50 protein-coding genes, 1 tRNA gene and 1 pseudogene (2 of these 52 only partly in view) are annotated in these 57199 nt (G+C 64.5%); 34 read left to right on the top strand and 18 right to left on the bottom strand.

Going from position 1 to position 57199, the window contains the following annotated elements; all coding sequences use genetic code 11:
* From ACVWYP_RS36130 to ACVWYP_RS36090, 9 genes are all read left to right on the top strand, one after another.
* Positions 1-484: the end of an extracellular solute-binding protein gene (locus tag ACVWYP_RS36130; protein ID WP_016846935.1), read on the top strand. Its footprint begins 956 nt before the window's first position; 484 of the gene's 1440 nt are visible here — the last part of the coding sequence; its start codon lies off the left edge, out of view; it ends in the stop codon at positions 482-484.
* A 117-nt stretch (positions 485-601) separates the two neighbouring features.
* Positions 602-1531 (top strand): carbohydrate ABC transporter permease, encoded by a 930-nt coding sequence (locus ACVWYP_RS36125; RefSeq protein ID WP_304500361.1) that lies wholly within the window; start codon positions 602-604, stop codon positions 1529-1531.
* A 14-nt stretch (positions 1532-1545) separates the two neighbouring features.
* Complete coding sequence (locus ACVWYP_RS36120; RefSeq protein ID WP_304496658.1) at positions 1546-2403, top strand: carbohydrate ABC transporter permease; 858 nt, start codon at positions 1546-1548, stop codon at positions 2401-2403.
* 3 nt (positions 2404-2406) lie between these two features.
* Entirely contained in the window at positions 2407-3510 is a 1104-nt protein-coding gene (locus tag ACVWYP_RS36115) for an ABC transporter ATP-binding protein (RefSeq protein ID WP_304496657.1), read from the top strand.
* A gap of 12 nt (positions 3511-3522) precedes the next feature.
* On the top strand, positions 3523-4638 hold the full coding sequence (locus tag ACVWYP_RS36110; RefSeq protein WP_439711114.1) for an ATP-binding cassette domain-containing protein: 1116 nt from the start codon (positions 3523-3525) through the stop codon (positions 4636-4638).
* A 2-nt stretch (positions 4639-4640) separates the two neighbouring features.
* Positions 4641-6221 carry an FGGY-family carbohydrate kinase gene (locus ACVWYP_RS36105; protein WP_304496656.1) on the top strand — a complete coding sequence of 527 codons (1581 nt, stop codon included), beginning with the start codon at positions 4641-4643 and terminating at the stop codon, positions 6219-6221.
* Positions 6214-7254 (top strand): 2-hydroxyacid dehydrogenase, encoded by a 1041-nt coding sequence (locus ACVWYP_RS36100; RefSeq protein ID WP_304496655.1) that lies wholly within the window; start codon positions 6214-6216, stop codon positions 7252-7254. Before ACVWYP_RS36105 ends, ACVWYP_RS36100 begins: the two co-directional genes overlap by 8 nt.
* Before the next feature lie 17 nt (positions 7255-7271).
* Positions 7272-8000 (top strand): class II aldolase/adducin family protein, encoded by a 729-nt coding sequence (locus tag ACVWYP_RS36095; protein ID WP_304496654.1) that lies wholly within the window; start codon positions 7272-7274, stop codon positions 7998-8000.
* Positions 7997-9505 (top strand): glycerol-3-phosphate dehydrogenase, encoded by a 1509-nt coding sequence (locus ACVWYP_RS36090; protein WP_304496653.1) that lies wholly within the window; start codon positions 7997-7999, stop codon positions 9503-9505. Before ACVWYP_RS36095 ends, ACVWYP_RS36090 begins: the two co-directional genes overlap by 4 nt.
* A 23-nt stretch (positions 9506-9528) precedes the next feature.
* On the opposite strand, the gene ACVWYP_RS36085 is transcribed toward ACVWYP_RS36090, so the two are convergent.
* Genes ACVWYP_RS36085 through ACVWYP_RS36075 form a run of 3 tightly spaced genes read right to left on the bottom strand, consistent with a single transcriptional unit; the run spans position 9529 to position 12108 of the window.
* The gene (locus ACVWYP_RS36085; protein WP_304496652.1) at positions 9529-10524 is read right to left on the bottom strand and encodes an ABC transporter substrate-binding protein; all 996 of its coding nucleotides are present in this window, start codon (positions 10522-10524) and stop codon (positions 9529-9531) included.
* A gap of 22 nt (positions 10525-10546) precedes the next feature.
* Complete coding sequence (locus ACVWYP_RS36080; RefSeq protein WP_304496651.1) at positions 10547-11356, bottom strand: ABC transporter ATP-binding protein; 810 nt, start codon at positions 11354-11356, stop codon at positions 10547-10549.
* On the bottom strand, positions 11353-12108 hold the full coding sequence (locus tag ACVWYP_RS36075; protein ID WP_411782887.1) for an ABC transporter permease: 756 nt from the start codon (positions 12106-12108) through the stop codon (positions 11353-11355). Before ACVWYP_RS36075 ends, ACVWYP_RS36080 begins: the two co-directional genes overlap by 4 nt.
* Before the next feature lie 122 nt (positions 12109-12230).
* Here ACVWYP_RS36075 and ACVWYP_RS36070 point away from each other — a divergent pair, with 122 nt between their 5' ends.
* Genes ACVWYP_RS36070 through ACVWYP_RS36060 form a run of 3 tightly spaced genes read left to right on the top strand, consistent with a single transcriptional unit; the run spans position 12231 to position 15704 of the window.
* Positions 12231-13358, top strand: a complete 1128-nt coding sequence (locus ACVWYP_RS36070) for a mandelate racemase/muconate lactonizing enzyme family protein (RefSeq protein ID WP_304496650.1) — start codon at positions 12231-12233, stop codon at positions 13356-13358.
* Positions 13358-14953 carry a GMC family oxidoreductase gene (locus tag ACVWYP_RS36065; RefSeq protein ID WP_304496649.1) on the top strand — a complete coding sequence of 532 codons (1596 nt, stop codon included), beginning with the start codon at positions 13358-13360 and terminating at the stop codon, positions 14951-14953. Before ACVWYP_RS36070 ends, ACVWYP_RS36065 begins: the two co-directional genes overlap by 1 nt.
* A 28-nt stretch (positions 14954-14981) precedes the next feature.
* The gene (locus tag ACVWYP_RS36060) at positions 14982-15704 is read left to right on the top strand and encodes a GntR family transcriptional regulator (RefSeq protein ID WP_304496648.1); all 723 of its coding nucleotides are present in this window, start codon (positions 14982-14984) and stop codon (positions 15702-15704) included.
* 10 nt (positions 15705-15714) lie between these two features.
* On the opposite strand, the gene ACVWYP_RS36055 is transcribed toward ACVWYP_RS36060, so the two are convergent.
* From ACVWYP_RS36055 to ACVWYP_RS36040, 4 genes are read right to left on the bottom strand one after another with little or no spacing between them, the layout of a single operon-like run.
* Positions 15715-17505 carry a chloride channel protein gene (locus tag ACVWYP_RS36055; RefSeq protein ID WP_304496647.1) on the bottom strand — a complete coding sequence of 597 codons (1791 nt, stop codon included), beginning with the start codon at positions 17503-17505 and terminating at the stop codon, positions 15715-15717.
* 1 nt (position 17506) lies between these two features.
* Positions 17507-17773: an SUMF1/EgtB/PvdO family nonheme iron enzyme gene (locus ACVWYP_RS36050; protein ID WP_304496646.1), complete on the bottom strand. Its 267-nt coding sequence runs from the start codon at positions 17771-17773 to the stop codon at positions 17507-17509.
* The gene (locus ACVWYP_RS36045; protein ID WP_304496645.1) at positions 17770-18504 is read right to left on the bottom strand and encodes an SDR family NAD(P)-dependent oxidoreductase; all 735 of its coding nucleotides are present in this window, start codon (positions 18502-18504) and stop codon (positions 17770-17772) included. The genes ACVWYP_RS36050 and ACVWYP_RS36045 overlap by 4 nt, the downstream gene beginning before the upstream one ends.
* A gap of 15 nt (positions 18505-18519) precedes the next feature.
* Entirely contained in the window at positions 18520-19554 is a 1035-nt protein-coding gene (locus tag ACVWYP_RS36040) for a LacI family DNA-binding transcriptional regulator (protein ID WP_304496644.1), read from the bottom strand.
* Positions 19555-19735: 181 nt separating this feature from the next.
* On the opposite strand from ACVWYP_RS36040, the gene ACVWYP_RS36035 reads away from it, so the two are divergent.
* Genes ACVWYP_RS36035 through ACVWYP_RS36005 form a run of 7 tightly spaced genes read left to right on the top strand, consistent with a single transcriptional unit; the run spans position 19736 to position 26897 of the window.
* Entirely contained in the window at positions 19736-21037 is a 1302-nt protein-coding gene (locus ACVWYP_RS36035) for an ABC transporter substrate-binding protein (RefSeq protein ID WP_304496643.1), read from the top strand.
* Positions 21038-21095: 58 nt separating this feature from the next.
* Positions 21096-21983, top strand: a complete 888-nt coding sequence (locus ACVWYP_RS36030) for a carbohydrate ABC transporter permease (protein ID WP_304496642.1) — start codon at positions 21096-21098, stop codon at positions 21981-21983.
* A 4-nt stretch (positions 21984-21987) separates the two neighbouring features.
* On the top strand, positions 21988-22815 hold the full coding sequence (locus tag ACVWYP_RS36025) for a carbohydrate ABC transporter permease (protein ID WP_304496641.1): 828 nt from the start codon (positions 21988-21990) through the stop codon (positions 22813-22815).
* A gap of 7 nt (positions 22816-22822) precedes the next feature.
* Complete coding sequence (locus tag ACVWYP_RS36020; RefSeq protein WP_304496640.1) at positions 22823-23827, top strand: zinc-dependent alcohol dehydrogenase family protein; 1005 nt, start codon at positions 22823-22825, stop codon at positions 23825-23827.
* A gap of 6 nt (positions 23828-23833) precedes the next feature.
* Positions 23834-24907, top strand: a complete 1074-nt coding sequence (locus ACVWYP_RS36015; protein ID WP_304496639.1) for an ABC transporter ATP-binding protein — start codon at positions 23834-23836, stop codon at positions 24905-24907.
* The gene (locus tag ACVWYP_RS36010; RefSeq protein WP_304496638.1) at positions 24904-25863 is read left to right on the top strand and encodes a sugar kinase; all 960 of its coding nucleotides are present in this window, start codon (positions 24904-24906) and stop codon (positions 25861-25863) included. Before ACVWYP_RS36015 ends, ACVWYP_RS36010 begins: the two co-directional genes overlap by 4 nt.
* Positions 25860-26897 (top strand): tagatose 1,6-diphosphate aldolase, encoded by a 1038-nt coding sequence (locus ACVWYP_RS36005; protein ID WP_028341176.1) that lies wholly within the window; start codon positions 25860-25862, stop codon positions 26895-26897. Before ACVWYP_RS36010 ends, ACVWYP_RS36005 begins: the two co-directional genes overlap by 4 nt.
* 118 nt (positions 26898-27015) lie before the next feature.
* Here ACVWYP_RS36005 and ACVWYP_RS36000 read toward each other — a convergent pair whose 3' ends face one another.
* On the bottom strand, positions 27016-28779 hold the full coding sequence (locus ACVWYP_RS36000; RefSeq protein WP_453945901.1) for a N,N-dimethylformamidase beta subunit family domain-containing protein: 1764 nt from the start codon (positions 28777-28779) through the stop codon (positions 27016-27018).
* Positions 28780-28825: 46 nt separating this feature from the next.
* Here ACVWYP_RS36000 and ACVWYP_RS35995 point away from each other — a divergent pair, with 46 nt between their 5' ends.
* On the top strand, positions 28826-29161 hold the full coding sequence (locus tag ACVWYP_RS35995) for a hypothetical protein (protein WP_304496636.1): 336 nt from the start codon (positions 28826-28828) through the stop codon (positions 29159-29161).
* Positions 29162-29352: 191 nt separating this feature from the next.
* On the opposite strand, the gene ACVWYP_RS35990 is transcribed toward ACVWYP_RS35995, so the two are convergent.
* Positions 29353-30336 (bottom strand): phosphotransferase enzyme family protein, encoded by a 984-nt coding sequence (locus ACVWYP_RS35990; RefSeq protein WP_304496635.1) that lies wholly within the window; start codon positions 30334-30336, stop codon positions 29353-29355.
* Positions 30333-31142, bottom strand: a complete 810-nt coding sequence (locus ACVWYP_RS35985; RefSeq protein WP_304496634.1) for an HAD-IIA family hydrolase — start codon at positions 31140-31142, stop codon at positions 30333-30335. The genes ACVWYP_RS35990 and ACVWYP_RS35985 overlap by 4 nt, the downstream gene beginning before the upstream one ends.
* A gap of 340 nt (positions 31143-31482) precedes the next feature.
* On the opposite strand from ACVWYP_RS35985, the gene ACVWYP_RS35980 reads away from it, so the two are divergent.
* From ACVWYP_RS35980 to ACVWYP_RS35965, 4 genes and pseudogenes are all read left to right on the top strand, one after another.
* The gene (locus ACVWYP_RS35980; RefSeq protein ID WP_092083051.1) at positions 31483-33045 is read left to right on the top strand and encodes an ABC transporter substrate-binding protein; all 1563 of its coding nucleotides are present in this window, start codon (positions 31483-31485) and stop codon (positions 33043-33045) included.
* Positions 33046-33146: 101 nt separating this feature from the next.
* Positions 33147-34127, top strand: a complete 981-nt coding sequence (locus ACVWYP_RS35975; RefSeq protein WP_018272936.1) for an ABC transporter permease — start codon at positions 33147-33149, stop codon at positions 34125-34127.
* A gap of 2 nt (positions 34128-34129) precedes the next feature.
* Positions 34130-35047: an ABC transporter permease gene (locus ACVWYP_RS35970; RefSeq protein WP_304496633.1), complete on the top strand. Its 918-nt coding sequence runs from the start codon at positions 34130-34132 to the stop codon at positions 35045-35047.
* Positions 35034-36870, top strand: a pseudogene (locus ACVWYP_RS35965) (ABC transporter ATP-binding protein). Before ACVWYP_RS35970 ends, ACVWYP_RS35965 begins: the two are co-directional and overlap by 14 nt.
* A 4-nt stretch (positions 36871-36874) precedes the next feature.
* On the opposite strand, the gene ACVWYP_RS35960 reads toward ACVWYP_RS35965, so the two are convergent.
* Positions 36875-38281 (bottom strand): amidase, encoded by a 1407-nt coding sequence (locus ACVWYP_RS35960; protein WP_304496631.1) that lies wholly within the window; start codon positions 38279-38281, stop codon positions 36875-36877.
* Positions 38282-38497: 216 nt separating this feature from the next.
* On the opposite strand from ACVWYP_RS35960, the gene ACVWYP_RS35955 reads away from it, so the two are divergent.
* Both ACVWYP_RS35955 and ACVWYP_RS35950 read left to right on the top strand, forming a co-directional pair.
* Entirely contained in the window at positions 38498-39454 is a 957-nt protein-coding gene (locus tag ACVWYP_RS35955) for a phosphotransferase family protein (protein WP_304496630.1), read from the top strand.
* On the top strand, positions 39451-40407 hold the full coding sequence (locus ACVWYP_RS35950) for a choline/ethanolamine kinase family protein (protein WP_028341168.1): 957 nt from the start codon (positions 39451-39453) through the stop codon (positions 40405-40407). Before ACVWYP_RS35955 ends, ACVWYP_RS35950 begins: the two co-directional genes overlap by 4 nt.
* 27 nt (positions 40408-40434) lie before the next feature.
* Here ACVWYP_RS35950 and ACVWYP_RS35945 read toward each other — a convergent pair whose 3' ends face one another.
* From ACVWYP_RS35945 to ACVWYP_RS35935, 3 genes are all read right to left on the bottom strand, one after another.
* On the bottom strand, positions 40435-41226 hold the full coding sequence (locus ACVWYP_RS35945; RefSeq protein ID WP_304496629.1) for an inositol monophosphatase family protein: 792 nt from the start codon (positions 41224-41226) through the stop codon (positions 40435-40437).
* Between the two features lie 67 nt (positions 41227-41293).
* Entirely contained in the window at positions 41294-42325 is a 1032-nt protein-coding gene (locus ACVWYP_RS35940) for a helix-turn-helix domain-containing protein (RefSeq protein WP_028341166.1), read from the bottom strand.
* A gap of 13 nt (positions 42326-42338) precedes the next feature.
* The gene (locus tag ACVWYP_RS35935; RefSeq protein WP_304496628.1) at positions 42339-43160 is read right to left on the bottom strand and encodes a DeoR/GlpR family DNA-binding transcription regulator; all 822 of its coding nucleotides are present in this window, start codon (positions 43158-43160) and stop codon (positions 42339-42341) included.
* Positions 43161-43512: 352 nt separating this feature from the next.
* Here ACVWYP_RS35935 and ACVWYP_RS35930 point away from each other — a divergent pair, with 352 nt between their 5' ends.
* The 6 genes from ACVWYP_RS35930 to ACVWYP_RS35905 all read left to right on the top strand — a co-directional run bounded on the left by ACVWYP_RS35930 (position 43513) and on the right by ACVWYP_RS35905 (position 50932).
* Complete coding sequence (locus tag ACVWYP_RS35930) at positions 43513-44856, top strand: aspartate aminotransferase family protein (RefSeq protein WP_304496627.1); 1344 nt, start codon at positions 43513-43515, stop codon at positions 44854-44856.
* Between the two features lie 110 nt (positions 44857-44966).
* On the top strand, positions 44967-46274 hold the full coding sequence (locus ACVWYP_RS35925) for a glutamine synthetase family protein (protein ID WP_304496626.1): 1308 nt from the start codon (positions 44967-44969) through the stop codon (positions 46272-46274).
* Between the two features lie 33 nt (positions 46275-46307).
* Positions 46308-47693 (top strand): aldehyde dehydrogenase family protein, encoded by a 1386-nt coding sequence (locus tag ACVWYP_RS35920; protein WP_304496625.1) that lies wholly within the window; start codon positions 46308-46310, stop codon positions 47691-47693.
* 9 nt (positions 47694-47702) lie between these two features.
* Positions 47703-48875, top strand: a complete 1173-nt coding sequence (locus ACVWYP_RS35915; protein ID WP_304496624.1) for an iron-containing alcohol dehydrogenase — start codon at positions 47703-47705, stop codon at positions 48873-48875.
* A gap of 3 nt (positions 48876-48878) precedes the next feature.
* Positions 48879-49709, top strand: coding sequence for a type 1 glutamine amidotransferase (locus ACVWYP_RS35910; protein WP_304496623.1), 831 nt, complete (start codon positions 48879-48881; stop codon positions 49707-49709).
* Positions 49706-50932 carry a Zn-dependent hydrolase gene (locus ACVWYP_RS35905; RefSeq protein ID WP_304496622.1) on the top strand — a complete coding sequence of 409 codons (1227 nt, stop codon included), beginning with the start codon at positions 49706-49708 and terminating at the stop codon, positions 50930-50932. Before ACVWYP_RS35910 ends, ACVWYP_RS35905 begins: the two co-directional genes overlap by 4 nt.
* 593 nt (positions 50933-51525) lie before the next feature.
* Here the strand turns inward: ACVWYP_RS35905 and ACVWYP_RS35900 are convergent.
* From ACVWYP_RS35900 to ACVWYP_RS35890, 3 genes are all read right to left on the bottom strand, one after another.
* Positions 51526-52746: a hypothetical protein gene (locus ACVWYP_RS35900; RefSeq protein WP_304496621.1), complete on the bottom strand. Its 1221-nt coding sequence runs from the start codon at positions 52744-52746 to the stop codon at positions 51526-51528.
* A 302-nt stretch (positions 52747-53048) separates the two neighbouring features.
* Positions 53049-53124: transfer RNA gene (locus ACVWYP_RS35895), tRNA-Ile, on the bottom strand.
* A 194-nt stretch (positions 53125-53318) separates the two neighbouring features.
* Positions 53319-54287 (bottom strand): Bug family tripartite tricarboxylate transporter substrate binding protein, encoded by a 969-nt coding sequence (locus ACVWYP_RS35890; protein ID WP_304496571.1) that lies wholly within the window; start codon positions 54285-54287, stop codon positions 53319-53321.
* Positions 54288-54406: 119 nt separating this feature from the next.
* Here ACVWYP_RS35890 and ACVWYP_RS35885 point away from each other — a divergent pair, with 119 nt between their 5' ends.
* Entirely contained in the window at positions 54407-55375 is a 969-nt protein-coding gene (locus tag ACVWYP_RS35885; protein WP_304496570.1) for a TAXI family TRAP transporter solute-binding subunit, read from the top strand.
* Positions 55376-55526: 151 nt separating this feature from the next.
* Here ACVWYP_RS35885 and ACVWYP_RS35880 read toward each other — a convergent pair whose 3' ends face one another.
* Positions 55527-56738, bottom strand: a complete 1212-nt coding sequence (locus ACVWYP_RS35880; RefSeq protein ID WP_439711113.1) for an ABC transporter substrate-binding protein — start codon at positions 56736-56738, stop codon at positions 55527-55529.
* Between the two features lie 185 nt (positions 56739-56923).
* On the opposite strand from ACVWYP_RS35880, the gene ACVWYP_RS35875 reads away from it, so the two are divergent.
* Positions 56924-57199, top strand: partial view of a molybdopterin-binding protein gene (locus tag ACVWYP_RS35875; protein WP_304496569.1) — the 5' end (the start) only. Its footprint extends 834 nt past the window's final position; only the first 276 of its 1110 coding nucleotides appear in the window; it begins with the start codon at positions 56924-56926; the stop codon falls past the right edge of the window.

The following is a 57199-nucleotide window of genomic DNA, read 5'->3' as shown; positions in this document are numbered from 1 at the left end:
CGGCTACTTCATGAACGGCGGCGACAACAAGGAGAAGGGGCATCTCGGCTACGCGCCGTTCGCCGCCAATCCGGCTGCCAAGGCGCCGACCCCGAATGTCTGGATCTGGTCGCTCGCGATGTCGAGCTTCTCCAAGCAGAAGGAGGCGGCCTGGCTGTTCATGCAGTGGGCGGCGTCCGTCGAGCACGACCTGTTCGGCGCGCGCAAGATGGACTTCGTCAACCCGGTTCGCGCGTCGGTATGGAAGGACAGCGAGTTCCGCGACCGCATCGCGAAATCCTATCCCGGCTATCTCGAGCAACACGACATGTCGTCGCCCGGCGCCAAGATCTACTTCACGGCGCAGCCGCTGTTCTTCGACCTGACGACGGAATGGGCCGCCTCGCTGCAGAAGATGGTGGCCAAGGAGGTCAGCGTCGACGAGGGGCTCGACAAGCTCGCCGACAGCATCAACCGCCAGCTCAAGCAGGCCGGTCTCGGCTGATTGATCAACTGTGCGGTGCCTGATCCCCCGCACCGCACCCATCCGCCGGCTCGGACCCTTGTCCCATCCGAGCCGGCGGCGTTTGCCAGCCGAAGGCGATCTCTTATCATCATGAGCATGGTCCAAACTCTCCAGACGAACGCGCAGGCAGCGCCGGCCAAACCAAGGCCGCGCGTGCGCCTCTTGCCCTATCTGCTCAGCCTGCCGGCGCTGCTCGTCTGCGTGGCGATCCTGGTTCCGTTCGTGACCGCGGCGGTCTATTCGCTGCAGCGCTACCGGCTGAACCTGCCTTACCTGCGCGGCTTCATTGGCGCCGGCAACTACATCGACTTCCTGTCCGATCCGGCGTTCTGGAATACGTTCCAGGTCTCGATCACCTATACCGTGCTGACCGTCGTGCTCGAGCTTCTGCTCGGCCTCGGCATCGCGCTGCTGCTGCGCCGGCCGACCCGCTTCCACAATGCGGTGTCGATCATGCTGCTGCTGCCTCTGATGACGGCGCCGGCGATCGCCGCGCTGATGTGGAAGCTGATGACCAATCCGAGCTTCGGCATCTTGTCTTATTTCGTGGGCCTGTTCGGCGTCACCGATTTCAAATGGGCCTCCGATCCGTCGACGGCACTGTTTACGGTCGTACTGGTCGACGTCTGGGTCTATACGCCCTTCATCATGATCCTGCTGCTCGCCGGCCTGCGCTCGCTGCCGCGGCAGCCGTTCGAGGCCGCGGCACTCGACGGCGTGCCGGCGAGCTTCGTGTTCTTTCGCATCACGCTGCCGATGCTTGCGCCCTACATCATCACGGCGTCGCTGTTCCGGCTGCTCGATTCGATCCAGCAGTTCGACATCATCTATGCGATGACGCAGGGCGGGCCGGGCGACCGGCTGATGGTGTTCCAGGTGCAGGCCTATCTGGAATTCTTCCAGTACACCAATGTCGGCCGATCGGCGGCGCTGTTGATGATCCTCTGGCTCATCACCAACATCCTGTCGAACATCTTCATCAAGAACTGGCTGCGGTTGCGCGCGCGTGCGCACGGCCACGCGTGACGGGGAGGGGAGCGATGGAACATTCCAGCCTTGCCGGTCGCATCTTCCGCGGCGTGGCGCTCACGCTGATCCTGATCTTCTTCATGTTTCCGATCGTCTGGATCTTCCTGATGTCGTTCCAGACCAACGAGCAGATCCTGCGGATTCCGCCGCGGATCCTGTTCGAGCCGACGCTTGCGAATTACGAGGCGTTGATCTCCGGCCAACTGCGCACCGTGGCCGGCAATCTGCAGATCTCCTTCATGCGCAATCTGTTCAACAGCGTCGTGCTGTCGAGCGCGGCGGTGCTGCTGGCGCTGCTGCTCGGCGTGCCGGCGGCCTACGCGTTTGCGCGCTTCAAATTCCGTCTCGGCGAGAGCATCGCCTTCACGCTGCTGTCGTTCCGCTTCGCGCCGCCGCTGCTCGTGCTGCTGCCGCTGTCGCTGTACTACCAGGAGCTCGGACTGAACGACACCTACTTCGGCATCGTCTGGGTCTATCAGCTGATCGCGCTGCCGTTGATCCTGTGGATCGTGCGCGGCTATTTCGAGGATATCAGCCCTGATATCGAGCATGCCTACCGTCTCGCCGGGCATTCCTGGCGCGAGGCCTTCACCAGGATCGCGGTGCCGCTGGCAGGGCCGGGGATTGCCGCGGCGGGGCTGCTGTCCTTCATCTTCTGCTGGAACAATTTCGTCTTCGCGCTGATCCTGGCCTCCGCCGACAAGCAGCCGGTGACGGTCGGCGCGCTCGCCTTCGTCACCGCGTCCGGCATCCAGTACGGCCAGATCGCGGCGGCGATCGTGCTGTCGGTGACGCCGACCCTGTTGCTGGCGCTCTATGCGCAGCGCTACCTGGTCGAGGGTCTCTCGCTCGGCGCGGTGAAAGGCTGATCCGTGGCGCGTCTCGAAATCAACTCGGTGAGCAAGGCATTCGGCGCGGCGCGGCCCGCCGACGGATTGTCGCTGGCGGTCGAGCCCGGCGAGATCGTGGCGGTGTTCGGACCGTCCGGCAGCGGCAAGACCGTGCTGTTGCGCATGATCGCGGGCATGTTCGAGCCCGACGACGGCGACATCCTGGTCGGCGGCCGCTCGGTCGTCGGCGCTCCGCCCGAACGGCGCGGGATCGGCATGGCATTCCAGAACTTTGCCTTGTTCCCGCACATGACCGCCCGCGACAATATCGCAAGCGGCCTGCGCGCCAGGGCCGGCGGCGGCGATGTCGCCGGCCGCGTTGCCGCGATCAGCAGGCTGCTCAAGATCGAGCACGTGCTCGGCCACGCGCCGCGCGAATTGTCGAACGGACAGAAGCAGCGTACCGCGCTGGCACGGGCGCTGATCGGCAATCCGGATGTGCTGCTGCTAGATGATCCCCTGCGCAATGTCGACGCCAAGCTGCGCTACGAGATGCGGCTCGAACTGCCGAACCTGCTGCGGCGCGGCACTGCCGCGGTGCTCTACGTAACCCAGGACTATCGCGAGGCGATGGCGATCGCCGACCGCATCGCGGTCTTGATCGACGGCCGGCTCGCGCAGGTCGCAACGCCTGCCGATATCTATGCCCAGCCCGCATCGGTTGCGGTCGCGCGCCTGTTCGGCGATCCGACCATCAACCTCGCCGAGGTCTCGCCAGTAGCGGAGCACGGCATGCTGTCGGCTGACATCGCCGGCGCCAGGATGCGGCTCGGCGCGGCCGATGGCGCAGCACCTGCCGGTGCCTGTTGGCTCGGCATCCGGCCCGAGGATCTCGCGGTCTCCTCGGCGTCCTCCGATGGCGCCGTCCCGGCGCGCATTCTCGCGATCACGCCGATGCATGAGAAGGCGGTGCTGCTGCTCCGTCTTGCCGACGGAACGGAATGGCTGGCGGCGCTGCCGCCGGATGCGCCGCAAGGCGCGGCCGACGATGCCGTTTTCGTTCGCTTCGCGCCCGACGCCGCGATGCTGTTCGATCGCGCGAGCGGCCTGCGGATCGGGGCGTCGCACCGGCTCAAGGCGGCATAGGAGCGGATGGTCATGGACATGCTCGAGCTTCGAGGCATCGACAAGGTCTATCGCAGCCTCGGCAAAGAGCCGGTGCATGCGGTGCGCGCGCTCGATATGGCGGTCGAAAAGGGCGAGATCGTCGCACTGTTGGGATCGTCGGGCTGCGGCAAGACCTCGACATTGCGCATGATCGCAGGCTTCGAGGAGGTCTCGGCCGGATCGATCGCGCTCGGCGGGCGGCGGATTCACGAGCTGCCGCCGGCGCGTCGCAAGGTCGCGATGGCGTTCGAGGGCTATTCGCTCTATCCGCCGCTGACGATCCGCGAGAACATCGCGTTCGCGCTGAAATCCGCGCAGTTGCCGCGCGCTGAGGTAAGGCGCCGTGTCGACGAGATTGCCCGTCTGGTCGAGATCGAGGACATCCTCGACAGCTATCCGCGCGCGATCTCAGGCGGCCAGCAGCAGCGCGTGTCGCTGGCGCGGGCGCTGGTGCGGGACGCGGATCTCTATCTGCTCGATGAGCCGATGGGGCAGCTCGAACCGCAGCTGCGCGCGGTGCTGCGCGGCCGGATCAAGAGCCTGCTTGCCGAGCGCGGCATGACCGCGATCTTCGTCACCCACGACCAGACCGAAGCGAGTGCGCTGGCCGACCGCATCGCTGTCATGGAAGGCGGCGTGCTGCAGCAGTTCGCCAGCGAAAAGGAGCTGAAGGGCCGGCCGGCCAATCTGTTCGTCGCGAGCTTCATCGGCGAGCCGCCGATGAACCTGCTCGAAGCGGATGTGACGCGGTCGGATGGCGGCTTCCGCCTGTCGGTCGGAACCGACATGCGTTTCGATATCGCCGGCGCCGGACTCGACGTTGAGGCGGCGAAGGCGCTCGCGGCCGCGCCGCAGGTGCGGATCGGCATTCGTCCGCAGAAGATCGCGGTCGGGACCGGTGATGTCAAAGTCAAGGTCGTCTCCAACCAGTGGCTCGGCGATCAATCGCATGTCGCCGGCGATTGCGGCGGCCGCATGCTGATCGCGGTCACGCCGGGCCGCGTCGCCGCGCGGCCGGGAGAGATTGTCTCGTTCGCGCTGGAGCCGCGTCACCTGCACATCTTTGGCAGCGACGGAACCTGCATTCGCCATGCGGAGGTGTCCTGACGATGACCGTTTCCGCAAGCCGCGACGTCATCATCGGCATCGATGCCGGTACCTCGCTGATCAAGGCAGTGGCGTTCACGCTGACCGGCGAGCAGCTTGCCGATGTTTCGCGGCCGAATGCGTATAGCAGCCTGGCCGGCGGCCATGTCGAGCAGGACATGGCGCAGACCTGGAGCGACACGGTCGCCGTCATTCGCGCGCTGGCGAAGTCAGTGCCTGACCTGTCGGCGCGGATCGCGGCGATCGCGGTGACCGGGCAGGGCGACGGCACCTGGCTGATCGATGATGACGGCCGGCCGGTTGGGCCGGCGCTGCTGTGGCTCGATTCGCGCGCCGGCCGGCTGGTCGAGGAGATCCGCGGCAGCGAGCACAACGCGATCCTTTACCGTCGAACCGGCTCCGGGCTCAATGCCTGCCAGCAGGGGCCGCAACTGGCGTGGCTGCAGGCCCACATGCCCGACACGATCGCCAGCGCGACAACGGCCTTCCACTGCAAGGACTGGCTCTATTTCTTGCTCACCGGTGAACGCGCAACCGATCCGTCGGAAGCCACCTTCTCCTGCGGCGATTTCCGCAGGCGAGCATTCGATTCGGAGACCGCGCGGTTGATCGGTATCGCCGACCTGACGCGCCTGTTCCCGCCGGTCGTCGACGGCGCGGTCATGACGCATCCGCTGACAGCGGCCGCCGCCATCGAGATCGGCCTGCCGGAAGGTGTGCCGGTCTGCCTCGGCTATGTGGACGTGATCTGCAATGCGCTCGGTGCCGGGCTCTACGATCCGTCGCCCGATGTCGGCTGCACCATCATCGGCTCGACCGGCATGCATATGCGACTGGTTCCGAGCGCCGACGCGGTGACGCTGAATCGGGAGGCAACCGGCTACACCATGCCGTTCCCGGTGCCGGGGCATTATGCCCAGATGCAGTCCAACATGGCGGCGACGCTGAACATCGACTGGATGCTCGATCTCGCCTGCGACATGCTGGCGGCGGAAGGCGTGACGCGCACGCGCGCCGAACTGATCCGCCGGCTCGACGATCAGGTGCTGCGGGCGAGGCCCGGCGAGGTGCTGTTTCATCCGTTCATTTCCGATGCTGGTGAGCGCGGTCCGTTCGTCGCGCATGAGGCCAGCGCGCAGTTCTTCGGCTTGCGGTCGCGCCACCGCTATGGCGACCTGATGCGCGGCGTGATGGAGGGCCTGGCCTTCGCCGCACGGGATTGTTACGCGGCGATGGGGTCGCTGCCGCGTGATGTCAGGATCACAGGTGGCGCGGCGAAGAGCCGTGCGCTTGGCGCCATCCTCGGGGCCGCACTGGATTGCGATGTCCGGATCTGCAGCCGCGCCGAGGCCGGCGCCGCGGGCGCTGCGATGATCGCGGCGGTCGCGATCGATGCTTATCCCGACATGCGCGCATGCGCCGAGCAGTGGGTCGCGCCGCATCTAAGCGCGCCGCAATCGCCGGACGCCGCGCTGGCGAAGCGCTATGCCAGCATCTTCCCGACCTATCTCGAGGCAAGGCTGGCGTCGCGGCCGGTCTGGAAGCAACTCGCCGCGCTGCGTGCCGGAGGCGATCATGTCTAAGTCCATCGCCATCGTCGGCGACCGCTTCATGCTGCCCTCGGTGTTCGCCGAGCACATCCGATCAGCCTGCGGCGATGGCGTCGATATCCGCACCCTGGAGCAGCCCTGGCCGGACGAGCCGATGGAGCACGGTTACGCCGGCTCGAAGCTCGATGGCCTGAAGGAGTTCATGGGACGGCCCGACGAGATCATCGGCTTCATCGGCGATGCCGAGCTGCTCGTCACGCATCTGGCGCCGATCTCGCGGTCGATGCTGGAGCGGCTGCCGAAGCTGAAGTTCATCGCGGTGTCGCGGGGCGGCCCGGTCAACATCGACATGCAGGCGGCGCGCGACCACAACGTGCTGGTGGTCAATACGCCCGGCCGCAATGCGAGTGCGGTCGCGGAGTTCACCATCGGCGCCATTCTGGCCGAGACGCGCCTGATCCGCAGCGGTCACGAGGCGCTGCGTGGCGGTGAATGGCGCGGCGATCTCTATCGCGCCGATCGCACCGGGCGCGAGCTCGGCGAGATGACGGTCGGCATTGTCGGCTATGGCGCGATCGGCAGCCGCGTGGTCAAGCTGCTGAAGGCCTTCGGCTGCAAGATTTTGGTCGCCGACCCCTATGTCCAGCTCAGCGCCCAGGACCGCAATGACGGCGTCGAGCATGTCGCGCTCGGCGAATTGCTCGGCCGCGCCGACGTCGTCACGCTGCACGCCCGGGTGACGCCGGAGACCACCCGTTTCATCGGGCGCGAGGCGCTGGCGCGGATCAAGCCGGGCGCGTTCCTGATCAACACCGCGCGCGGGCCGCTGGTCGACTACGAGGCGCTGCATGATGCGCTGGCATCGGGGCATCTCGGCGGCGCCATGCTCGACACCTTCGCGGTCGAGCCGGTCCCGGCGGACTGGCCGCTGCTGCGACTTCCCAACGTCACGCTGACGCCGCACATCGCCGGCGCCTCCGTGCGCACCGTCACCGTGGCCGCCGGGCAGGCGGCCGAAGAGGTTCGTCGCTTCCTGGCCGGCGAGCCGCCACGCAATCCGTGCTGAAGAGAAAGGCAGTTCGTATGACCCGTGAGGAACGACAATTGCGCGAGGCTGTTATCGCCAAGTGCCGGTGGATGAACGCGTCGGGTCTCAACCAGGGGACATCGGGCAACATCTCCGCCCGCTACAAGGACCGGATGCTGATCACGCCGTCGGCGACGCCCTACGATTCGATGAAGCCGGAGATGATCGCCTCGATGCCGCTCGAGGGCGATTATGGCACGTGGGAGGGGCCGCTGCAGCCGTCCACCGAATGGCGCTTCCATCTCGACATCACGCGCGCCCGGCCCGATGTCGGCGCCATCGTCCATACTCACTCGACCTACGCGACCGTGCTCGCGATCGCGCGCAAGCCGATCCCGGCCTGCCACTACATGATGGCGGCGTTCGGCGGCACCGAGATCCGCTGCGCCGGCTACGCGCGCTACGGCACCAAGGAATTGTCCGACCATGCGATCACGGCGCTGGAAGGCCGCAATGGCTGCCTGCTCGCCAATCACGGCATGATCGCGCTCGGCGCCAATCTCGACAAGGCGATGTGGCTCGCGGTCGAGCTCGAGACCATCGCGCGGCAGTACTACCTCTCGCTGGCGCTCGACTCGCGCGTCATCCTGACCGACGAGGAGATTGCCGACACCGCGAAGGGCTTCTCCACCTACGGCCTGCAGGCGCCGAAGCCGAACAAGGCCCGCGCGACGGCAAAGGCGGCACCGCGCCGCGCCGAGAAACGGCGTAGCAGCAGGCGATGACGGGGACTGCGCCGGTCGCAGGCACCGATCACGGGCTGGTCGATATCGCGGTCATTGGTGGCGGCATCAACGGCGCCGGCATCGCCCGCGACGCCGCCGGCCGCGGGTTGAAGGTCCTGCTTTGCGAGAAGGATGATTTTGCCGAGGGCACCTCGTCGCGCTCGGGCAAGCTGATCCATGGCGGGCTGCGCTATCTCGAATATTACGAGTTCCGCCTGGTGCGCGAGGCGTTGATCGAGCGCGAGGTGCTGCTGGCGTCCGCGCCCCACATCATCTGGCCGATGCGCTTCGTGCTGCCGCATTCGCCGGAGCAGCGGCCGGCCTGGCTGGTCCGCACCGGGCTGTTGCTCTACGACCATCTCGGTGGCCGCAAGCAGCTGCCGGCGAGCCGCAGCCTGGATCTGTCGCGCGCCCCGGAGGGCGCGCCGCTGCGTCAGGAGTTCCGGCGAGGCTTCGAATATTCGGACTGCTGGGTCGATGACAGCAGGCTGGTGATCCTCAATCTGATCGATGCCGCGCAGAACGGCGCCTGCATCCTGCCGCGCACGCGGGCGGTGCGTGCGCGCCGCGACGGCGAGATCTGGCTGCTCGAGATGCACGGCGATGACGGCACAACGCAGGTCGTGCGGTCGCGCGCGCTGGTCAACGCCGCCGGGCCGTGGGTTCAGGATGTCATCCAGGGCGTGGCGGGCCTGAACTCCGCCCAGAGCGTACGGCTGGTCAAGGGCAGCCATATCGTGGTGCCGAAATTCTGGAGCGGGCCGCAGGCCTATCTGCTGCAGAACAGCGATCGCCGGGTGATCTTCGTCAATCCCTATGAGGACGACCTCGCGCTGATCGGCACCACCGACATTCCCTATCACGGCCGGGCCGAGGACGTCGCGATCGGTGAGGACGAGACCGATTATCTGTTGCAGGTCTTGCGCCGCTATTTCCAAACGCCGCCGCAGGCGAGCGCGATCGTGCACGCGTTCTCCGGAGTCCGGCCGCTCTATGACGACAACGCCGACAATCCGTCGGCCGTGACGCGCGACTATGTGTTCGAAGTCCACAGCGCCGAGGGCGTGCCGCCGCTGCTCTCGATCTTCGGCGGCAAGATCACGACCTACCGCCGGCTGGCGGAGCAGGCGCTGCAGCGCCTCACGCCGTGGTTTCCGAAACTGTCGTCGGCCTGGACCGCGCAGCGGCCGCTACCGGGCGGCGACATCGGCGGCAGCTTCGATGAATTCGCGAATCGGCTGGCACGCGACTATCCCGATTTGCCGCGAACGCTCATCCATCACTACGCCCGTCTCTATGGGACGCGTGCGCGCCAGCTGCTGGGTCCGGTCCGCAGCGCCGTCGACCTGGGCCGTCATTTCGGCGGTGAGTTCTATGAATGCGAAGCGGTGTATCTTCGAGAGAAGGAGTGGGCCAGGAAGCCTGCCGACTTCCTGGACCGGCGCACCAAGCACGGCCTGCATTTGACGCCGGCGCAGCGCCTCGCGTTCGAGAGCTTTCTCTAGGACGGCATCCGCATCCAGTTGCGTCACGCAATCGTTTTCAAATACAGGCTCGGATCGAAGTATTTGCTTGCCGGCGTAAAGTCCTTGATGCCGGCATTGGCCATGAAGAAGTCGGTCGATTGCTGCAGCCAGTTGGTGACCGTGCCGTCGGAATACATCCGCTTCCAGTCCCGCGACGAGAACATCTTCTGCGCCTTGAACGATTCGTCGATGTCGGCCATCGGCGTCTGGCTGTAATGGCCCTTCTGCAGCTTTTCCATCGCCTCGGTGCTGTTCGCGATGATGTAGTCATTGGCATCGGCCCAGCCACGGATCAGCTTCGCCAGCGTTTCCCTGTTGGGCTCGTAATAGTCGTTGGCCGCGGCCCAGCCGCCGATGATCGCGGCCTTTGGATAGTAGGCTGAGGCGTCGGCGAGCTTGACCGCGCCCGGCACCTTGTCGCGAACCGTCACATTGAAAGGCACCCAGAGCGCAACGGCAGGCACCGCGCCTGAAATGAAGGCGGTTACGGCGGCCGGCATGGTCTGGTTGACGAGTTCGACCTGTTTGGGATCGACCTTGTTCGCGCGCAGCGCGGTGTCCAGAAACACATGCGCGGTGGTGCCGGTCGCAGTTGCGATCCGCTTGCCCTTCAGATCCTCGAACGACTTGATGCCCTGGTCGCCGCGCACCCAGAGCTGCGCGGTCGCGACCTCGATGTCGTTGATGAGGAAGACCTTGCCCTGGCCGCGGGCCGGGAAGTTCGAGAGCACGGCGCCCGTCGCCAGCACGTCGAGGCTGCCGCCGATCAGCGCCTGGAAGATTTCGAGGCCGGTATTGAACTGCCGCAGCTCGAGATCCAGTCCCTGCTTTTCGAAGGAACCGCGGTCCATGCCGGTCCAGATCTGGCCGTCGACGGCAACGGTGTGCAGATAGCCGACACGAACTTTTGTTTTTGCCTGCGCGATCGCGGGCGCTGCGGCCGTGAAGCTTCCGAGGGCAAGCCCGGCCGTCGTGGTCAGAAACTGTCGCCGATCCATAGGTCGTCCTCCGCTGTGTTGTTTATTCCGAGAATGAGACCGGACGCATCTGCGCCTGCTGGGCGCGATACTCGTCCATCACCAGATGCTTGATATGGCTTCGCAGCTCGCCGAATTCCGGCCGCTCCTGGATCGATTCATCGCGCGGATAGGCGAACGGCACGTCGATGATCTGCCTGATCCGCGCCGGCCGCGCGGTCACCACCACGATACGGGACGCGAGATAGATCGCCTCCTCCACGGAATGGGTGATCAGCATGACCGTCTTGCCTTCGGTCTGGAGCACCTTGAGCAGCAGGTTCTGCATGTTGGAACGGGTCTGGGCGTCGAGTGCGCCGAACGGCTCGTCCATCAGCAGGAACTGCGGCTTGACGGCGTAAGCCCGCGCGATCGCGAGCCGCTGCCGCATGCCGCCGGACAAATGCTTCGGATAGGAGTTGGCGAAGTCAGACAGCCCCATCAGGCCGAGATAGTGATCGCAGATCGAATCGCGCTCGCCGGCCGCGACGTGATTGGCCCGGAGCGTCAGGCCGAAAGCGATGTTCTGTTTCACCGTCAGCCACGGGAAGACGCCGTATTCCTGGAAGATGACGCCGCGCTCGGGACCGGGACCGGCGACGGGCTTTCCGTCGAACAGCACGCTTCCCGTCGTCGGCTTCTGGAAGCCGGCGAGCATGCTCATCATCGTGGTCTTGCCGCAGCCTGAAGGGCCGATTACCGCGATGAAATCGCCATCGTTGATATCGTAGCTGACATCCTCGACGACGTTGAGGCGTCCCTTCGGGGTCTCGAAGGCAAGCGAAACCTTGTCGAACCGTGCACGCGTGGTCATGCGATGGCCCGATCCTGCCAGACCAGCAACCGGGCCGTGATCTTGCGCAGGATCATGTCCATGATCAGCGCGATCAGGCCGATGCAGATGATGCCGACATAGATGACGTCGAGCAGGAAGTAGGTCGACGCATTCTGGATCATGGCGCCAAGCCCACGCTGGGCTGCGATCAGTTCGGATGCCACCAGCGTCGCCCAGGCTACCCCAAGCGCGACCCGCAGCGCGGTGAGGATGTGCGGAACGGTGAGGGGAATGATGACCTTGCGGAAGATTTCCGCCTGACTGGCGCCGAGCGTCTGCGCCACGCGGATATAGAGCGGCGTGATCTGCGAGACTCCCTCATACATGACGATCACGCCGGAGAAGAACGAGGCGTAGAACAGGATGACGAGCTTTGCGAGCTCGTCCACGCCGAAATAGACGATGACGAGCGGGATCAGCGCGATCGGCGGCAGCGCGCGGAAGAAGTTGATCATGGGGTCGGCGAAGGTGCGGGCCGGGCGATACCATCCGAGCAGAAAGCCGACGGGCACCGCGACGAGAATTCCAAGCGAGACGCCGAAAAAGACGCGCCTGGTCGAGGCGAAGATGTCGATCAAAAGGCCTTCCTTGGTGAGAAGCTCGACGAACTTCGCGGCGACCTGGTGCGGGGCGGGGATCAGCGATGCGTTGACGAAGCCGCTCCAGCGCACGGCATACCAGAGCAGGATCGCTCCGACCCACGGTATCAACCCGAGACCAAAGCGTCTCACGCCAGCTCCGTCCATTCGACGCGTCCACCCAGATTGCAGTTGATGTTTGGCCAAGTCATATTATAAATAGGATGACCATACAAGCGCCGCTTTGGTCGTAGGCGCCGCAGGCATTTCCGCGCATGACATCGCCGCCTTTCACTATCCGGAGCGTCCAGGCCTTTGGCTTTCGCTATCCGCTGACGACGCCGGTCATCACCTCGTTCGGGCGCATGGCGGACCGGCCTGCCGTGTTCGTTCGGGTCGAGGACACGGACGGTTACGCGGGCTGGGGCGAGGTCTGGTGCAACTTTCCCGCGCCGGGCGCCGAGCATCGTGTTCGGCTGGTCAACGAGGTACTGGCACCGGCGCTTGTCGGATTCAGGGCAAGCGAACCTGATGCCGCATTCGAGCGATTAACGCGGGGAACTTCGGTGCTCGCGTTGCAATCCGGCGAAGCGGGCCCGTTCGCGCAATCGATCGCCGGCATCGATCTCGCGGTCTGGGATCTCCATGCGCGCCGCCGGAACGTTGCGTTGTGGAAACTGCTTGGCGGATCGCGGAAGCGGATCAAGGTCTATGCCAGCGGCATCAATCCAGTCGGATCGGAGCGAGCGGCGGAAGCAGCCCTCGGCCGCGGCTACCGCGCCTTGAAGCTGAAGATCGGCTTCGATCCGGCAGACGACCGGGCCAACCTCGCCGCGCTGCGCCGCCTCGTCGGCAATGGCATGCTTGCAGCCGACGTCAACCAGGGTTGGACCATCGCGCAGGCGCTCGAGCGTGCGCCGCAGCTCGAGCCGTTCGGCCTTGACTGGCTCGAGGAGCCCATCCGCGCGGACCGTCCGCGGCAGGAATGGAAGCAATTGAGCGAGACGATCCGCTTTCCACTCGCGGCCGGTGAGAACATCACGAGCCACGCCGGCTTTGCCGAGGTGCTGAGCGAGCCGGTTCTCGGTATCGTCCAGCCTGACATCGCCAAGTGGGGCGGGCTCTCGGCTTGCGCCGGCATCGCCCGCGACATCCTGACGTCAGGTAAGATGTTCTGTCCGCATTATCTTGGCGCCGGCATCGGCCTGTTGGCGTCGGCGCATCTTCTGGCGGGCGTCGGCGGCGAGGGACTGCTTGAGGTCGACAGCAATGAGAACCCGCTGCGGGATCAATTCTGCGGCCCCGTGCTTGACGTCAGCGATGGCATGATCGAGCTCGGCGACGAGGCGGGTCTCGGCATCACCCCCGATCTTGCCTCGATCGAACAATACCGGACCGCCTGATGTCGGGGCTTGGCTACGACTACATCATCGTCGGTGCGGGGTCGGCCGGCTGTGTGGTCGCGAACAGACTGTCGGCCGATCCTGCCTGCCGCGTGCTGCTGCTCGAAGCCGGCGGATCGGACCGGAATTTCTGGCTCAAGCTGCCGGTCGGGTATTACCGGACCATCTACGACGAGCGCTTCTCGCGTCTGTTCAAGACCGAGCCGTCGGAAGGAAGCGGCGGCCGCGCCATCATCTGGCCGCGCGGCCGCGTGCTCGGCGGATCGTCATCGATCAACGGCCTGATCTTCATCCGCGGCCAGCACGAGGACTTTGACGACTGGGAAAGTCTCGGTGCCGCCGGCTGGAGCTATCGCGACGTCCTGCCCTATTTCCGGCGCTACGAGCGCTATCGCGGCGGCGAGAGCCAGTTTCACGGCGGCCTCGGAGAGTTCGAGGTCTCCGACCTGCGGAACCACAATCCGGCGTCGAGGGCCTGGGTGGAGGCGGGCGTGCAGTTCGGCCTGCCGCGCAATCCCGACTTCAACGGCGCGACGACGCTTGGCGTCGGGTCCTATCAGCTCGGCATCGGGCGGCATTGGCGGACCAGCTCGGCATCCGCCTTTCTTCGACCGATTGCCGACCGGCGCAACCTGACCGTCATCACGCACGCACAGGTGAGCAAAGTCACCTTCAACGGCCGCGTCGCGACCGGCGTCGAGTGGATCAGCAAGGGGCAGGTTCGTCACGCGACAGCCGATCGCGAGATCATCCTGTCAGGCGGCGCATTGCAATCGCCGCAAATCCTCCAGCTTTCCGGGATCGGTCCGGCCGACCTGCTTCGCAAGCACGGTATTGCCGTCGTCACCGACTCGCCCGAAGTCGGCTCCAATCTGCAGGACCATTACCAGGCACGGCTGATCGTGCGCCTGAAGGAGCGGATCTCGCTCAATGACCAGGTCCGCCATCCTGTCGAGCTCGCGAAGATGGGGTTGCAGTGGATGCTGGCCGGGCGGGGGCCGTTGACGGTCGGGGCGGGACAGGTGGGCGGAGCGGCCTGTTCCGAATATGCGGTCGGTGGCCGTCCGGACGTGCAGTTCAACGTGATGCCGCTCTCCGTCGACAAGCCCGGCGAACCCCTCCACAGCTATTCCGGCTTCACGGCTTCGGTCTGGCAATGCCACGGCCGGTCGCGCGGACAGCTCGCGATCCGCTCGGCCGATCCGTTCGAGCAGCCGCTGATCGCGCCCAACTATTTCGCCAAGGAGATCGACCGCAAGACCATCGTTGCCGGCCTGAAGATCCTGCGCGAGATCTATCGGCAAAAGGCGTTCCGCCCGCTCTGGGACGTCGAGATGGTGCCGGGCGAGGCAGCAAGCAATGATGCCGGGCTGTGGGATTTCGCGCGCAACACCGGCGGCACGGTGTTTCACTGCGTCGGGACCTGCCGCATGGGCAGCGACGAGCGGGCAGTACTCGATCCGCAGCTGCGGGTGCGCGGCGTCGAGCGGCTGCGCGTGATCGACGCCTCGGTGATGCCGCAGATCACCTCGGCCAACACCAATGCGACCAGCCTGATGATCGGCGAACGCGGTGCAGCCCTTGTCATGCCGTGATTGGGCCGCTTGATTTCTGGAGGGCGAGATGGAATTGAGTTCCGACAGTCACGTCCCCAAATACGCGCAGATTGCCGATATCTTTCGCCAGCGGATTGCGCGCGGTGTCTGGAGTCAAGGTTTTCGCCTGCCGGCCAACGAGGAGCTGGCGGCCGAGTTCGGCGTCTCGCGCGTCACCATCAGGCAGGCCGTCGAACTGCTCGCCCGCGACGGTGTCATCGAGGCGCAGCAGGGCCGCGGCACCTTTGTTACCGGGACCGTACGGCAGGACCGCTGGCTCAAGGTAGAGACCACCCTGTCCGATCTCGCGGACATGTACCGAGACACCTCGCCGGAGATCATCAACATCTCGGAAAGCCGGAGCGATGCGCCGTTGCTTCCCGAAGACGGCAAGCCGGCCGAGAAATATGTCTTCATGCGCCGTCTGCACTCGCGCCAGAAGCAGCCTTACTGCGTCATTTCCATCTACCTCGATGAGAAGATCTTTCGCAGGTCTCCAAAGCGCTTTCGCAACGAGACGGTGATCCCGATCCTCAACGATCTCAGGGATCCGGCGATTGCCAGCGCCCGCCAGACATTGACCATCGGAACCGCAGACATCGAGGCGGCGCGGCTGCTGCGCGTGCCTTTGAACTCGCCGGTTGCCGAAGTCCGCCGTGTCTTCACGGCGAGCGATCGCACCGTGATCTATCTCGGTGAAGTCACCTATCGCGGAGATTTTGTGCGGATCGATATGGATCTAAGGCCATAGCGCACAAGCATCACCGCGAAAACAGCTCCTGATTGCGGCGTTCGAGCTCTTCCCCATAGGTGCGCAGCACATGGGATTCACTTAAGGTACCGATCGTGACGCGATGGTCGGCACGGTCAATGACCGCAAGGACGTCGGCTTCGCTCCGTTCAAAGGTCTTCAGGATCTCGCGAACCGACGTGGTCGGAAGCAGGTACTCATCCTGCTGCTGGGCCAGCGATCCGAGCGGATCGTCGTCCCGATTGGTGACGGAATGCAGCGTCGCTGCCGCAACGATGCCGGCATAGCTGCCGTTCGGATCGCGTAGCACGACCTGTCGGACCTGCGCCGGCGAAAACAGCTTCTGCGCCTCGCCGATCGGCATTGTCGTCAGTGCATTCTCGAAGTCGGCGCGCATCAGGGAAGCCGCGCTCATCTGACGGACCCAGCCGATGTCCTGCGGACCGCGGATCACCTCGCCGCGCAGGTGGAAGCGCCATGTCGCAAAGCTGTAGCCGAACAACTCGCGGACGATGAGCGCGCAGACCGATGATGCGACCACGGCCCCGACGGTCACGGAGAAATCGCCGGTGATCTCGAGCGCGAGACAAACCATGCTGAACGGTGCGCCCAGCACGCCGGTTCCGAGCGCAGCGAGAGCTGCGATGGCGGCGGTGCCGGGCTGAAGCGCGAGCGTGGGGAAGGGGCCGGTCAGCACGACGCTGTAAAGCTGCCCGATCAGCGCGCCGAGCAGCAGCGAGGCGAAGAACAGGCCGCCGCGAAAGCCGGAGCCGAGCGAGACGGCCGACGCCAAGATCTTGAGCACGATGGTCGTCGTGAGCAGGAGCCAGGTCGGATTGCTGACCAGCAGGATCTGCATTGCGCCATGGCCTGCGCCGAGCACGATCGGCGTCAGCAGGGCGAGGCCACCGAGCAGCAGGCCGCCGAGGATCGGCCGCATGAAGCCGCTGAAAAGTGTGACGCGCTGAAAGCAACGTTCGGAAAATGCGACCGCGAGCATGACGAGGATGCTGACGAATGCGCAAATGATGCCGATCAGCACGGTCTGTCCGATCATCTCGACGGACACGGGCGATGGGAAGCCGGGCACCATCAGAAAGGACTGGTGCGTCAACTCCCGCGCCACCAGCCAGGCCGTGACGGCGCTGGCGATGACGGGCACGAGAGCGGCCGAGGTGTAGGCTCCCAGCACGACCTCGAAGGCATAGAAGGCGCCGGCCAGCGGAGCCGAAAACGCTGCACTGATCGCCCCTGCCGCGCCGCAGGCCACCAATAGCCGCATGTCGTTGCGGCGGGCGGCGAGGCGCTGGCCGACATGGGAGCCAAACATCGAGCAGATCTGCGTGTATCCCGCTTCCAGTCCGACCGATCCACCGAACCCGTTGGACAGCAGCGTCTGGATCGAGATCAGCAGGCTGCCGCGGAAGGACACCCGGCCGCCATAGAGCGCGTTGGCTTCGATGGCGTCAGCGAGCTGCTGTCCCTTCACGCGCCGCGCGAAGTACAGCCCGATCAGCGCCAGGACCACGCCGCCAACTGCCGGGATCAGCAGCGTGCGCTGCCAGGAAATGACGCCGGTGGCACTGAGATGCGCGTCGAGGGGAATGTCGAACAGCAGCGCGTGCGAAACCTGGCTGAGGCCCGAGATCGCCGCAACGAGGACGCCGCTCAGCAACCCGACGACAATGCCGACCAGCACGAGGCCAGTCTCGCGATTGCGCACGAAATTGCGCAAGAACTGCGGCAACAGACGGGTGCCGGGAGCAGGGGCCGGCTTTGCGGCATTTGTCGCCAGCGTCATCCTATGCCGGGCTCCGCAGCGGCCCGGTGCGCGCGACAAGGAAGCCGATCTTGCTCGACGAGCCGACCGACGCGTTGGGGTTTCGTGCCGCGAAGTGGTGGCGGCTGCCGGAGGACTCGTCGCTGAGGAAGGATTCGCCGCGCGTCGAGCGGTTCGGTGCAGGCTCGCGATTCAAGGGGACTCCCGGCGGTGCGAGGCGGTCCTCGTAGCATTCCCAGACATTTCCGGCGACATTATGCAGGCCGTATTCGTTGATTTCCTGGCTCATCCGGCAAGAAACCCGCCATCCACCGCGACGACGGTGCCGGTCGCGTATTGTGATGCCGGCATGCAGAGGAACGCGACGGCTCCCGCAATGTCCTCCGGCTGACCCCAGCGCTTGAACGCGGTGCGGTCGGCGATGCGCTGATAATGCACGCGATCGGTGCGGCCGGCTGCATTGATCGCCGTCTCGATATAGCCGGGCGCAACCGCATTGACCCGGATGCCTTGCTCGGCCCATGCCAAGGCGAGCGCCTTGGTCAGCATCACGACGCCGCCCTTGCTGGCGCAATAAGCGGGGATTCGCGGCAGCGCCAATGTCGCGTTCATCGAGGCGAGATTGACGATCGAGCCCTTGCTCTCGGCGAGAAGCGGGCGGAACGCCATGCAGGTTCGAAAGGTGCCCGTGAGATTGACGTCGAGCACCTTCATGAAGGTCTCGATCTCGTATTCCTTGTCGCGGGCGAGAATTCCCGCGCAGTTGACCAGCGCATCGACGCGCTTGTGCTGGCGGGCGAAAGAGGCGACGGCGTCGTCGTTCGTAACGTCGAGCGTCGCGAGTGTGAGTCCGGGGCGCGATTTCAGCAGGGTGCGCGCCAGATCGGTCTCGTTGGCCGCCGTTGCGGTCACCGTCGCACCGAGCTCGCAAAACTGATTGCTGATTGCAGCGCCGATGTCGCCGGCGCCGCCGATCACCACGGCATGGAAGTCGGGCGCAAGAGAAAAATTTGAGCGCATTGGAGGGGTCTCACTTCAGGATTTGAGAGGGGGAGCCGTCGATTCACGGACCACCAGGGAGAAGTCGATCTCGCGATGCATGATGGTCTGCTCGCCGGCGAGGCTGCGCACCAGATATTCCCCGGCGCGCTGCCAGGTTTCTCCGGTCGGTACGTGGATCGTGGTCAGGCTCGGCCGCAAATGGCGGCTCCAGTCGAGATCGTCGAAGCCGACCACCGACAGGTCGCGCGGCACCGAAAATCCATCGCGCTCCGCCTCGAGCAACACGCCGTAGGCGATGACATCGTTGCCGCAGACGACGGCGGTCGGACGATCCTTCAGGTTGAGGAGATAGCGGGCCGCTTCGCGCGCGTCGTCCAGCGTGTAGGGCACCTCGACATGCCATTGCGGAGGAAGCTCCAGGCGGTTCTCGGTGAGGGCGCGGCGAAAGCCGGCGACGCGAGCGCTGGCGCGATCGTTGTTGCGCTGGAGCGCCGAGACGATCCCGATGCGGCGGTGGCCAAGCTCGATGACGTGCGCGGCGGCGCGATGGGCGGCCGCTTCGTTGTTCGTTCCGACGCAAGGGTGGGGCCGATCAGGCTGGTAGATGCCGACATTGATGAAGGGAACCGCATTGTCCGCAAGCAACTTGCGCAGTCCGTCGTGATGGCAATCACCGCGCAGCACAAGTCCATCGACGCCGCGGCTGATCAGATTGCGCGCTTGTTGCAATTCGACGTCGAGATCGTAGCCGCTCGTGGTGAGAAACAGCATGTATCCGACCGAGGAGAGATACTGCTGCAGCGAGGCGATGCCGCGCGCGAACATCGTGTTGTCGATTGTCGGAACGATCGCGCCAAGCGTGCGCGAGCGCCGTGACGACAGAATGCGCGCCGGCGCATGCGGAATGTAGCCAAGCGCATCGATGGCCTGTTCGATGCGCGCCCGCAAGGAAGGGCTTACCGCATCGGGATTGTTGAGTGCGCGCGACACCGAGGCCGTTGAGACGCCGGCACGGGCTGCCACGGCGCGGATGCCCTGTTTCACGGATTTGGCGTTGGTCAATCGCATCAATGTAACGTTACATTCGATGAGGCAAACCGCGCGGTAGCGGTAATCTCGTAAATTTGCCGCAGAATATCCGGTTTGTCCATTGCTTGACACAACCGATGTGAGGTCTAAATTGTAACCGTTTTCAAGTCGCGTTCAAATGGCCCGCCAGCTTAAGGCGGCCAGCCGGGAGGAGAGTTCGATGAAGGCCAGGATGCTCGCGACGCACGTCGCGTTGCCCGTTCTCGCGATTGTCGCCGTCAGCGCGCAGGCTCATGCGGCCGATTTCGACTGGATGAAGTTCAAGGGCAGGACCGTCACCTTTCTCGCCAATAACAATCCGGTCGCGCAGGCGCTGCTGACCTACAAGGCCGATTTCGAGAAGCTGACCGGCATGACCCTGAAGGTCGACGGCTATCAGGAACAGCAGATGCGCCAGCGTCTGGTCACCGTCATGAATGCGAACAGCGACGAGGTTGACGTGTTCATGACGCTGCCTTCGCGCGAGGGCGAGCAGTTCGCCGCGGCCGGCTGGTACGGCGATCTCACTGCGATGGCCAAGAACGAGGTGGCCAGGGAATACGACCCGGCCGGCTTGAGCCAGGCCCTGCTCAAGGCTGCGACCTTCGGCGGCAAACTGACCAGCATGCCGATGAACATCGAAGGTCCGATCTTCTATTACCGCACCGACATCTTCAAGAAGTGCGGCCTTGAGGCGCCAAAGACCATCAAGGATGTCGAGGCGGCCGCCGAGAAGATCAAGACCTGCGACAGCGCCGTCACGCCGTTTGTCTCGCGTGGCCTCAAGCCCGCGGTCGCCTACACCTTCAGCAACATGCTGCACAACATCGGCGGCAGCTACATCGCAGGCGGCAAGTCGAACCTCTGCTCGGCCAAGGGCAAGGAAGCGCTCGACACCTATAGCCGGCTGCTGCGCGACTTCGGTCCGCCGGGTGTGGTCAACTACAGCTTCCAGCAGATTTCGGCGCTCTACCGCAGCGGCCGCGCCGCGATGGCATTCGAATCCTCGAATGAGTTGCGCACGGTGATGGAGGGCGGCGCGCGGCTCAAAGACACCGGCCTGTTGCCATTCCCGGCAGGCGAGGCCGGCCAGGTGCCGACCACGATCGGCTGGGGCATGGCGGTGTCCTCGCACAGCAAACAGCCGGACGCGGCGTGGTACTTCGTGCAGTGGGCGACCAGCCCCGAGGTGCAGAAGAAAATGGCACTCCAGGGCATTGCCCCGCCGCGGCCGTCGGTTGCCAAGGATCCCGAGTATCGCAAGTGGATCGACGAGGAGCCGGTGCGCAAGGAATGGCAGGCTGCGCTCGACGTGCTGGCTACGAAGGGCTCCTCCGAGGTCGGCTATCCCATCATCGCCAATCCGGAATCGCGCGAGTTCATCGGTCAGGCCGTGCAGGACCTGATCTTGAAGCAGAAGCCGATCGACCAAGCCTGTGCTGATGCCGACAAGGCGCTCGATGCGCTGATCGCCCAGAAGTAACCGCTTGATGTTGGCAGGCTTGTGCCTGCCGGCGCCTCACTCTCAAGGAAACGGATGCATGTCGGACGCGGCTGCGACACTCACGCAGGACCGGCAAAAGCTGGAGATGTCGGCGCTATCGGCGCCGGCCGTGATCTTCACGGTCGCGATGATCGCGTTTCCGGTCGTCTATACGATCTGGCTCGGCTTCCAGACATTCTCCTCGACCGGCAAGCAGTCCTTCGCGGGTCTCGCCAATTACTCAAAGCTGGTCTCCGACTACGAGTTTTGGCACGGGCTCTGGGTCACCATAGCGCTCTATGTGCTGTCGTTGGTGCTCCAGCTCGTCTTTGGCGTGTGGCTGGCGCTGGTGTTGTTTCACGCCAAACGCCTGCCGGGAATCGTGCGCTCGCTGTTCATCTCCCCCTTCATGATGCCGCCGGTGGTGGCGGGCATGATGTGGCTGGTGATCCTCGATCCCTCGCTTGGCGCGGCCAATTACATCCTCCAGTCGTTCGGCCTGCCGCCGTCGGACTGGCTGGCGTCGCCGACGTGGGTTATCCCGACCGTCGCTCTGATCGACAGCTGGCAGTGGACGCCATACGTCGCCTTGATCGTGCTGGGCGGCCTGCAATCCCTGCCGCCGAGCGTCTACGAGGCGGCGCAGATCGACGGAGCTTCGCCGTTCAAGACCTTCCAGCGCATCACTCTGCCGCTGCTCTTGCCGACCATCGTCACCGCGGCCATCCTGCGCAGCGTGGATCTCCTGCGTTTCTTCGATATCATCTACATCACGACCCAGGGCGGCCCCGGCAACGCCTCGAACACGCTCAACATCTACGGCTTCCGGGTGGGTTTCGAGTTCTTCAACATCGGCTATGCCAGCGCCCTGATGCTGACGCTGACGGCGATCGTGTTCGGCGCCGTGCTCGCCTTCAACCGCCTGCGCGGCGCAGTGGCGTGGTGATGTCATGACGGATGCCGCCAACACCGACCGCTGGATCCGCTGGCTCAACACCGCGCAGCTCGTGCTGGCCGGCGTGCTCATCATGGCGCCGACCGTCTGGATGGTGCTGTCCTCGTTCAAGCCGTCGTTCGAGGTGACGGCCTATCCGCCCACGCTGATCTTCACGCCAACGCTCGACAATTATGTCGAGCTGACGAAGACCACGCCGTTCCTCAGCTATGCGCTCAACAGCCTCATCGTCACCGTCGGCTCGACAGCGCTCGGCCTACTGTTCGGCATCCCCGCCGCGTTCGCCGTGTCCTGGACACGGATCTCGTGGCCGGCGATCCTGACGCTCGCAGCGCGCATGGCGCCGGGCACGCTGTTCCTGCTGCCGTGGTACGTCATGTTCCGGCAGATCGGCATGATCGGCTCCTACACCGCGCTGATCCTGAGCCACGCCGTCATCACGCTGCCGATCGTGATCTGGGTTTTTCTGCCATCCTTCGACGGCATCCCGCGCAGCGTCTTCGAGGCGGCGCAGGTCGACGGATGCAGCGTCACGCGCATCCTCTGGCGCATCGCGCTGCCGCTGGTGGCGTCCGGTGTCGCTGTTTCCGCGATCCTCGCCTTCGTCTTCTCATGGAACTACTTCCTGTTTGCGCTGGTGCTCTCCAACGGCGACACCAAGACGCTGATCGCGGCGGCCTTCAACTTCATCGGCGAAGGCTCGACGCAATGGGGCGCCCTCATGGCCGCGGCGACACTGATCGCGCTGCCGCCGCTGGTGCTGGCTGCCCTGGTGCAGCGCTGGCTGGTGTCCGGACTGACGCTCGGCGCGGTGAAAGGTTAGGTATCTGATGAACGTGTCGCCCCGTCCGAATTCGATCATGCAGGCCGCGGTCTTCCACGGCAACGACCGCATCACCATCGAGCGCGTGGCAATGCCCGACGTCGGCACGGGTGAAGTGCTCGTGCGCGTTTCGCGCACCGCATTGTGCGGCTCCGATTTCAAGCTCTGGCACAAGGGTGCCGAGTTCACCGCCGGACACGAAATCTTTGGCGTCGTCGAACAGCCCGGTCATCGGCTGCACGGCCACCGATGCGCCGTCTACATTCCCTTGCATTGCGGCCATTGCGCGGCCTGCAAACGCGGCGACACCCAGATGTGCCTGGAAGTCTCCAGCCTGATCGGCTGGAACAGGCCGGGCGGCTATGCCGAATATGTGCCGGTGCCGGAAAACTGTTTGCTGCCGGTGCCTGACGATATCGAGGACAGCCTCGCGCCGCTGCTGCTCGACACCATCGGCACGTCGGGCCACGCCGTGCGCTTCGTCAGCCGCGTGGTGCCGCCGGGTGAGGCCGGACCTGTTCTTGTCATGGGCGCCGGGCCGGTCGGTCTCGGCGTCGTGCTGGCGCTGCGCGCGCTCGGCTACAACGACATCTACGTCGCCGAACCCAACGCGACGCGGTTGAAGATCGCGCAATCCTTCGGCGCGAAGGCGCATCCGGTCGGGGACACATCGCAGCGCTTCGCTCTCATCATGGAATGCTCCGGCGCGCATGCGGCGCGCAATCTCGGCATCGAGCTCATCCTGCCGCGCGGTGCGCTGGTGCTGGTCGGCGAGAACGCTGCGCCCTGGACCATCGAGGAGGGCAAGGTGTTCCGCCGCAAGGACTTCTACATGATCCGGACCTTCTACTTCCCGGTCTCGGATTTCGAGCCGAACATCGAGCTGCTGCGCAAGTTCAAGGACGAATACCGCGTCCTCGTCGACGGCGAGTTCGGCCTGTCGGCCCTGCCTGAGAATTTCGCCCGCTTTGCCAGGGGCGAGCTGATCAAGCCGGTACTGGCGCTGGATTAAGCGATCATGGCCTCGATCTCGATCCGCAACCTCGTCAAGCGCTACGGCAGTTTCACCGTGATCCCCGACCTCAATCTGGAGATCGCGGACCATGAATTCGTCGTCTTTGTCGGGCCATCCGGCTGTGGCAAGTCGACCCTGCTACGAATCATCGCGGGTCTCGAGCCGATCACGTCCGGAGACCTCTACATCGGCGACAAGCGCGTCAACGGCGTGCAAGCTGCACAGCGCGACATTGCGATGGTGTTCCAGGACTACGCGCTCTATCCGCACATGCGCGTCTACGACAATATGTCGTTCGCATTGGAGTTGCGGGGAACGCCGAAGGCGGAGATCGATGCGCGCGTCAAGCGCGCCGCCGCACTGCTGCACATCGAACCCTATCTCAATCGCAAGCCGAAGGAGCTCTCCGGCGGACAGCGCCAGCGCGTCGCGATGGGCCGTGCGATTGTGCGCAATCCCAAGGCGTTTCTGTTCGACGAGCCGTTGTCCAACCTCGACGCAAAACTGCGCGGGCAGGTGCGGGCCGAGATCAAGGCGCTATCGCAGGAGCTCAAGACCACCATGGTCTTCGTGACCCATGACCAGATCGAGGCCATGACGATGGCCGACCGGATCGTGGTGCTCCAGAACGGCACGATCCAGCAATATGACACGCCGGAGACGGTCTACGAGCGGCCGGCCAACCAGTTCGTCGCGGGTTTCATCGGCTCGCCCGCCATGAACTTCTTCCCGGTCGAATGGCGTGGGGAGCGCGCGATCCTTTCACAGGGCGCAACGGCGGTGCCGCTGGATGGCGAGACCGCAAGCCGGCTGCGCCGGGCCGGCAGCGCGATCCTCGGCGTTCGTCCCGAGCATTTCGTCGCGGCCACTGATACGGCCGACGGCGTTGCCATCAACGTCAAGCTCGTCGAGCCGCTCGGCTCGGATACGCTGATTCATTTCGATCTCGCCGGCGTCTCCGCGATTGCAAGGGTCGATCCGTCGTTGCGACCGAAGCTCGGCGATCGCCTCAGCTTGCGGCCGCAGCCGGGCAAGACGCATTTGTTCGATGCAGCGAACGGGCAGGTCTTGCGGTGAGCGCGTCGGCGAACATAGCAGCTCTTTCGGCGCTCGCGGATGTGGCGTCGGGAGCCAGGCGCGTCCAGGTGATCTGCCTTGGGCTATCCGCGCTCGATCAGGTCTGGCGCGTCGATCGGCTCTTTGCGGGCAACAGCGAGAAGATAAAGGCCATCGACTACGGTACCCTTGGCGGCGGAATGGCCGCCAATGCCGCGGTCGCGGTCGCACGGCTCGGTGCCTCCGTCGCGTTCTGGGGACGGGCAGGGGACGATGCCGCCGGGCACGAGATGCGGTCGGCTTTTGCGGCCGAAGGTGTCGACGTCGAGAATTTCCGGCTGTTTCCCGATGGCCGCTCGTCGGTCTCGGGGATCATTGTCGACAGTTCGGGCGAGCGGCAGATCGTGAACTTCCGTGGTCTCTTTCCGGAAGCGGCCGATTGGCTTCCGCTTGAAGCCATCGCGCGCACATCCTCGGTGCTGGCCGATCCGCGCTGGGTGGAGGGCGCCGCGACGCTGTTTCGCGAGGGGCGTGCGCGCGGCATTCCGACGGTGCTCGACGGCGACATGGCTGATGCCGGGGTGTTCGAGCGACTGCTGCCCCTGACCGACCACGCGATCTTCTCCGAGCCCGCGCTCGCTTCTTTCGCCGGATCTGCCAAAGACGAATCTCTCGCAGCACTGGCGCGCTTCGGCTGCAGTGTTGTTGCCGTCACACGCGGCGAGGACGGTGTGAGCTGGTACGAGAATGGCCAGCTGCACCGGCACGCCGCCTATGCCGTCGATGTCGTCGATACCACCGGCGCCGGCGATGTCTTTCATGGCGCCTATGCGCTGGCGATCGGCGCCGGTCTCGAAGTGCGCAACGCCATGGCGTTTTCTGCAGCCACGGCCGCGATGAAATGTCGCCACGCCGGTGGCCGCAACGGAATCCCTACCATCAACGAGTGTGTTGCATTCATGAGGACGAAGCCATGAGAACGATTGGAAAGAACCGCGGGCTGGGCCGCCTTGCTGACGCGGAAGGCCACTTTCGCATGGTCGCGCTGGATCAGCGGCCGCCGCTGTTCGATGCCATTGCGAAGGCGAAGGGAATCACGCGGGATCAGGTCGAATATTCCGACGTCACCGCGGCCAAGCGGCTCCTCGTGGAGAACCTTGCGCCGCATTGCAGCTCGATGTTGTTCGACCCGAATTTTGCCGTGCCCGCCGCGATCGATCTGTTGCCGCCGCGCTGCGGCCTGATCATGACGCTGGAGGAGCATCGCGTCGAGGAGACGGCGGGCGGTCGCAAGTCGCGCGCGATCGCCAACTGGAGTGTGGAGAAAATTCGCGCCATGGGCGGCGACGCCGTCAAGGTGCTGGCCTGGTATCGGCCGGATGCGGACGCCGCGGTAAACGAGCATCAGAAGCGCTTCGTGCGCGAGATTGGCGAGGAGTGCGCCCGCCACGACGTTCCCTATGTTCTTGAATTGCTGGTCTATCCGTTCCTTGGTAGCGCCAATCACACCGCCGATTATGTGGAATCGCCTGGCAAGCTCCCGGGCCTCGTCATCGATAGCGTGCGCGAGTTTGCCAAGCCCGAATACGGCGTCGATCTCCTGAAGCTTGAGAGCCCTCTCGCGGCAAACAGCCTGCCGGCCCGTGACGGCAGCGCCGAAGCCAGGGCCGCGCAGAAGGAATTCGATGCGATCGGCGATATCTGCCGTGCGCGGAGTATTCCCTGGGTCTTGCTGTCGGGCGGCGCCGCGCCGGAAAAATTCGAGCGCGTCCTCGACTTCGCTTATGCCGCCGGCGCGGGCGGTTTCCTGGCCGGCCGCACCATCTGGCTCGATGCCGTCCTGAAGAATTTCCCGGACCTTACGGCGGTTTCGGCGAGCCTGCGCAAGGATGGCCTCGGCGTGCTTGAGCGGCTCAACAAGCTGACGACGGCCAAGGGCACGCCTTGGAAGGCGCGCTTTCCTGTATTCACCGATATCAAGCAGGAGGGTGACTTCGCGCGCGCCTATTGAAATGGTAACGGCTCAGATCGTCTTGCTGGGCAGGACTCGAACCTGCAACCAGACCATTCTGAGGGGCGAACGAAGGTCGTTGACCTTTCGTTTCAGGGGCGAAGCCGCGCTGACGGTCTCATGCTCCGAGCACCGGCTCCTTGCCGGTGAAGGCCCTGAGTATATTCGCCGTCAGGCGCGAAAGACCGTTGTCGCAGCCGTTCCAGGCCAGGGTGCCGGCATAGGCGATGGAGCCGACCGAAAACACCCAGCCGCCTCCATCGATCGGAAACAGGACCATGTCCGATCTCACCACGTCAGGCCGCTGTGCGCCTCCCTGATCCGGAAGCGAAAGTGTGAGATCTTCGATGACGAGCTGATACTCGTTGCCAAGCCCGGTCGAAGTCCCGAGCACATAGGCATGCTCGGGGCTTCCGAGCGCAACGTCGTACCTGTCGACCTCGTCTCCCACTGCTCCACCCAGCACATAGCCGTAATCGCCGACGATTTCCTCAGTGATGCCGTCGAACAATTTCGCGGCGGGCGAATTGTAGCTCGCCTCCAGACGTCGATATCCGCAGCCCCTCGACCATCCCTCCGATGCAAAGCCCACGCCTAGCATCTTGTTCGGGGCGCGGCCGCGCGTGCGCCAGATGCCGCCGGCTTCAGTCGTCGCAACATGGGTCCGTTCGCCATAGGGGGCATCCCAGCAGCGCGTGCCGCTGTTGTCGCGGCGCACCTCGATGACCCAGGGCTTTGCACCGAGCCGGCTCGTCACCCAGTAGAAGCCGTTGCCGCCAAGATACATGACCCGTCCGCCGTCATGCAGGTATCCGTCGAGGATATCGAGGCCGGTTCGTGTCCAGTATTCCGGGTGCGAGCCCGTGACGATCGCCGCGTACCGGTCGGCCAGGTTGCGGCCGCCACGTTCGAAATCTTCGTCGGTTGCGACGTGGTATTCGATGCCGAGTTGCTCCAGCCATTCGATGATGTACATGTCGACGGGAAAGTGACGGTACGAGCCCGTTAGCCAGTTCGGAAAACCAGGGCGGACGTTGAACAGCGGCCGTCTGCGGCTCGAATAGCGAACCGGCGTTCCGTCGGCATGGGTATCGTAGCAGGAGCGGCCCGGCTCCGGATGTGAGAACAGGTACTGTTCGTCCTCGGGCACCACCTTGTCATGAGGCATCACCGATGAGAAATCGAGCGAGGCCAGGTGGTCGTTCGCATAGGCCAGATAGGTGTTGGTCGGCACCAGGAACAGCACGGGTGCCGAAGTGCCTAGGACTGGCCTGACAAACAGCGGAAAATGATTGCGGCTTCCGCCGGCCTCGAGCCGAACTGCGTAGACTCCGCTTTGAAGGTCCTCCGGCAGGCGGAATTCGAGATTATACCTCCAGCCGGCATCCACCATGTCGTCGTCGTGGAATTGCAGCGCACAGTACTGCTCGGGAACTTCGACGAAGGAGTCGCTTCGCCCGTCCCAGTTGCGTCCGGTCACACCGCGCTCGACGCCGTTGACAAGGTGCCCCTGTTTGCCTCCAGCGTCCGGCTCAATCGTCTCTGACGCGAAGTCCCTGCCGAGTTTCCATGCTGCCCATGCCGGCTGCGTGGGAGTCTTCCCTGCGTGCCATGCGGCGATCATCTCGGCGGATGGCTTCGCGAGGTGCAGCGTTGGCGAGTCGATCTTGCCGTTATATGGCTCCAGCGGCGACCCGGACCGGCCGATGCCGGCCGCCGCGAGCAGGAGCGTCGCCGCATTTGCCGTCGCGCCGGTTGCCGCGCGGAACGTGCGTTGTGCCCCAACCTTGGCATCAAGACGCCTGAGGTCGATGCAGACCTCGCCGTCGCCGATGGTACTCAGGATCGAATACCAGTGTTTGGCGATGATCGCATCCGGCAAGACCGCGAGCGTTGCGCTGCCCATTCGAAGCGCAAGACCGCCTGAGATGATGACGAGCGCAATGTCGCCGATCGACCAGATGGCCTGGGGCGCGCTCCGCTCGGGGACGGTCGGCCATGCCCAGCAATGGACGCTGATCGCCGCATCGTTGATCGGTGAGGGAAGCGGAAATTCGGCGTGCGAGCCGACCATTGTGGATTGCACGCCGCCGGAAACGGTGCGGTCGAGCACCGACGAGAAATCGATCACCTTGCCCTCGATCGCTTCGTCGCGCCCGGGACCCGAGACCAGTCGCACGAGGCTTGCGCGGGCGGTGGCGTGCGGCGTGCTGATCGCGAGCCGGACGACATCGCCGGGCTCGCAGGACCACTCCTCGAAATAAGCCTGGATATCCATCTGACGCAGCCCACGCTCGCTGGTTAAGTCCGCTTCGGACGCGCGATGTCCGAACGCGCGCCCATCATTCGCGGATCAAAGCCGGCGGGGAAACATCTGTTGTGGCATTCTGGAGTCCGGGAGCAACAACACTGGAGAAGAGGGCAGGCGCGCCGCGGCTGGTCCCGAAATTCCGCGTCACAATCCGCGCAGGAACCGGTCGCCGAGCGCGACCGTTCCGTCGGTGTAGCCCGTACCGAGGCGTCGTGCGGTTTCGGTGTCCGAATGCGAAGCGAGCCAGGCCGTCAGCAGCATGCGCCTGAGCATCACGAACGCAGGCAGCATGGCCTCGTCGTCGCGCGAGACCGGTGCGACGGTCCGGTATCCCGCAAGCCACGACTGCTGGAGCAGGTCTATCACCGGCTCGTGCTCGATGAAGCTGACGGCCGCGGCGAAGTCATAGAAGAACCACGAGAAGCCGCAATCGTCGAAGTCGATGACGCCGAGCCGGTCGCCTTCGACGAGCAGGTTGGCGAGGCGGAGGTCGGCGTGAACGAGGCCAAACCGCTGCTCGTCCCGTCCGTAAGCCTCGACGCGCCGTTCAAGTTGGTCGGCGACCCTCTGCAACAGCCTGCGGCCATCGTCGCGCAGGCCAAGACCGGCGCGCCAGTCACCCCATAGTGGCCGGCGGCCCAGCATGGCATCGAAATCCCAGACTTTGCGCTGGAACGTTGATGGCATTGTCCATCGGCGGCTGTGCGCGTGAAGCCGCGCGCTGGTCGCGCCGAGCTTGCCGAACCAGGTGGCCAGATCGTCCGAGGCGTCCGGCTCCTTGCCGCTGAGGAATTCGAACGCAACGACGTGTCGCGTCGCGCCGCTCAGGGGAATGGGGCACAACAGGTGTCCCTCCCGATCGGCGACCGGGCGCGGCGTGAGCACCACGTTGTCTGCGATCAAGGCGTCGATCCAGGCGAGCTCGGACGCAATCTCGTCCGGCGAGTGATAGCCGGGCCGCTGCACGCGCAACACGAGTTTTTGCCGCGAGGCCGGATCCTGCACGAGAAAGGTGGTGTTCTCGGAATGGCTGAGAAAGGCGAGCGTCGATTGCGATGATAGTCCCCAGCGCGGCAGGCTCGCGGCGAGAGAGGCCTGCATGCTCTCGATGAGGCCAGGAGTCATCATCGCGGCCAACCGGCCGTCTCGGGGGGCGCGAGGTCAAGAAGGCTCGCGATGATGCGATCGGGGACGACGCCCGCAACCGCATTGAAAGGGACGTCGCTGGCGAGCAGGATCGACCGCATGCCGGCGGCCTTTCCTGCCGCGATATCGGTGCCGAGCTGGTCGCCGACCATGACGGTCTCATGCCGGGCAGTGCCGAGATGCGCCAGCGCCTGTTCGATCAGGAACGGTTGCGGCTTGCCTAGCACGATCGGCTTGGTATTGGGCACGGCGGCGGCAACTGCGGCCGTGATCACGCCGACGCAGGGATCGTAGCCGTCATGAACCGGCGTCAGGACATCGGGATTGGTGGCGATGACGGTTGCGCCGGCGAGTGCGGCCCTGACCGCGGTGCGCAGCTTGGCGTAGTCGAGCGCGGCATCGAATCCGAGCACGACGATCTTGGGCTCGACGCAGGTCAGGCGATAGCCACTGTCCTCGATCGCCTCGAGCAGTGGTCGTTCGCCGATCGCAAACACGGGCGTGGTGCGCGGCCAGCGCCGTTCGAGCAGGGACATGACCGCCGAAATCGTCGTGAAGACCTGTGACGGCTCGGCCGGAATGCCGATGCGGCTCAGCTTGGCGGCAAATTGCGCGGCGGATTTCGTCGAATTGTTGGTGACGAACGCGTAGGGCAGGCCCCGCTCGCTCCATCCGCGAAATGCCTTGACGGAGTCTTCGATCGGAGTGTCGCCGCGATAGGCGACGCCGTCGAGATCCGAGATGACGCCGCGAATGGGATGGTCGGCCGGAGCAACACGCTGTTCCAATGCTGGGATTCCGTTCAGTTCCGCGAGCGTGATCATATGGTCGCCTGCATGGCGTTGCTGCTCTGTGCATCCATCATTTGTGTGCTGCACATTGGAAAGGCGTCCTTGCCTTGCCGTTGTGCGCCATGCTTCCGGGAGCGGAAAATCTCCGTGCGCGACCGCGGCGCCCGGGAGTGTCAGCAACGGAATCGTGGAGCAGCAGGAATCGGGCGATTGCGGCCTTTGGTCTAGGCTTTGCAGGCGTGAAAGCCACGATTTGTGCAAGACGATCGAAACGGCTGAGTGCCTTGCGGCCTCGAGAGCAGTTTCAGCGTTGCCGAAATCATCGAGGGATTACCATATGATCAACCGCAGAGACTTGATGTTAGGGGGACTGGCCGGGGCCGCGGCGTTCGGCTTCGGGCGGGTCAATCCCGACTTTCTTGTGAATTCCGCCTTTGCCGCCGAAGGCAAGACACTGCGCTTTCTTGGCGCGGAAGCGCTGACCGGCAACTGGGACCCAACCACCCATACCAATCTCGGCCAGCTCATCGTCGAGGGCTTTGTGTTCGGCTATCTGACGCGGGCGCCGATGCGGCCGGAGAAGCCGGACGAGCTGATCTTCGAGCTGGCTGAATCGATGAAGCCCATCGACACCTATACGATGGAGGTGAAACTCAGGAAGGGCGTCAAATTTCATGACGGGACCCCGTTCACAGCGGCCGACGTCAAGGCGACCTATGAATATGGCTGCCAACCCGATCGTCCGGCGCAGTGGTACCCCGGTCTCGTCACCGTCGACGTCGTCGACGACTACACCTGCCACATCAACACCAAGGCGCAGGGCTATCCGGCGACGCTCTACTACTACCTGTCGTCCTTCCTGCCGATCATGTCGGCCAAAGACGTTGCCAACAAAGCGCAGCTCTCGGCGCGCATGAACGGCACGGGCCCCTACAAATATGTCGAGCAGAAAGGCGACACCACCGTTCTCGCCGCCAATCCCGACTTCTTCCTCGGCGCAGCGAAGATCCCGGGTGTCGAGTATCACTTCGTCGGTGACACCACGACGCGCACGCTGTCGCTGTTGAACGGCGAGGCCGACATCATCGAGCGGCTCGAGCAGGAGCAGGTCGAGACCATCTCGAAGGATGCCCGCTTCAGCATCCACAAGGCGGTTTCGGTCGAGAACAAATACCTGTTCTTCCGCTGCTCGAAGAAGCCGTTCGACGATCCGCGCATTCGCCTCGCCGCATGCTACTCGATCGACCGCAAGCAGGTGCTCGACGTGCTCGGCGTCTCCGGCATCTATTCCAAGGCGCACATCTCGCCGGTCAAGTTCGGCTATGCCGAGGTGGCCGACTATCCTGAATTCGATCCGGACAAGGCGCAGAAGCTGCTCGCGGAGGCCGGCTTCCCCAAAGGCCAGGGCCTACCCGAGCTCACCTATTACACGTCGGTCGGCTTCTATCCGAAGACGAAGGAATATGCCGAGTTGATTACCGGCATGCTCCAGGAGCAGGGGTTCAAGGTCAATCTGCAGACGCTCGAAGTCGCGGCGTGGGGCAATTTGCTTTACGACAAGCCCGGCGGCGGTGAGGGCAACATGATCGACTGCGGCTGGTGCACCGGTTCGCCCGAGCCGGATCTCGTCCTGCGCACCCACTTCCACTCCTCCTCCAAGCGCATCACCGGCATCGTCGACAAGGACATCGACGCAGTGCTGGACAAGGAGCGCAACGCCACGACAATCGAGGAGCGCAAGAAGATCCTGCAGACCGAGACGCTGCCGACTATCGCCAAGAAGGCCCCGGCGCTCGCGTTGTTCACCTCGGTCTTCATCCATGCCTACAGCAAGAAGCTGGATGGTCTGTACATCTATCCGAACGGCATGCAGGACATGACCAAGGCAACACTGGCATGATGATTGCTCGGCAGGCCGGGTACGCCCGACCTGCCGGTTCGCGGACGCAGGCCGGACTGGTCGGGCCTGGTCCTCATGAATTGCAAAGGTAGCTCTTCTCGATGTTGATCCTGGAATTCCTGGTCAAGCGGATCGCGCAGGGCATCCTGATCGTCTTCATCACCTCGTTGATCATCTTCACGCTGCTGCGCGTGGTGCCGGGCGATCCCGTGCGCCTGATCGTCGGCGGCATGGCGCCGGCCGACGTGGTCGAGAAGGTCGCGACCAAGATGGGGCTGCGCGACCCCATCATCGTGCAATATGGTCGGTACATGCGCGGGCTGGTACAGGGCGATCTCGGGCAATCCTATTTGCGGCCGCGCAGCGGCATGATCGCGACCGGCGGGCAGTATGTTGATCCGACCAAGTCGGATATGGCGCCGGTGATCGATCTCATCCTCGAACGCCTGCCGTTCACGCTGCAACTGGGCGGCATGGCGCTCGTGTTCGCGCTACTGCTGTCGTTTCCGATCGGCATCGCGGGCGGGCTGCACCAGCATCGCTGGCAGAATGCGTTGGCGTTCGGAATGCAGTCGCTGTTCGTCTCGATTCCGAATTTCTGGCTCGCGATCGTTCTGATCCTGTTTCTGTCGGTGAAACTGAAGCTGCTGCCGGCGCTCGGTTACCAGGGATTTTCCTATGTCATCCTGCCGGCCTTCGTGCTCGCGGTGGAGATCGCCCCCTTCATCATCCGCACGCTGACGACCTCGCTCGGCGAGGTCATGCAAGCGCCGTTCATCGATGAGGCGCGGGTGCGCGGCCTGTCTCGCCGCCGCATCGTCTATTCGCACGCCCTACGCAACGCGGCAGTGCCGCTGGTCAACCTGCTCGGGATCCAGCTTTCGACGCTGATCGGCGGCGTTCTCGTGATCGAATACATTTTCGATTATCCTGGCCTCGGCAATCTGACCGTGGTCTCCGTCGTCGGGCGCGACTTTCCAGTCATCCAGGGCATCGCCATCACGACCAGCGCCGTCTTTGTCTTCATCAATATCATCGTGGATTTGGTCGCTTATCTGATCGATCCCCGCGTGGAGATCTGATCATGACGGCCACCACGATCATCGCTGAGGAGCCCGCCTTACCGGCGGCCCCAACCCGTTCGGTCAACCGCCGCATCATGGCCGCCGCCTGGCGCATGCCGAGCTTCAAGATCGGCTTCATCATCTTCATGGCGCTGGTGCTGGCCTCGGCCATCTATCCCGAGGTGTCCTCGATCAGTGCGACCAAGATGGTGGTGAAGGACAAGTTCATGTCGCCGGTCTTTCTCGGCGACAAATGGACCTGGGATCATCCGCTGGGTACGGATCAGCTCGGCCGCGACATGCTGATGCGCAGCCTGATCGGCCTGCGCTATTCGCTGCTGGTCGGCGTCGTCACGGTCCTGCTCATCTTCGTCATCGGCTGCGGCCTTGGCCTGTTTGCCGGCTTCAAGGGCAAATGGTGGGACACCGTCATCATGCGGATCACCGATGCCCAATTGTCGATTCCGATGATCATCCTGGCGATCACCATTCTCGGCGTGTCACGGCCGACGGTGCCGACCATCATCATCGTGCTGGCGCTGTCCGGCTGGCCGCTCTACGCGCGTGTGGCGCGCAGCGCCGCGGTCACCGAGCGCGGCAAGGAATATGTCCGCGGCCTGCGCGTGCTCGGCGCCGGGGACTGGCGGATCCTGTTTCTGTTCGCCGCGCCGAACATCCTGCCGCCGATCGCATTCGTCGCCGTGCTCGACGTCGCACGCATGATGATCTTCGAAGCGATCCTCGGCTTCCTGGGGCTCGGCATCCAGCCGCCGACGCCGAGCTTCGGCAGTATCATCGCCGACTCCCGCAAATACCTGATCAATGCCTGGTGGATCGCGACCACGCCGGGCGTGTTCCTGGCTATCGCGCTTACCTCGATCAACCTGATGGGGTCGGCGCTCGAGAAGGCGCGCAACCGGATCTATGGAGGTCTCTGAGATGGATCTCTCGCTCATTCTGGAGGTCGACGACCTCACGGTCGGTTCTGCGACACCGGGCGCCGCGCCGATCCTCGATCACATCTCCTTCCGCCTCAACACGTCGGAGATCTTCGGCATCTATGGCGAAAGCGGCGCCGGCAAGACCGTGCTCAGCCGCGCATTGGCGAACTGGCTGCCGCAAAGTCTGGCGTATCGCTCCGGAGGGGTCACCTTCGCCGGCCAGGACATTCTCGGCGCCGGGGCGCGCGAGGTGCGGATCGGCCGCGACATCGCCTATATCGGCTCCAAGCCGCAAAGCTCGCTCGATCCGACGGTACCGGTCGGGACCCAGATCGCGGAAAAGCTGCACAGCGTCAGGCCCGAATGGAATCCGCGCGAATGTCGCGAGCGGGTCGTGCAGCTCCTCGGCGAGGTCCGGATTCCATCGCCGAAAGAGCGCTATTGGGACTACCCGGCAAAATTCTCCGGCGGCATGATGCAGCGCGCGATGATCGTGGATGCGATCTGCGCCGAGCCCGCCGTCCTGATCGCCGACAACATTACCCAGCCGCTCGATGTCACCATCGCGGCACAGATCGTAGCGCTGCTGCACGACCTGTGCCTGCGCCACAGGATGGCGACGATCTACCTTTCGTCGTCCTTGCCCACGCTCGGCCAGTTCGGGGACCGCACGGCCGTGCTCCATCAGGGCCGGTTCGTCGAGCAGCAGGCGTTCGCCGACCTGCTCAGCCGCGCCGCAGACCGACTACACGCGCAAGGCCATTGCCAGCGTGCCGCGCATGTGGGCGACCACGGAGGGCCCGCCGGCCCGCCGCAAAGCGCAAGACGAATTGCCCCTGATGAAGGTGGAACACGTTGTTCGGACCTATCGCGCACGCAAGCGGGGCACGTTCAATACCTACAGCAACGTGCAGGCAGTACGCGGCGTGACGCTCGACATCATGCCGCGCGAGAATTTCGGCATCGTCGGGGAATCCGGCTGCGGCAAGTCGACCCTCACACGCCTGCTGGCCTGGCTGGAGGTTCCCGACAACGGCAGCATCGTCCTCAATGGCACGTCGCTCGGGACGTTGTCGCCGCGCCAGCTGATCCGCACCCGCAGCGAATTCCAGCTGCTGCTGCAGGATCCGTACAACGCCCTGCCGCCGCGCACCACCGTCGGCCGCATGATCGAGGAGAGCCTGCTGATCCGTGGCAATGTCGCCCGCGCGGAGCTACGCAGCCGGGTCATCGCGGCGATGGCCGAGGTCGGTCTTGCCGCCGAGCTCTATGACCAGCTCCCGAACGCGCTCTCCACCGGCGAGCGCCAGCGCATCTCGATCGCGCGCGCCCTGATCCTCGATCCCAAGCTGCTGATCCTCGACGAAACCTTGTCCGCGCTGGATCAACGCGAGCAGTCAAGGCTGATCGACCTGTTCTCGAAGCTGCAGGAGAAGAACGACCTCACCTATGTCTTCATCTCCCATGATCTCGCAATGGTGCGCAGGGTCTGCACGCGCATTGCCGTGATGTATCTCGGTGAGATGGTCGAGATCGCCGACAACCGCGAGCTGTTCTTCGATCCCCAGCATCCCTACACCAAGGCATTGCTCTCGGCCGCCCCCACGCTGGAGGAGAAGCCGTTCAACCCCGCGGACTTCCTGCTGGAGGGCGAGCCGCCGAGCCCGATCGATATCCCGGCGGGATGCAGCTTTGCCTCGCGCTGCCCGAAGGCGTTCGGCCGCTGCCGGCTGGAGACGCCGAATCTGGTCGAACGCGCGCCGGGGCGCTTTGCCGCCTGCCACCTCCTCGACGGCGAGCCGGCGCAGGCCGCGGCCTGAGCGCTCAGGGGCGCGGCTTGAACGGCCAGTTCATCGCGAACGAGCGCATGTCTTCCAGCGCCTTGGTCACCTGCAGCACGCCGAGATCGTCGAAGCGGTGCCCGGTCACCTGGACGCCGATCGGCAAATGGCGGGAATCGAATGCCATGCAGACGGTGGAGGCGGGCTGGCAGGTCTGGTTGAACATTGCGGTGAACAGCGTGTGCGCGAGCGGCATCTCGCGCGACACGCCGGGCTCCTCGGCCGGGAAATTCACCACCGGCAGCGTCGGGGCGATGACATAGTCCCAGCCCTCGAAGGCCGCGAGCATCGCCGCCTTCATCTTGGCGATCTGGCCCAGCGCCCGGTAGAGGTCGGCGCCCGAATGTTTCGCCCCACCAAGGCACCATGCGCGAACGTAGGGATTGATGTCGCGTGCGGTGTCGCCATGCGGCGGCAGCGATGCATATTCGAGATAGCCGCGCACCTGGAGGAACAGGTCGATCGGCGCATAGGCGTCGTCGGTGAGCGGAGAGGTGAACGGCTCGACGATCGCGCCGGCGCCCGCGAGCAGCTTGCCGGCCGCTTCGACCGCGCTGCAAACCGCCGCCTCCGCCTTCATGCCGAAGCCCATGTCGGTGAGGATGCCGATCTTCAGTCCCTTCACGTCGCGCTTCAGATGCTCGTGATAGCGCACGCCATTGGCGGGCAGGCTCCAGGTGTCGCGCTCGTCCTGCCGCGTCAGCACGGTCAGGAGGCGCGCGATATCGTCCACGCTGCGGCCCATCGGGCCTGCCATGCGCATGGTGTCGGCCGGCAAATGCGGCACACGGCCATGGGTCGGCTTCAGTCCGGCCAGTCCGCAATGGGCGGCCGGAAGGCGGACCGAGCCCGCGATATCCGTGCCGACGGAAACATAGCCGGCGCCGGCGGCGACGGAGGCGCCTGCGCCGGCCGACGAGCCGCCGGTATTCCAGGCGAGCCCCCAGGGATTGCGGGTAACGCCGTGCAGCGAGCTGATGCCCGACGCCATCAGGCCGCAATCCGGCATCGTGGTCTTGGCAAAGATCACCGCGCCGGCCTCGCGGAGCGCGATCGCCGGCGGCGAATCGTAGTTGGAGGGCGGCAGGGCACGGTTGGCGCCGATGCCGTGAAAATAGGGCCAGCCGATCATGGCGACGCTGTCCTTCACGGTCATGGGGACGCCGTCGAGCGGACCCAGCGCCGCTCCCGCCTTCCATCGCGCTTCCGAGCCTTGCGCGCTTGCCATGGCTTGCTCCGGACGGAAGCAGAACAGCGCATTGATCGCGGGATTGACCGCCTCGGCATGGCCGAGCACGGTTCGCAACACCTCCACCGGCGACAATGCGCGCGATGCGTAGGCCTCCGTCAGCCCCGCAAGGCTCATCCCGATCAGTTCCGCAGCAGACATCTCGGCCTCGACAAATGGTGTTTTGGATCAGTGTCCGGATAGCGAAAGTCGCCCCCGTCGGGGTAGTGCCGCTGCCGCAAGGGCATGATTTGGTGGAGTGCGAGGCATCCCTTTTGCATCTGTCTTGATCAAACTTGTCTTGATCGAATTTGTCATCAAACCGGGAGGCCCGCGATAAGCGGGCCGAATGGCACCCGCGAGAGATCAGAAGTCGTCATGAGCCAGTCTGGAACGCAAATCGCCACGGTCCGGAACTACATTGCCGGGCTCCCGGGATGGGGGACGGGCGATATCGTGATCGAGCCCGCCATTCCGGTCCTCGCCTCGCCAAGCTGGCGCGGGGTCGACGGCGCTCCCTGGCGCGCCACCAGGAATGGAAGCGGCGAGAGCATCTTCATCAAGAGCATGGATGTGGATGCCAAGCTCTACATCGACGTTGCCTGCGCCTTCGAAGCGGCCCGGCGCGCATCCGATCTCGGTATCGGTCCCAAGGTGCTTGCGGCGGATCCGGACGCGGGACTTCTGGTCATGGAGGATCTCAACCGTGGCTGGCGGGTCGGCACGCTGGAGCGGATGCTGGAGCCGAAGATCGTCGACGCGGTCATCGCGGCGCGGCGCCTGTTCCAGGCAGGGGCACCTCTGCCGCGGCGCATGGGAGTCTTCGACGAGATCGAGCATTTCTACGGGGCGGCAAAGGCCGCGAAGGCGCAACTGCCCTCGGATGCGGAATGGCTGGTCAAGGAGCTGCGTTTTGCGGCCGATGCCTTGAGGAAACTCGACATCAAGCCGGTGCCGATCCATGGCGATGGCAATGTCTCGAACATCCTGATCAGCGACACCGGCGAGGTTCGCCTGATCGATTGGGATCGCGCCACGACGGCCGACCCGCTGGAGGACCTCGGCAGCTTCCTCGTCGAAGCCTTCGCGCAGGAACCGGAGGCGCGCGAGGCCTTCAGCCGCAACGCCGGCGGATTCGACGAGCGCGCATTCAGCCGCGCCCGCATCTACGGCATGGCGGATGATCTGCGCTGGGGCCTGATCGGCGCCGTGCTCGCCGCGCGGTCGGCGCGCAACACCTTTGAGTTCTACAAGTTCGCCAGCTGGCGCTTCGTGCGTTGCCGCATGACGGTCCGGGAGCCGCGCTTTGGCGAGATGCTTCGGAGGATCGCATGACTGTCCGCAGGAAGCTCGGCGAGGGAGCGACAGTCCACGAGTGCAATGTCGAGGCGGCGATCGCCCGCGTGCCGCAATGGCACGGCAAGGGGGCGGCCTATACCCCGCTGGTCGGCGGCCTCATGAATCAGAACTGGCTGGTCGAGATATCCGGCGATGGACGGCGCTACTTCATCAAGGTGCCCGGCGAGGGCTCGGAGATGTTCATCGATCGCGTGACCGCCAACGAGGCTGCGCGCAACGCCCACGCCATGGGCGTTGCGCCCGAGGTGATCTTTTTCGACGCCGCGGACGGGCTCGAGATCAGCGAGTTCCTCGAAGGCTATCGCGCCTGCACCAATGCCGATTTCGGCGATGCCACCATCCAGGCCGACGTTCTCGACCTTTACCGCCGCCTGCATGCCGGCCCGAAGCTCGGGCAGACCAAGACCATCTTCGACATGATCGAGGAACATATCGAGCAGGGCAGGGAGCTCGGCGCGCATTTCCCGCAGGACATGCCCTGGCTGATGCATCGCTACAATCAGGCCAAGTCGGCGTTCCTGGCGTCGGGTCTCGATCTTGTGCCGTGCTTCAACGATCCGATGCCGGGCAATTTCCTGATCTCGGCGGAATCAGGCGCCCCAAAGCCGATGAAGCTGATCGACTACGAGTTCGCTTCCAACAACGAGCGTAGCTATGAGCTCGGCGTCCTTTTCGCCGAGATGTTCTTCGACGAGCATCTGACGGAGGCCCTGATCGAGCAATATCTGGGCGAGGTGCGGCCGCAGATGGTCGCGCGCGTGATCCTCAACCGGGCGCTCGCCGACATGAAATGGGCGTCATGGGCGGTCGTGAACCGGAAGCTCAAGGACTGGGATTTCGACTATCAGAAGTACGGCGTCTGGAAATACATGCGCGCCCGTGACGTGATGTACGATCCCCGCTGGGACGGCTGGTTGCGGCTCGTCTGAGCCGCGCCGCAGGATGGTTTCCGCAAACTATTGATCGAGGATCGCGAGTGCCTGCTCGAGCAGCCTGTCGTTCGCAGCCGCGATGACCCGGCCATCGGAGTCCGGCGACAGCGGTTGCCCCTGCCAGTCGCGGACGATGCCGCCGGCGCCCTCGACCACCGGAATCAGCGCCATGAAGTCGAACGACTTGAGGGAGGTTTCGACCACGAGATCGCAGTGGCCGGATGCGAGCAGGCCATATTGGTAGCAGTCGCCGCCAAATCGCCGGAACATGGCTTTCTGGCTCAGCGCGTCGTAGCGAGCCCAGTCGCCCGGCGTGAAGAAGTCCGGCGATGACGTGTAGATCTGTGCGTCTTCCAGTCGCGTCGTGCGGCTCACTTTTGCCTGCTTGCCGTTGAAGGTGGTGCCTTGCCGGGTGCCGTACCACCGCTCCGCCAGTGCGGGCATATCGATCATGCCGGCGGCGACCGAGCCGTCTTTCTCGTCGGCGAGCGCGACGAGCGTGCCGAACAGTGGCATGCCGGAGATGAAGCTCTTCGTTCCGTCGATCGGATCGAGATACCAGGTGTAGCGGTCCCCGGCAGTCGATCCCGTCTCCTCGCCGAGGATGCCGTGATCGGGGAAGCGCGCGCCGATCAGTCGCCGCAGCTCCATCTCGATCGCACGATCGGCGACGGTGACCGGCGTCAGATCCTGCTTGCGTTCGAAGTCGACGCTGGAGCGGAAGTGCGTCACGGCGATCCTACCGGCGACGTCGGCAAGTTCGTTGAAGAACGAGGCGAGCTCGCTTGCGGATAATCTGTCTTGAATGTCGTCCAATGATCGCTCCGGGCGGGAGGCGCGCCGGCGTCGCGGGACGCTCGACGCCTTGCCTTAGGATGGGGCGCTACGCCGTCTCGTGGACGGGCTGCTTGTCGATCTCCCAATAGGGGGAGCCGTATCCGTTGCGCGGCGCCACCCGGGCAGCAGGGCTCTTCGGCTGCGGCGAGCGCGCGCTTGCGGCCGGCTGCGGCGGCGCCACCGGCGTCTGGCGAACGTCGCGCGGCGCCACCTTGAAGTGCCGGCTGAAGCAGCGCGAGAAATGCGATACGTTCTTGAAGCCGACCTCGTAGGCGACCTCCGAGACGGTCCGCCGGCCCTTCGGGTCGGCGACCAGGATCTCATACGCCCGCTGCAGCCGCTTGGTCTGAACGAACTGGCTGACCGTGGTCTCGTTGTCGTTGAACAGGCTGTAGAGATAGCTGAGCGAGATGCGGCTCGAAGCCGCGATCTTCTTCGGCGACAGCGACTGGTCGCCGAGATGGCTCTCGATGAAGTCTACGATCCGGCGGCGCAAATGATAACGCGCGTTGCGTACATCGGTTGCCGCGCCGCGATCCTCTGATCCGATCGTCAGCGCGACGAAGCTGATCATTTCGGTCGCTAGCGCCTGGGGGTTCGGCGGCGGCGAGGCGACGAACAGCTCGGCCACGCTGCGGATCATGCCCGCGAGCAGGTGCGTCATCTGTTCGTTCGGCTTGAAGCGCCGGCTGATGTGATCTTCAACCGAGACCAGCCGGCCGCGCAGCTCGGCGGCCGGAATGCGCAGCATCAGGAAGCGCGCGGTCTTGTCAGACGACAATTCGTAGAAGGCGAGCTCGCTGAGCAGGACATATTCGCCGGGACGGGCGATCCCGATGCGGCTGTCCTGGCTGAATGCGACGCATCCGGTCAGGGGAAACACCAGCACATAGGCGGCATCGTGGATGCAGGCGACGCGCTCCCAGTTGCGGGCAAAGGCGTGATCCGGCCCGATCAGCTCGAGATCGAGGCGTCCGATCCGAGTCCGCCAATCCTGCGTGGGACCGGGGTCCTTGTCGTTGCCAGCATGAAGGCCGGTGTGGTCCTCGCAGGAAGCAACAGATGTCAGGCGTGCCATGGCTGGGCCTTTCTCAGGGTTGCGCAACAATGATCTCCGTTCCGGCCGCACGGAGAGCGGTTGCCAGGGCTCCCTCTGGTTGCCGATCGGTAACCAGACGATCGATATCGGTCCAATGCGCGAAGACGGTGAGCGCACGCTGGTCGAACTTGCTGTGATCGGCCACCAGGATGGCCTCCGCGGCGCGCTTGGCCATCGCGCCATAGATGGCGCCGGCCTCGTCGTCGGCATCGTTCGCACCGCGCGCGCTGATGCCGGTCGCGCTCACGATGGCGCGGTTGGCCTCATAGCTGTTGATGTTCGCGATCGTCTGCGTGCCGAACACATAGCCTTCGTTGGGGTGATAGCGGCCGGGACAGCAGAGCACGCGGATCGACGGATTGACGGCCAGCGCGGCCGCGATCGCGTAATCATGGGTGATCACGGTGACATCGTGCGCGCGCGAAGCCAGCCGTCTTGCGATGTGAAACGTGGTAGCGCCGGCGCCGAGCATCAGCACCTCGTTCGGCAGGATGAGGTCGGCGACTACCGCGGCCATCGCCTCGCGCTCGGCGATCATGATCGCCTTGCGATCGGTCAGCGCCGGCTCGAGTGCGAAGGGACGGGACGCCCCGCCATATGTGCGGTTGATAAGCTTCTGCTGTTGAAGCTCCATCAGATCGCGCCGGATGGTCTCGCCGGAGACGCCGAGCACGGCGGCGAGCTCGGAAGCCCGCAGCGTCGGCGCGGCGGTGAGTTGCGAGATGATGTGCTTGTGGCGCGCGAGCTTCGAGAGGCGGTCGCCGTCGGCCTTTCGTGGCCGCTTGTCGGCCGCAGCAGGGGCGTCATCAGTCATTCCGCTGTCTCTCCGGCTGCAAACCTCTCCAGCGTCCGCCTCATGATCGTTCCCCAAGCGATGTTGTGAGTCCACACCAATTATGTGGCATATTCCCCATTTTTTGGGCGCCGCGCTGCCTATGCTCTTCGCAAAGGGATCGCAGTGATCGCATAAGATACTGAAACATATGGAATATGTTTTTGGAATGCGGAGCGCATGCCTGACGTTCTGATGTCTTGTGCCTGCAATCCGCTTTTCAATTGTGGGAATTCGCACATGGATCCAAGGTCGTAGCGGAACGGCTGGGGCATGATCGCTGCAGGGGACGGCTTTGGTCCGCGCAGGCCGCGGGCCAAAGGGAAGGCGGGCGATGCAGCAGGAAAAAGAGATTCTGGCGTTGAACGCCTTCGATCAGGGCCGGGTGTCGTCAATCGACCCGGCGCTCGGCGAGGCGGTGCAACGGCGCCTGCGTTCCTTCGGAAAGGCCTCGGTCCTGTTCTATCAGGAGCCGATCCGGATGGCGCGCGCTGAAGGCGTCTACATGTTCGACGTCGATGGCCGGCGCTATCTCGATCTCTACAACAACGTCCCGTCGGTCGGGCACTCGCATCCGCGCGTCGTCGAAGCGATCAGCCGTCAGGCCGGCCTGCTCAGCACGCACACACGCTATCTCAACGACGTCGTCGATGGCTATGCCGAGCGTCTCCTTGCGACGTTTCCGCGCGGGATCAATCATCTGGTTCTGACTTGCACCGGCAGCGAGGCGAATGACCTGGCGCTGCGGGTTGCGAAAGTGGCGACCGGGCGGACGGGCTTCATCGTTACGGAGACCGCCTACCACGGCAACAGCACAGCCGTGACCGATGTCTCGCCGTCCTCGCGTCCCGGTCAGCCGCTGCCGCCCCACGTGCGCGCCGTTCCCGCACCCGAGATGTATCGCAATCCGGTCGGCGATCCTGGCCAGCGCTTCGCTGAGAGCGTTGCCGCAGCGATCACCGATCTTGAGCGCAGCGGCTTCGGTTTTGCCGCGCTGCTGGTCGACACGATCTTTTCGAGCGACGGTATCTATGCCGACCCTGGCGGCTTCCTGGCACCCACCGTGAAGCTCGTCCACGACCGTCAGGGACTGTTCATCGCCGACGAGGTGCAGCCCGGCTTCGGACGAACCGGGGCGGCGATGTGGGGCTTCGCGCGCCATGGCGTCGTCCCCGACATCGTCACGATGGGCAAGCCCATGGGCAACGGCTTTCCGATGGGCGGCGTCGCCATGCGCGCCGCGCTGCTCGATGGCTTCGCCGCGGAGGTGAAGTACTTCAACACCTTCGGCGGCAACCCGGTGGCCGCGGCCGCAGGCCTTGCCGTGCTCGACGTCATCGAGGACGAGGGCCTGATGCAGAATGCGCTCGAGGCCGGCCGTCAACTGATGGATGGATTGCGTGAGATCGGCAATCGCCACATGACCATCGGAGACGTTCGTGGCGCCGGCCTGTTCATCGGGCTCGAGCTGGTGCGCGACCGCGACAGCAAGGAGCCCGCGGCGGAGCATGCGAGCCTGCTGATCAACCGCCTGCGCCAGCGCGGCATCCTGATCGGTGCTGCGGGTCCCTTCGGCAATACGCTCAAGATTCGTCCGCCGCTGTGCTTCGGCAAGGACCACGCCGACATATTCATCACCGCTTGCGACGAGGAGTTGCGCGAGATCGCGGCGTCCTGACGCGATCGCCGATAGCCCGCGATGTCACCAAAGCCGAAGATTTGATCACCATGGATGCAAGAAGCATAAAAACCGCCGCCGAGGCGAAGGCTCTTGTCGAGGAGCGGGGCTTGTCCCACGTCAAGCTCGGCATCGTCGATCTCGACGGTGTCATTCGCGGAAAATATCTCGCGCGCGACAAGTTCGTCGGTGCGCTTGAGGCGGGCTTCAGCTTCTGCGACATCGTGTTCGGCTGGGACTCCAACGACCAGATGTACGACAATGGTGCGTTCACCGGCTGGCATACGGCCTTTCCCGACGCGACCGCGCGCATCGATCCTTCGACCTGCCGCGATGTGCCGACGGAAGAGAACATGCTGTTCTTCCTCGGCGAGTTCGAGGGCGCCGCGGCCGGGCTGTGTCCGCGCCGGCTGCTGCGCCGCGTCATCGATCGCGCCGAAGCCATGGGGTTCTCGCCGTCCGTGGCCGCGGAGTTCGAGTTCTTCGTGTTCGACGAGACACCGCACAGCGTGCGCGAGAAGGGCTTTCGCGGCCTGAAGAATCTCACGCCGGGCTGGTTCGGCTATTCCATGCTGCGCGCCTCCGTCGAGTCGGAATTTCATCGCTCGCTGCTCAAGCTCTGCAACGAGATGGACATGCCGGTCGAAGGCCTGCACACCGAGACCGGACCCGGCGTGCTGGAGGCCGCGATCCAATACACCGATGCGCTCGCCGCTGCCGACCGCGCCGTGCTGTTCAAGACCTTCTCCAAGGTCTGGGCCGAGCGTCAGGGCAAGATGCTCACCTTCATGGCCAAGTGGTCGAACACCTATCCCGGGCAATCCGGGCATCTGCATCTGTCGCTGCGCGACCGGGACGGCAAGCCGGTCTTTCACCAGGGCGGCAGACCCGGCAACATGTCCGACATCATGCGCTGGTTCGTCGGCGGCCAGCAGGCGCTGCTGCCGGAGCTGCTTGCGATGGTTGCATCGACCGTGAACAGCTACTCGCGCCTGATCCCCGGCTTCTGGGCGCCGACCGACGCGACCTGGGGAATCGAGAACCGGACCTGTGCGTTGCGCGTCATTCCCAGCAAGCCGTCGAGCCAGCGCGTCGAGTACCGCGTCGCCGCCGCCGACATCAATCCGTATCTCGCGATCGCGGCTGCGCTTGGATCGGGCCTCTGGGGAATCGAGCACCGGATCGAACCGGACGAGCCGATCACCGGCAATGCCTATGACCGCAAGCATCCGCCCGAGCGCGCGTTTCCGCGTACACTGTCGGAAGCGGCTTATCGGCTGGTCGCTTCGCAGGCGGCGCGCAACCTGTTCGGCGACGTCTTCGTCGATCACTACGCGATGACGCGGCAGTGGGAGGAGCGCGAGTTTCGCAAGGCCATCACCGACTGGGAGCTCGCGCGCTACTTCGAGATCATCTGAGACCGATCCTGCTTCGAAGACGAGTGACATCACGTGAACGATATCGTCTGCATTTCTCCGGTCGACGGCAACGAGGTTGCGCGGCGGCCCGTCGCAACCGGTGCTGAGGTCGCAGCGGCTCTCGCGCAAGCGCGGAAAGCGCAGCAGGAATGGTCAAGGGTGCCGCTCGCCGAGCGGAAGGCCATGATGCTCGCCTTCCTGCACGAGATGCGGGTGCAGAACGACGAGGTCGTTCCGGAACTCGCGATGCAGATGGGCCGGCCGGTGCGCCATGGCGGCGAACTGCGTAGCCTGGAAGAACGCGTCTGCGCACTGGTCGAGCTCAGCGATGAGGCGCTGGCGCCGATCGTGCCGGCCGAGCGTCCCGGCTTCCGCCGCATGATCAAGCGCGTCCCTGCCGGCATCGTGCTGGTGATCGCGCCCTGGAACTATCCCTATCTCACGGCGGCTAACACCATCGTGCCGGCGCTGCTGGCCGGCAATGCCGTGATCCTGAAGCATGCCGCACAGACCCTGCTGGTCGGCGAGCGCTTCCAGGCGGCACTGGACCGGGTTGGCCTGCCCAGGGGCTTGTTCAGGACGCTCACGCTCGACCATGGCATGACCAGGGAGTTGATCTCATCGCGCTCGGTCGACCACGTGAACTTCACCGGCTCGGTCGCCGGCGGCCGGGCGGTCGAACGGGCAGCAGCCGGGACATTCATCAGCCTTGGGCTGGAGCTCGGCGGAAAGGATCCGGCCTATGTGCGGCCGGACGCCGATTTCGATTTCGCGGTCGAGCAGCTCGTGGACGGCGCCTTCTACAATTCTGGCCAGTGCTGCTGTGGCATCGAGCGGATTTACGTGCATGAGCGCATCTATGACTCCTTTGTCGACGGCTTTGCCGGCCTGACCGCGCGCTACCGGCTCGGCAATCCGCTGTCGCAGGACACAACGCTCGGCCCGATGGCGGCGACACGCTTTGCCGATACCGTCCGCGCCCATATCGGCGAGGCCGTGGCAAAAGGCGCGCGGCCTCTGATCGATCCGGCCCGGTTTCCGGCGGACAGGGTCGGTACGGCCTATCTGATGCCTCAGGTCCTGGTCGGCGTCGATCACTCCATGCAGGTGATGATGGAGGAGAGTTTCGGGCCCGTGGTCGGCCTCATGAAGGTCTCCTCCGATCAGGAGGCGATTGGCCTGATGAACGACAGCCCGTATGGCCTGACTGCATCGGTCTGGACCGAGGACGCCGCCGCAGCGGAACGCATCGGTGACGGTATCGCAACGGGCACCATATTCATGAACCGCTGCGATTATGTCGATCCCGCTTTGGCATGGACCGGCGTCAAGGACACCGGACGTGGTGCCGCCATGTCGCGCCTCGGCTTCGAGGCGCTGACGAGACCCAAATCATTCCACCTTCGCATCGAGCACTGAGAGCAGCACATGGACGTTCAGATCACCGGCGCCTGGAATTTTCCGACGCGCGTCGTCACCGGCGCGGGCCGCATTGCCGAGCTTCCCGAGGCGTGCAGGACCAACGGCCTCACCAGGCCGCTCCTGGTTACCGATCACGGGCTCGCCAAGACCGATCTCATCGCCGGCATCGTCGACCGCGTGCGCGAGTCGGGCATCCCGCTCGCCGTGTTTTCCGACGTGAAGGCCAATCCGACCGAAACCAACCTGACGGCCGGCGTCGAAGCCTTCAAGGCCGGCGGTCATGACGGCGTGATTGCGGTGGGTGGAGGTTCGGCGCTGGATGTCGGAAAATGTGTGGCCTTCATGGTGGCGCAGTCGCGGCCGGTCTGGGATTTCGAGGACGTCGGCGATTGGTGGACGCGCGCCAACACTGAGGGCATCGCGCCGATCATTGCGGTGCCGACGACGGCAGGCACGGGGTCCGAGGTCGGCCGCGCCGGCGTGATCACCCGTGAGGATACCCATGAGAAGAAGATCATTTTCCATCCCATGATGATGCCCAGGATCGCAATTGAGGATCCCGAGCTCGCGGTCGGTCTCTCGCCGCTTCTCACCATGGCAACCGGCATGGATGCGCTGTCGCACTGCTTCGAGGCCTACTGCGTCAAGGCATTTCACCCGCTTGCCGACGGCATCGCGCTGGAAGGGATGAAGATCGTCGACAGCTATCTGCCGCGTGCGGTCGAGAACGGTCGCGATCTCGAAGCGCGCGCCTACATGTTCGCTGCAGCCTCGATGGGAGCCACTGCGTTCCAGAAGGGGTTGGGCGCGATCCACTCGATATCCCATCCGGTCGGCGCCCGATACGATACTCATCACGGGCTGACCAATGGTGTGGTCTTCCCTTATGTCCTGGTCTGCAACAAGGCTGCGATCGCCGACAAGATTCCGCACATTGCCCGCGCGCTCAACCTGCCGGGCCAAGACTTCCATGCCGTGCTGTCCTGGCTGTTGGCCTTCCGCAAGAAGCTCGGCGTGCCGCATACGCTCGCCGAGCTCGGGGTGAAGGAGACCGATGCCGGAACGATCGCGGCGGATGCCGTCAAGGATCCGACGGCGGGTGCCAATCCGCGGCCGTTGACCGAGCCCGAGTTCAAGCAGCTGACGCTGGCCGCCATTCGAGGCGATCTTGGAAGCTGAGCCGTGCTGAGGCTGCTCGTTCTCGAGGGCAATACTCTGGCCGGCCGGCGACGGATCGCCGAGACGGCGGGCGCAATGCCTGCGGAGAGCTATGCGGCGGTCCTGCGGTCGCTTGCACCTCGCGTCGTCGTCGACATCGCGACGCCGGCGGATGCGAGCTTCGCGCTGCCGCAACCGCTCGAAGCTTACCACGGCATCGCGATCACGGGATCGGCCCTCAATATCTACCAGCGGGAGGTCGAAGCGCTGCGGCAGATCGACCTCGTGCGCGAGATCTTCGTTCGCGTCGTGCCAATGTTCGGCTCGTGCTGGGGCTTGCAGCTCGCGACGGTCGCGGCGGGCGGCGAGGTCGGTCTCAACCCGGCGGGACGCGAGGTCGGATTCGCGCGAAGGATTATGCTGACGGCTGAAGGCCGCGCTCATCCCATGCATGCTGGTCGTGCGGCGGTTTTCGACGCGCCGGCCATCCACAGCGATATTGTCACCCGCCTTCCGCAGTCCGCAACCGTCACCGCCTGGAATACCATGTGCGAGGTTCAGGCGGCGGAGATCCGTTTCGGTCGCGGGCTATTCTGGGGCGTGCAGTATCATCCCGAATATCGCCTGCACGACGTCGTCGCCGTCATCCGGCGCTACGGACAGCTCCTGGTTGACGAGGGTTTCTTTGCCGATCTGGACGCGCTCGCGCGTTATGCTGCCGACCTCTCGGCGCTCGACGTGGACGAACGGCGTGGCGATCTCGCCTGGAAATTGGCACTTCACCGCGACATTCTGAGCCATGATTGCCGGCAGACCGAGCTGAGGAACTGGATCGCATCGCTGGAGCAGACATGACCGCATTGCATGACCTCATCGCGCGCTTTGCCAGGATCGGTGCGACCGACGACGGTGGCGTGTGTCGGCTGGCTGGAACGGCGCGCGACAAGGAGGCGAGGGACCTCTTCTTGCACGAGATCGCCGATCGCGGCCTTGTTCCGAGGATCGATGCGATCGGCAATCTGTTTGGCGTGGCGATGCTGGCGCCGGCGTCCACGGACGTCGTCATGACCGGCTCGCACCTCGATTCCCAGCCGACGGGAGGACGATATGACGGGGTCTTCGGCGTGCTCGCCGGGATCCTTGCGGTCGAGGCCGTCAGGGAGCGTTGCCGTGCCAATCCCGGCGCCGCGCGACGCAACCTCGCCGTCGTGAACTGGACCAATGAGGAGGGTGCCCGCTTCCAGCCCAGCCTGACCGGCAGCTCGGTTTTCGCCGGCGCCCTGAGCCTGAAGGAGGCATATACGTGCAGCGACGTAGAGGGCGTCACCCTGGGCGAGGCGCTGTCCGCGATCGGCTATTGCGGGACGACGCCGCTCGAACACAATCCGGTGCGCTATGTCGAGCTGCATGTGGAGCAGGGCGATCGCCTGGAGCAGGCGGCCGCCGACATTGCCGCAGTGTCCGGCGCGTGGATGACGCGCAAGATATCGGTGATGTTCGAAGGCGACTACTCGCACACCGGACCGATGCCGATGGCGCTCCGCCGCGACGCCCTGCGCGCAGCGGCCCGGGCGATCGAGGCGCTGTACCAGGAGATCGCGAGCGAGAGAGCGGGCGCCCATGCCTCCGCGGCGCGCATCAGCGTTTATCCCAACTCGCCGAATGTCGTGGCGGGCCGTGTTCGGGTCTGGTTCGAGATCCGGCATGAGGACGAAGCCGTGGTCTCAGCGATCAGCGACCGCTTTCTGCGGCGAATTGAGCGTGAGTCGGGCGAGATTGGCGTTGGTCTCTCGATCGTAGCCGACGAGAGGCGAGCGGGGACCGTGCTCGATCCCGGCGGCGTGGCACTGGTCCTTTCTGCCGCCGCGGATTTCGGTTTCAAGGCTATGACGCTCAAGACCATTACCGGCCACGACGCGCTGGCGATCCAGAAATCTGTTCCGTCCTCGTTGATCTTCGTCCCGAGCCAGGGCGGGCTCAGTCACAATCCGCTCGAGTTCACGGCGCCCGCGGCCCTCGATAAGGGCTACGCCGTGCTGACCGAGGTGCTGTGGAGAATGGTCACCGCGAAGGCGTGAGGCGTTTCGGGTGCGATGATCCCATGGGCGATGAAGGGACACCACCCGACAAGTTGATTTGCTGGCGGGCCCGGCGGGACTCGAATCTGCAACCAGATGAGCGACGAGCGTCTCTGACACGAACTCCTGACACACCCTCCGGCGTCGTGAACGATTTCGGTGCGCGAACTTGCGCACGAACGAAAAGAGCACGCATCTGGTGCGGTTTCTGGTGCGGTGGCCGCGCTGCGGGCAACCGGGACCCAGTAAGATCTTGATCTTCTTGGTGGGCCCGGCAGGACTCGAACCTGCAACCAGACCGTTATGAGCGCAGCGAACATCCGGAATATCTGAGCATTTTCAACAAAGCTCGCGCATTCTTGCGCACGTTCGTGCGCGTTTGTTCACGGGGTTTCTGTGGGATTTCTGGTGGGCGGCTTTTCTTTCCTTGCGGCTGCGGCCCATTTGATCATGTTGGCTTTCGGGTGGAGACCGGAAGTCATGCGCCGTCGACAGAAACGACGCGATTGACCAAATTCGGACCTATCGAAATCGAAAAAGCACTTAACTTGGATGGGACTGAAGGGCTGAGACGGGCGCCACTGCGGCCTTAACTACGGAAGTCCTTTTGTCGCCGTAAAGGGATTGAACCCCCGTTCTGCAAGAGCAGCCCACGAAGCTGCGCCAAGATGTGGCAATCGGAAATAGAGCCGTGGCTTGGCCGGATCGGTATCCAACATGAACCCAGTCGGTAGCCCTCGGACACTTGTGGCATAGAATCCGGCATCCGGCGACCTCTGGGATTCGATGACAGCGACCAACGATTTTGCCTCTCCAGTCCTGCCGAGCAATTCCAGCAAGAGAGCCATTTGGCCGGTCCCTTCGGTCCACACACCATCTCGGTCTTCACCGTAAGAAAAGCCCTTGTCGACGCTCATTCGCTGTTCGGCGGTAGTAATTGCCGATGCAAATTTCTTGGCCGCTCCGGCGAGTGCCATTAAGGGCCAGACTTGAGCATCAAGTGCCAAAATCGGATTGCGCGTGACGCCGTCTTCGGCGGTGCCTGCTGCGAAACAGGCGCATGCCGGATCCCACATCGCATTTACGAAGTGCTCAGCAGCTGTTGCCATATCACGCCAGCGCGAATCGCCCGTGCGGGTTGCAAGAAGGCCAAACGCGGCGGCGAGGTCAGTATTGTGTTCGGTCGATTTCCATGTCCGTACGTCGGGCGTCGGTTCGTGCCCAAAAGTACCGCCCGTGAAACCGCCAGTACCGCGCGTGTCGGCCCATTGCGCGACCCAGGTGGCAAGCCGTGCCGCACCATCGCGGAACCGAGAGCTGGCACTCACATCGTCAATCGATAGCAAAGCCAACATTGCCCATGCAACGTTGCCATTATCGCTGCCCACCTGATATCGATCTTCTAACCACTTGTTCTGAGTATTGTCCCACCAACCCGGAAGTTTGGCGAAGCCACTCGCCACCACACCCGCGGCGTAAGCGTTCCGGAGCCGTCCATCATGCCAGGTCCGGTCGTTATCGATGGCCCAGAGAATCGCCCCGCCGATCCGAGATGCTTTGTCTCGCTCACCGCAACCGACCAATGCGATGGCGGCCACCGCATTGTCATAAAGGTATGCGGCGCCATGGAGAGGCCCCGATTCCACGGTCGGATAGCTGGGCAAGAACAACGGCCCTGGCGGTGCCTTGTCGATTAGACCAGCGAGGTAACCGCATGCAGACGCTTCTGGTGTTGCTAAAGCCCGTAGTGGAGTGGCGGCAATAATGATTATGAAAGTCGTGACGATCCATACGGAGGTTTCTATTCGGGCCACTTGCTGTTCTCCGGGTGGACGATGATCCTATATACCCATCGGCGATATCTGGAAGTGGCCCATCTTGGACCTGCGAACGTCGCCAGCCAATGTCCGATTGTCGCGCAGAAGCAGACGTCGTAGCAGCCGACTTTCCTGTTGAATGACGTACGAGCACGCCGTCTCAGACGGCCAACCATATGATCGTCATTTGCGCGAATCCGTCCGCGTTCGACGACATTCGTTCGACTTCGTCGTAGAATATCTGTGGGGAAAATCACCGGCAAAGCGGCACGCAGTTCGGTAAGTGTTTGATCTGGCAGTGGTGGGCCCGGCAGGACTCGAACCTGCAACCAGACCGTTATGAGCGGCCGGCTCTAACCATTGAGCTACAGGCCCCGCCGCCTTGCGGGCCGCGGGGCGCGGCCGGCAACGGTGCGGGCTCCGTTTACAGGGTGACCGCGGTTTCGGCAATGCCGCCCCGCATCCCTGTGCCATCGCTGCCGGGCCAGCCACGTCTTGCGGCTGGCATCGCTGGAACAGCGGCCGGCAGCCATCTTGCCTGGCCCTCAGTCTCCCTGGCGACCGGCGCTTCAATCCACCGAGACGCCGGCGAACTCAACGACTTTGCGCCATTTCTCGGTCTCGTCGGCCACCAGCTTGCCGAATTCGGCCGGGGCCATCGGCTTCGGGATGCCGCCGACTTCGGCGAGGCGCGCCACGAGCTTGGGATCCTTCAGCGCTTCACCCACCGCCTTGTTGAGGGCATCGACGATCTCCGGCGGGGTGCCCTTCGGCGCCGAGATGCCGTAGAAGCCGACCGCCTCGAAGCCCGGCACGGTCTCGGCGATCGCCGGCACGTCGGGCACGCCCGCCCAGCGCTGCGGCGAGGTGACGCCGAGCGCGCGGACGCTGCCGCCGCGGGCCTGCTCCAGCGCCGACGGCAGATTGTCGAAGATCAGCTGCACCTTGTTGGAGATGATGTCGGGGAAGGCGATCGCGGATCCCCGATACGGCACATGCAGCATGTCGCACTTGGTCATCGCCTTGAACAGCTCGGCCGACATATGCACCGAGGTGCCGTTGCCCGAAGAGGCATAGGAGATCTTGCCGGGATTGGCCTTGCAGTAGTCGATGAACTCCTGGACGGTCTTCACCGGCATCGCGTTCGAGACCACCAGCATGTTGGTGAGCTGCATGATGCTCGCGACCGGGGTGGTGTCGCGCAGGAAATCGAACGGCAGCTTTTTGTAGAGCGAGGTCGAGATCGCGTTGTTGGGCGCGACGAACAATAGCGTATAGCCGTCAGCCGGCGAGTTGATCGCAGCGGCGGCGGCGATGTTGCCGCCCGATCCGGTGCGGTTCTCGACGATGAATTGCTGGCCGAAGTGATCCGACAGCCACTGGCTCATGATGCGGGCGACGATGTCGACCGGGCCGCCGGCGGCAAACCCGATCACCCAGCGCACCGGGCGGTTCGGATAGTCGGATGCGGATGAGGGGGCAATCGAGGCGAGGCAGCAAATCAAACCAAGCAAGGCAGCACGCGCGAACCGGATCATCGTCTCTCCCGTCATTTTCTTGTGACTGTTGCCGGTATGGTTTCACAAAACGCTGGCTTTGCCTACGACGTCGCCCGTGCGACGATAGTCGGGTTCGTGTGGAATGCTTGAGGCTCGGGATGAAATTCGCTGTTATGGTGTGCGCCGGCGCGCTGCTGCTCGCGGGCGGGGCGGCGGCGCAGGAGGGGAGCAAGACCATTTCCAAAACCACGATCAGTTTCGCCACGGCGACGCCGGGCGGCGGCTTTCCGCTGTATGGCAATGCCTTCGCCGAGGTGATGAATGCGGCCGACCCGACGCTGTCGATCGAGCCGCGCAACACCAAGGGCTCCAATGAGAACATCCCGCTGCTCGAGGCCGGCAACATCGATATCGCAACCGTCGCCGGCGAGCCGTCCTATGAAGCCTTCATGGGCATCGGCCGGCCGAAGGCCACGAAGCTCAAGATCCTCACCGCGATGTATTCGAGTCCCGGCATGTTCGTGGTGCGGGCGGACAGCCCCTACAAGACGATCCAGGATCTGGTCGGCCAGCCCGTCGCGTTCGGCGCCAAGGGTTCCGGCCTGCCGATCCTGTCGCGCTACATCCTCGACGGCATCGGGCTGAAGCAGGACGAGGACTTCAAGTCGATCTATCTCGATCGCGCCGGCGACGGGCCCGCGATGGTCGAGGACGGCCGCGCCGCGGCTCTGTGGGGGGCCGGCATCGGCTGGCCCGGCTTCACCAAGATGGCCGAGAGCGCCACCGGCGCGCGCTTCATCGCGCCGACCACGGACGAGATCGCCCGCATCCGCGCCAAGCACACTTTCCTCAAGCCGCTGACGATCCCCGCCGGCAGCTATCCGAAGCAGACCGCAGCAATCGCTTCGGTCGGCTCCTGGAGCTACATCCTGGTGCGCGAGACCTTGCCCGACGATGTCGCCTATCGGCTGGCGAAGACGTTGCACGGCGTCGAGGCGACCTTCTGCACGAAGCTCGCCCAGGCGTGCGAGACCACGGCGGCGAACACCGTCGCCGCCGCGCCTGATATCAACCTGATCCACCCCGGCGTGCTCAGATATTTCCGCGAGATCGGGGTAGCGAAGTGACCTCTGCATGGACGCGTCATCGCGTCCATGCAGAGGTCATTCCGGGGCGATGCGTCAGCATCGAACCCGGAATCTCGAGATTCCCCGGTGCGCAATTGCGCACCTGCGGTCTGGTGCTTGCGCACCATCCCGGAGTGACGACCTTCGGTCGTCACTTCTTCGCCATCGCGCAGGCCGGGTCTGGCGGGCCGAACGCGTCCTCGCCGGAGATCTTGGCCAGGATATTGTAATAGTCCCACGGATATTTCGACTCGGCCGGGGTCTTGACCTGCACCAGCCAGAGGTCGTGCACCATCAGATTGTCCTCGCGCAGCTTGCCGTTGCGGGCGAAGAAATCCTCGATGGGCTTCTCGCGCATCTTGGCCGCGACCTTCAGCGGATCGTCGGTGCCGGCATCCTTGATCGCGTTCAGATAGGCGGTCACCGAGGAGTAGACGCCGGCCTGCCACATCGTCGGCATCCGGTTCATCTTGGCGAAATAGCGCTTCGACCACTCGCGGGTCTTGTCGTCCATGTCCCAGTAGAACGAGGTGGTCAGCAGCAGGCCCTGCGCGGCCGACAGCCCGATCGAGTGGATGTCGGTGATCAGCGCCAGCAGCGCCGCCATCTGCTGCCCGCCGGCGAAGACGCCGAACTCGGCGGCGGTCTTGATCTCGTTGGTGTTGTTGGGCGGTCCGCCGGCAATGCCGATGATCTTGGCCTTCGAGGCCTGCGCCTGCAGGATGAAGGACGACAGATCGGGCGTCGCAAACGGCGGCCGCACCGCGCCGAGCACCTTGCCGCCGTTCTTGGTCACGATCGCGGAGGCGTCCTTCTCCAGCGAGTGGCCGAACGCATAATCGTCGGTGATGAAGAACCAGCTGTCGCCGCCGCGCTTCACCACCTCCTGCGCGGTGCCGACCGCGAGCGCCCTGGTGTCGAACACCCACTGGATCGCATAGGGCGAGCAGAACTTGCCGTGGAAATCGGTCGCGCCGGTCGAGTGCGTGATGAACAGCTTCTTCTTTTCGTTCGCGATGTTCTGCACCGCGAGCCCGACCGCCGAGACCGGCACGTCGACGATGAGGTCGACCTGATCGACGTCATACCAGCGTCGCGCGATGGTCGCGCCGATATCCGGCTTGAGCTGGTGATCGCCGACGATCACCGAGATTGGCTTGCCGAGCACCTTGCCGCCGAAATCGTCGATGGCCATCTGCGCCGCGGTGACCGAGCCCTGGCCGGTCGGCGTCGAGGCGGGGCCGTTCATGTCGGTCAGCACGCCGATCTTGACGATGTCGTCGGATACCTGCGCCGATACGGTCGGGGAGGCCAGCAGCGCGGCTGCGAGCGTCCCGAACATGGCTAGTCTGGTGGCCTTCATTCTGTCTCCCTCCTGAATTGGCGCATTGGCCATTATTGGTTGTGCCGGGCCTTCGGGGACCCGGTCATATTGGTTTCTTTTGCAACTATATTGGGGGCCGCGTCAACGCGCCATCGGTCTAATGACGCCGCCCCGGTGCAGCGAGAGGCAGTTTCTTTCGGGGCCGATTCAGTCCATAGCGGGCCATGGTCACCGCCCAGCGCCTTCCGCCTTCGCTCACCCCGCTCGATGCGGCACTGGCTGCCGTGCTGCGCGACGTCGGGCCGGTCCAGCCGATTGCGTTGCCGCCGGCCGACGCCTTGCGCTGCATTGCAGCCGAGATGCCGGCCTTGCGCGCCTACCCGCCGCACGATGTCGCGGTCAGCGACGGGTGGGCGATGCGCGCCAATGACCTGGTCGGCGCGTCGTCCTATGCGCCGTTGCCGCTGGCCGAACCTCCGGTCTGGGTGGCGGCAGGCGCC

This window comes from Bradyrhizobium sp. USDA 3262, assembly GCF_054060035.1.
This window is presented reverse-complemented; position numbering and strand designations above follow the sequence as displayed.

Bases quoted from the DNA above. Each gene is read 5' to 3' on its own strand.
- ACVWYP_RS36125 (WP_304500361.1), top strand. From the start codon at position 602: ATGGTCCAAACTCTCCAGACGAACGCGCAGGCAGCGCCGGCCAAACCA.
- ACVWYP_RS36120 (WP_304496658.1), top strand. From the start codon at position 1,546: ATGGAACATTCCAGCCTTGCCGGTCGCATCTTCCGCGGCGTGGCGCTC.
- ACVWYP_RS36110 (WP_439711114.1), top strand. From the start codon at position 3,523: ATGGACATGCTCGAGCTTCGAGGCATCGACAAGGTCTATCGCAGCCTC.
- ACVWYP_RS36105 (WP_304496656.1), top strand. From the start codon at position 4,641: ATGACCGTTTCCGCAAGCCGCGACGTCATCATCGGCATCGATGCCGGT.
- ACVWYP_RS36100 (WP_304496655.1), top strand. From the start codon at position 6,214: ATGTCTAAGTCCATCGCCATCGTCGGCGACCGCTTCATGCTGCCCTCG.
- ACVWYP_RS36095 (WP_304496654.1), top strand. From the start codon at position 7,272: ATGACCCGTGAGGAACGACAATTGCGCGAGGCTGTTATCGCCAAGTGC.
- ACVWYP_RS36090 (WP_304496653.1), top strand. From the start codon at position 7,997: ATGACGGGGACTGCGCCGGTCGCAGGCACCGATCACGGGCTGGTCGAT.
- ACVWYP_RS36085 (WP_304496652.1), bottom strand. From the start codon at position 10,524: ATGGATCGGCGACAGTTTCTGACCACGACGGCCGGGCTTGCCCTCGGA.
- ACVWYP_RS36080 (WP_304496651.1), bottom strand. From the start codon at position 11,356: ATGACCACGCGTGCACGGTTCGACAAGGTTTCGCTTGCCTTCGAGACC.
- ACVWYP_RS36070 (WP_304496650.1), top strand. From the start codon at position 12,231: ATGACATCGCCGCCTTTCACTATCCGGAGCGTCCAGGCCTTTGGCTTT.
- ACVWYP_RS36065 (WP_304496649.1), top strand. From the start codon at position 13,358: ATGTCGGGGCTTGGCTACGACTACATCATCGTCGGTGCGGGGTCGGCC.
- ACVWYP_RS36060 (WP_304496648.1), top strand. From the start codon at position 14,982: ATGGAATTGAGTTCCGACAGTCACGTCCCCAAATACGCGCAGATTGCC.
- ACVWYP_RS36055 (WP_304496647.1), bottom strand. From the start codon at position 17,505: ATGACGCTGGCGACAAATGCCGCAAAGCCGGCCCCTGCTCCCGGCACC.
- ACVWYP_RS36050 (WP_304496646.1), bottom strand. From the start codon at position 17,773: ATGAGCCAGGAAATCAACGAATACGGCCTGCATAATGTCGCCGGAAAT.
- ACVWYP_RS36045 (WP_304496645.1), bottom strand. From the start codon at position 18,504: ATGCGCTCAAATTTTTCTCTTGCGCCCGACTTCCATGCCGTGGTGATC.
- ACVWYP_RS36040 (WP_304496644.1), bottom strand. From the start codon at position 19,554: ATGCGATTGACCAACGCCAAATCCGTGAAACAGGGCATCCGCGCCGTG.
- ACVWYP_RS36035 (WP_304496643.1), top strand. From the start codon at position 19,736: ATGAAGGCCAGGATGCTCGCGACGCACGTCGCGTTGCCCGTTCTCGCG.
- ACVWYP_RS36030 (WP_304496642.1), top strand. From the start codon at position 21,096: ATGTCGGACGCGGCTGCGACACTCACGCAGGACCGGCAAAAGCTGGAG.
- ACVWYP_RS36025 (WP_304496641.1), top strand. From the start codon at position 21,988: ATGACGGATGCCGCCAACACCGACCGCTGGATCCGCTGGCTCAACACC.
- ACVWYP_RS36020 (WP_304496640.1), top strand. From the start codon at position 22,823: ATGAACGTGTCGCCCCGTCCGAATTCGATCATGCAGGCCGCGGTCTTC.
- ACVWYP_RS36015 (WP_304496639.1), top strand. From the start codon at position 23,834: ATGGCCTCGATCTCGATCCGCAACCTCGTCAAGCGCTACGGCAGTTTC.
- ACVWYP_RS36005 (WP_028341176.1), top strand. From the start codon at position 25,860: ATGAGAACGATTGGAAAGAACCGCGGGCTGGGCCGCCTTGCTGACGCG.
- ACVWYP_RS35995 (WP_304496636.1), top strand. From the start codon at position 28,826: ATGATGACGAGCGCAATGTCGCCGATCGACCAGATGGCCTGGGGCGCG.
- ACVWYP_RS35990 (WP_304496635.1), bottom strand. From the start codon at position 30,336: ATGATGACTCCTGGCCTCATCGAGAGCATGCAGGCCTCTCTCGCCGCG.
- ACVWYP_RS35980 (WP_092083051.1), top strand. From the start codon at position 31,483: ATGATCAACCGCAGAGACTTGATGTTAGGGGGACTGGCCGGGGCCGCG.
- ACVWYP_RS35975 (WP_018272936.1), top strand. From the start codon at position 33,147: ATGTTGATCCTGGAATTCCTGGTCAAGCGGATCGCGCAGGGCATCCTG.
- ACVWYP_RS35970 (WP_304496633.1), top strand. From the start codon at position 34,130: ATGACGGCCACCACGATCATCGCTGAGGAGCCCGCCTTACCGGCGGCC.
- ACVWYP_RS35960 (WP_304496631.1), bottom strand. From the start codon at position 38,281: ATGTCTGCTGCGGAACTGATCGGGATGAGCCTTGCGGGGCTGACGGAG.
- ACVWYP_RS35955 (WP_304496630.1), top strand. From the start codon at position 38,498: ATGAGCCAGTCTGGAACGCAAATCGCCACGGTCCGGAACTACATTGCC.
- ACVWYP_RS35950 (WP_028341168.1), top strand. From the start codon at position 39,451: ATGACTGTCCGCAGGAAGCTCGGCGAGGGAGCGACAGTCCACGAGTGC.
- ACVWYP_RS35940 (WP_028341166.1), bottom strand. From the start codon at position 42,325: ATGGCACGCCTGACATCTGTTGCTTCCTGCGAGGACCACACCGGCCTT.
- ACVWYP_RS35935 (WP_304496628.1), bottom strand. From the start codon at position 43,160: ATGACTGATGACGCCCCTGCTGCGGCCGACAAGCGGCCACGAAAGGCC.
- ACVWYP_RS35930 (WP_304496627.1), top strand. From the start codon at position 43,513: ATGCAGCAGGAAAAAGAGATTCTGGCGTTGAACGCCTTCGATCAGGGC.
- ACVWYP_RS35915 (WP_304496624.1), top strand. From the start codon at position 47,703: ATGGACGTTCAGATCACCGGCGCCTGGAATTTTCCGACGCGCGTCGTC.
- ACVWYP_RS35905 (WP_304496622.1), top strand. From the start codon at position 49,706: ATGACCGCATTGCATGACCTCATCGCGCGCTTTGCCAGGATCGGTGCG.
- ACVWYP_RS35890 (WP_304496571.1), bottom strand. From the start codon at position 54,287: ATGATCCGGTTCGCGCGTGCTGCCTTGCTTGGTTTGATTTGCTGCCTC.
- ACVWYP_RS35885 (WP_304496570.1), top strand. From the start codon at position 54,407: ATGAAATTCGCTGTTATGGTGTGCGCCGGCGCGCTGCTGCTCGCGGGC.
- ACVWYP_RS35880 (WP_439711113.1), bottom strand. From the start codon at position 56,738: ATGAAGGCCACCAGACTAGCCATGTTCGGGACGCTCGCAGCCGCGCTG.